This is a genomic window from Pseudomonas sichuanensis, assembly GCF_024749065.1.
Classification (GTDB): Bacteria; Pseudomonadota; Gammaproteobacteria; order Pseudomonadales; family Pseudomonadaceae; genus Aquipseudomonas; species Aquipseudomonas sichuanensis.
Window position 1 is genome coordinate 54,941 of the sequence record NZ_CP087185.1, and the last position, 55,298, is coordinate 110,238.

The window sequence follows — 55,298 nt, forward strand, 5'->3', positions numbered from 1 at the left end:
GCCATAATCTTTCCCCGGTAACATGGAACTTACCTTCAAACCGTCAAGAGGATGAATCATGCCCGTCAAGGACCCATCCAAGGTTGTCCCGGCCGCACCCGCCGAAAGCGCCGATGCCGCCCTCAAGCATATCGTCGACGGCTTCCTGCGGTTCCACACCGAGGTCTTCCCTGAGCAGCAAGAGCTGTTCAAGAAGCTGGCCACCGCGCAGAAACCCCGCGCCATGTTCATTACCTGCGCCGACTCGCGCATCGTCCCCGAGCTGATCACCCAGAGTTCGCCTGGCGACCTGTTCGTCACCCGTAACGTCGGCAACGTGGTGCCGCCGTATGGGCAGATGAACGGTGGTGTTTCCAGTGCCATCGAATACGCGGTGCTGGCGTTGGGCGTGCATCACATCATCGTCTGCGGCCACTCCGACTGCGGCGCCATGCGTGCGGTGCTCAACCCGCACTCGCTGGACAAGATGCCGACTGTCGCGGCCTGGCTGCGCCATGCCGAGGTGGCGCGTACCGTGGTCGAAGACAACTGCTCCTGCGAAACCCCGCACGAAAGCATGCAACTGGTGACCAAGGAAAACGTCATCGCCCAGCTGCACCACCTGCGCACCCACCCATCGGTGGCCTCGCGCCTGGCTGCTGGCCAGTTGCACATCCATGGCTGGCTGTACGACATCGAGACCAGCCAGATCGAAGCCTACGATGCCGCCAGCGACAGTTTCCTGCCGCTGATCGCTGGCCAGCCGATCCCGAGCGCCACTCCGAGAGGCCGCTACTAAGCGACCCGACCACGCTGAACAAACCTTGATAGCCGGCTGCACCCCACGGGTGCGGCGCGGCCTTCGCCTGCCTTGAATTCCCCCGAACGCCCTGCCGGCAAACCCGCTGGCGGCCCGCGCCTGCGCGCGATTCGGGGTTCCCAGTGCTCGCGGCCAGAGGAATGGCCGTGGATCGATAAAGGAGCGTCATGGTGAACAAGACACAGATCAAAGCGGCATTGCCGCGTGAGTTGCTGGCCTCGGTGGTGGTGTTCCTGGTGGCCCTGCCGCTGTGCATGGGTATTGCCATCGCCTCTGGCTTGCCGCCGTCCAAGGGCCTGATCACCGGGATCATCGGCGGCATCGTGGTTGGCTTCATCGCCGGCTCACCGCTGCAGGTCAGCGGGCCCGCCGCCGGCCTGGCGGTGTTGGTGTTCGAGCTGGTGCGCCAACATGGCGTGGCCATGCTGGGGCCGATCCTGTTGCTGGCCGGCCTGCTGCAGCTGCTGGCCGGGCGTTTGCGCCTGGGCTGCTGGTTCCGCGTCACGGCGCCGGCGGTGGTGTACGGCATGCTCGCCGGTATCGGCGTGCTGATTGTGCTGTCCCAGGTCCATGTGATGTTCGACGCGGCGCCACAGCCGTCGGGTGTGGATAACCTGCTGGGCTTCCCGGCCACGCTGGCTGCGGCGCTGCCGCTGGAAAGCGCAGGCAATGGCTGGCAGGCCGGCGCGCTGGGCCTGGGCACCATCGCCGTCATGTGGGGCTGGGAACGCTTGCGCCCGCAACGCCTGCGCTTCATCCCCGGCGCATTGCTGGGGGTGGCGGCGATGACCACCATCAGCCTGTGGCTGGCGCTGCCGGTCAACCGGGTGCAGGTACCGGCGGACCTGTCCGAGGCCATCGACTGGCTGCGCCCGGACGACCTGCTCAAGTTGGCCGACCCTACCCTGCTGGTGGCGGCCTTCGCCCTGGCCTTCATCGCCAGTGCCGAAACGCTGCTGTCGGCCGCGGCGGTGGACCGCATGCACAGTGGTCAGCGCTCGGACTTCGACCGTGAACTGTCGGCGCAAGGGGTCGGCAACATGCTCTGCGGTGTGCTCGGTGCGCTGCCGATGACCGGGGTGATAGTGCGCAGTTCGGCCAACGTGCAGGCCGGCGCGCAAACCCGCGCTTCGGCGATTCTGCATGGGCTGTGGTTGCTGGCATTCGTCGTCGCCTTGAGCAGCGTGCTGCAGCAGATCCCGGTGGCCAGCCTGGCGGGCGTGCTGGTGTACACCGGCGTGAAGCTGGTGGATTTCAAGGCGTTCCGAGGGTTGAGCCGTTATGGGCGGATGCCGATGTTCACGTATGCCGCGACGGCACTGGCGATCGTTTTCACCGACCTGCTCACCGGTGTGCTGCTGGGCTTTGCGCTCACCCTGCTGAAGCTGGCGCTGAAGGCGGCGCGGCTGAAGATCAACCTGGTGACACTGGCCAAGCCGGGGCACATGGAGCTGCGCCTGAGCGGGGCGGCGACCTTTCTCAAGGTGCCGGCGCTGACCCAGGTGCTCGACACCGTGCCGGAAGGGACCACGCTGCATGTGCCGTTGGGCAACCTGAGCTACATCGACCATTCCTGTCTGGAACTGCTGGAGGATTGGGGGCGCAGCAGTGCGGCCAAGGGGACGCGGCTGGTGCTGGAGCAGCGGCGGTTGAAGCGGCGGGTCGAGGGACGGTTGCGGACTACGGCGGGGGTTGGGGCTTAACAGCATCGCGGGGCAAGCCCGCTCCCACGACGGATAAAGCGTGGGAGCGGGCTTGCCCCGCGATGACTTCAACTCAGGCCGACTGGCCCAGCTCCACACCAAGCTGGCGCGACAGGCACGGCCAGCGTTTCCATGCCTCACCGGTCTCAGGGCTCGACAGCTTGTCGCGATAGCGCTCCACCGATTCCACGGCAAAGCTCTCATCGTCGAGCATTTCATCCACCGAGTGGTGCACCACCTCATCCAGCTGATTGGCAAACGTCTCGCCAATCAGTTGATGGGCGATCACGTTGGCCACCGTGGTATCCACCGGAATCAGCGGCTGCTGGAAATGGCGGATATACAGGTCGTTGACCTCCTCCACCAGACGATGCGCCAGGTAGGCCTCGTCCAGCAGGCAGTCGAGGCCGACATGCCCGGCCATCACACTGGGTGGCTGCAGGAAGTAGGCTTCGGCGATTTTCAGCACCGGTTTGATCTGCGACTCGATGCCGGCCTCGCGGGCCACGCTGTGCGCGGCCTCGAGCAGTTCCGGCACTTCGTTGATATAGGCGCCGACGAAGCGCGCCAGGGTACCCTGGGCATCCTGCTCGGGTAGTTGGATCGAAGGATGCAAGTGCGGCAATTGCTGCTCGAGACGGGTTTTCAGCTGGCCTGTGCGGCTCTCATGTTGATGGGCATTTTCAATCTGCTCGCGTACAGCAGCGATGTTCATGACAACTCCAGGGACAAGGCGTTACAAACGGAAGACACTAAGTTAGCTCGCTTAGGAGATTGGCTAAGACGTATTTGTTATATCACTGAGACACGTGTAGGAAATTGGCTATATCAATATGCCATCATTGTGCCCCGGCCCAGTATCCATGCGGCTTTCAGCGCAAACGTTTGGTTAGGTGAAAGTCATTTGATGCTGTTCATTGCGCGCCATTGGTCGCTGTCTATACTCCCGATGAAACGTGATTCGTTGATGAGGCCCGACTGCCTTTAGCAGGGGGCTCGGTCGTCGAAGTCAGCAGTCTTGGCCGCCGTACCCTTCTTTGTCGTAGCAGGTTGTCCACGCCTCCGGGACTACAAGAACGATAAGGGGAACCCGCAATGATGCGACATCCACATGTCTGGATGGGCCTCCTGCTGTGGTCGGTGTTTGGTCAGGCACAGGCTGCATGGACCGTGAACATGGCGCCCGGGGCGACGGAGGTCTCCCACGCCGTTTTCGACCTGCACATGACCATCTTCTGGATCTGCGTAATCATCGGCATCGTGGTGTTCGGCGCGATGTTCTGGTCGATGGTCATCCACCGCCGCTCTACCGGCCAGCAGCCTGCGCATTTCCACGAGCACACCTGGGTGGAAATCCTCTGGACGGTCGTCCCCTTCCTTATCCTGGTGGCCATGGCCATCCCGGCCACCAAGACCTTGATCGACATCTACGACGCCACCGACTCGGACATCGATATCCAGGTCACCGGCTACCAGTGGAAGTGGCACTACAAGTACCTGGGCCAGGACGTCGAGTTCTTCAGCAACCTGGCCACCCCCGCCGACCAGATCCACAACAAGGCGCCCAAGGACGAGCATTACCTGCTCGAAGTCGACCAGCCGCTGGTGCTGCCGGTGGGGGCCAAGGTGCGTTTCCTGGTGACTGCCGCCGATGTCATCCACTCCTGGTGGGTGCCGGCCTTCGCGGTCAAGCGCGACGCCATCCCCGGGTTCGTCAACGAGGCCTGGACGCGGATCGAGAAGCCCGGCATCTACCGCGGCCAGTGCACCGAACTGTGCGGCAAGGACCACGGCTTCATGCCGGTGGTGGTCGAGGTGAAATCCAAGGCCGACTACGACACCTGGCTCGGTGAGCGCAAGGCCGAGGCGGCCAAGCTCAAGGAGCTGACCAGCAAGGAATGGACCCTCGAAGAGCTGGTGGCGCGCGGCGACAAGGTCTACCACACCACCTGCGTGGCCTGTCACCAGGCCGAGGGTCAGGGCCTGCCGCCGATGTTCCCGGCGCTCAAAGGCTCGAAAATCGCCACCGGGCCGAAGGAAGGTCACCTGAGCATCGTCTTCCACGGCAAGCCCGGTACCGCCATGGCGGCGTTCGGCAAGCAACTCTCGGAAGTCGATATCGCCGCCGTGGTCACCTACGAGCGCAACGCCTGGGGCAACAACAAGGGCGACATGGTCACGCCGAAGGACGTGCTGGCGCTCAAGCAGGCCGAAGCGCAATGAGCCGGGTTACCCGCGGCAGTCAGTGGATTGCAGGAGACAGGACATGAGTGCAGTGATCGACGACCACGCCCACGGCCATGACCACGCCCACGGCCCGGCCAAGGGCCTGATGCGCTGGGTGCTGACCACCAACCACAAGGACATCGGCACGATGTACCTGTGGTTCGCCTTCACCATGTTCCTGCTCGGCGGCTCGTTCGCCATGGTGATCCGCGCCGAGCTGTTCCAGCCGGGCCTGCAGATCGTCGAGCCGGCCTTCTTCAACCAGATGACCACCATGCACGGGCTGATCATGGTGTTCGGCGCGGTGATGCCGGCCTTCGTGGGCCTGGCCAACTGGATGATCCCGCTGATGATCGGCGCGCCCGACATGGCCCTGCCGCGGATGAACAACTTCAGCTTCTGGCTGCTGCCGGCGGCCTTCCTGCTGCTGGTCTCGACCCTATTCAGCCCCGGCGGCGGGCCGAATTTCGGCTGGACCTTCTACGCCCCGCTTTCAACCACCTACGCCCCGGCCAGCGTGACCTTCTTCATCTTCGCCATCCACCTGATGGGCATCAGCTCGATCATGGGCGCGATCAACGTGATCGCCACCATCCTCAACCTGCGTGCCCCGGGCATGACCTTGATGAAGATGCCGCTGTTCGTCTGGACCTGGCTGATCACCGCCTTCCTGCTGATCGCGGTGATGCCGGTGCTGGCCGGCGTGGTGACCATGATGCTGATGGACATCCACTTCGGCACCAGCTTCTTCAGCGCCGCCGGTGGCGGCGACCCGGTGCTGTTCCAGCACGTGTTCTGGTTCTTCGGCCACCCCGAGGTGTACATCATGATCCTGCCGGCGTTCGGCGCGGTCAGCTCGATCATCCCGGCGTTCTCGCGCAAGCCGCTGTTCGGCTACACCTCGATGGTGTACGCCACCGGGGCGATCGCCTTTCTGTCGTTCATCGTCTGGGCCCACCATATGTTCGTGGTCGGCATCCCGGTGGTGGGCGAGCTGTTCTTCATGTACGCGACCATGCTGATCGCCGTGCCCACCGGGGTGAAGGTGTTCAACTGGGTCAGCACCATGTGGGAAGGCTCGCTGACCTTCGAGACGCCGATGCTGTTCGCCATCGCCTTCGTCATCCTGTTCACCATCGGCGGGTTCTCCGGGCTGATGCTGGCCATCGCGCCGGCGGACTTCCAGTACCACGACACCTACTTCGTGGTGGCGCACTTCCACTACGTGCTGGTGCCCGGGGCGATCTTCGGGATCTTTGCCTCGGCCTATTACTGGCTGCCGAAGTGGACTGGGCACATGTACGACGAGACCTTGGGCAAGTTGCACTTCTGGCTGTCGTTCATCGGCATGAACATGGCCTTCTTCCCCATGCATTTCGTCGGCCTGGCCGGCATGCCCCGGCGGATCCCCGACTACAACCTGCAGTTCGCCGACTTCAACATGGTCTCGTCGATCGGCGCGTTCATGTTCGGCGCCACGCAGATCTTCTTCCTGTTCATCGTCATCAAGTGCATCCGTGGCGGCGCGCCGGCGCCGGCCAAACCGTGGGACGGTGCCGAGGGGCTGGAGTGGTCGATACCGTCGCCGGCGCCCTACCACACCTTCCAGACTCCGCCGGAAGTGAAGTAGGAGCGCGCCCATGGACGGCCTGTCGCTGCGCCGCCTGGTTACCCGCCTGGTCATGCTGACCGTGGTGATGTTCGCCTTCGGCTTTGCCCTGGTGCCGATCTATGACGTGATGTGCAAGGCCTTCGGCATCAACGGCAAGACCGGCGGGCAGTACGAGGGCAGCCAGGTCAGCGACCCGACGCGCTCGGTGCGGGTGCAGTTCATGTCGACCAACGCTGGCGACATGAGCTGGGAGTTCCACTCCAGCGCCGACCAGATCGAGGTCAACCCAGGGGCGGTGAACCAGATGATCTTCATTGCCCGCAACCCGACCAAGCACCCGATGAGCGCCCAGGCCATCCCCAGCATCACCCCGGCCGAGGCGGCGGCGTATTTCCACAAGACCGAATGCTTCTGCTTCACCCAGCAGGTGCTGCAGCCTGGCGAACGCATCGAGATGCCGGTGCGCTTCATCGTCGACCGCGACCTGCCGGATTCGGTGAAACACCTGACCCTGGCCTACACCTTGTTCGACATCACCGCTCGCCACCCCCCGGTCGCCCAAGCCGCGACCGAGGGCGCCCGTTGAGGGAAGGAGATACGTCATGGCAAGCCACGAGCACTACTACGTACCGGCGCAGAGCAAGTGGCCGATCATCGCCACGATCGGCATGTTCATCACGGTGTTCGGCCTGGGCACCTGGTTCAACGACCTGAAGGCCGGCCACCCGGAATCCCACGGGCCGCTGATCTTCTTCGTCGGTGCGTTGTTCCTGGCGTACATGCTGTTCGGCTGGTTCGGCGCGGTGGTCAAGGAGAGCCATGCCGGGTTGTATAGCCCGCAGATGGACCGCTCGTTCCGCTGGGGCATGAGCTGGTTCATCTTTTCCGAGGTGATGTTCTTCATGGCCTTCTTCGGCGCGCTGTTCTACGTGCGCGTGCTGGCCGGGCCGTGGCTGGGCGGCGAAGGGGCCAAGGGCGTGGCGCACATGCTCTGGCCCAGTTTCGAATTCGCCTGGCCGCTGCTGCACACGCCAGACCCGAAGCTGTTCCCGCCGCCTAAAGAGGTGATCGACCCGTGGCACCTGCCGCTGATCAACACCATCCTGCTGGTGAGCTCCAGCGTGACCATCACCATTGCCCACCATGCCTTGCGCAAGGGGCACCGTGGACCGCTGAAGTTCTGGATGGCGCTGACCATTCTCCTGGGTATCAGCTTCATCACGTTGCAGGCCTACGAGTACCACGAGGCCTATACCAAGCTGGGGCTGACGTTGGGGTCGGGGATCTATGGCGCGACGTTCTTCATGCTGACCGGTTTCCACGGTGCGCACGTGACCTTGGGCACGATCATCCTGATCGTGATGTTCGTGCGTATTTTGCGCGGGCACTTCAATCCGGAGAAACACTTCGGCTTCGAGGCGGCCAGCTGGTACTGGCACTTCGTCGATGTGGTCTGGGTGGGCTTGTTCATCTTTGTGTATGTGCTCTAGGGCAAGCTACACACGACCCTGTGGGAGCGGGTTTACCCGCGAATGCGATGGTGGATTTGACACCGTATTCGCGGGTAAACCCGCTCCCACAGGGATCCAGGTGATTTCAAAACGGCGCGTGTGACACCAACTGCCCGCTGATCAAGCCCCAGGCCACCAGCCCGATGGTCAGGGCCGCCAGGGTGACACGCACGGTGAGGGCTTTGAGCAGCCGGGTCGACTGGTCGTCGTCCTTGACCAGGAACACCAGGCCACTGAACAGGCTGGCGACGGTGGCCAGCAGCATCAGGACTATCGCGGCCTTGAGCATGACGAGACTCCGGGGGGATGCGGTGATGAGTGCAAGTATAGCGTTCGACCTTGCGGGGCCACGGTGAGGCCGTTTCGCCCCGGCTGGATCCCGACCCTGGTGGTGCTCGCGCTGCTGCCGGGGCTGATCGCGCTTGGCTTCTGGCAACTGGGCCGGGCCGACGACAAGCGCGCCCTGATGGACAGCTACGCCGAACGCCAGGTGGAGGCGCCACTGGCCGCCGCCCAGCTTGCCCAGTTGCCCGACCCTGCCTTCTACCGTGTGCACCTCTATGGCCGTTTCGACGCTCGCCACAGCCTGTTGCTGGACAACCAGATGCGCGACGGCCAGGCCGGCGTCGAACTGCTGCAGCCCTTCCACGACCAGGCCAGCGGCCAGTGGCTGCTGGTCAATCGCGGCTGGTTGCCCTGGCCCGATCGGCGGGTGCCGGTGCAGTTCGTCACCTCCGATCAACCCCTGGCGCTGGATGCCTCGGTCTATGTGGCGCCCGGCAAGACCTTCCAGTTGCACCCCGACCCCGCCGGCGGCCAGTGGCCGCATTTGCTGACTGCCGTCGACCCGGCCGGCCTATGGCAACTGCTCGGGCGTGAAGGTTTCGCCCACGAGCTGCGCCTGGAGCCTGGGCCGGCCAGCTACCGACTGGGCTGGCCGGTGGTCGCCATGGGCCCGGAAAAGCACCTGGGCTATGCCGTGCAGTGGTTTGCCCTGGCCACCACGCTGGTGCTGCTTTACCTGTATTTCGGCTGGCACAACCACAACAAGGAGAACCGCCATGGCCGCCGCCACGAGTCCACTGAACGTGCCTGAAGGGCGCAAGGCCCGCGGGCGCTTGCAGCTGCTGTTGATCCTGTTCGTCGTACTGGGGCCGATGATCCTAGCCACCAGCATGTACAAGCTGCAGTTCTGGGTGCCGGAGGGGCGCAGCTTCCATGGGGTGATGATCGGCAATGGCCAGAGCCGCGCCGACATTGGCATCGATGCCCAGGACGAGCGCTGGCAGCTGTTGGTCAGCGCCCCGCAAGCCTGCGCCGATGAATGCCGCCAGCTGGTTTACCTGGCCCGGCAGATCCAGGTGGGCCTGGGCCGCGACGCCAGCCGCGCCAGCCATGCCCTGGCCGCCGCGCAGGCGCTCGATGCGGATTACCAGGCTGTGCTCGGTCGTGAATATCCACAGCTGCAACGCTACCCGCTGGATAGCCAGCGCTATCAGCAACAGGTCGGCGAGCCCGGCCCGCAGCTGTGGATCGTCGATCCCCACGGCAACCTGGTGCTGCGCTACGACGCCAAGGTCAACGGCAAGAAGGTGCTGGACGACCTGCGCCACCTGCTCAAGCTGTCCAACATTGGCTAGGAGCCTGCCATGGCCAGACCTGGATTTCGCCTTGCCGTGTTCGCCACCCTGCTGGCGTTGTTGGTGGTGCTGCTTGGCGCCTACACCCGCCTGACCCACGCCGGCCTCGGTTGCCCCGACTGGCCGGGTTGTTACGGCTTCATCAGCGTGCCCAAGAGCGAGGCGCAGTTGGCCCACGCCGAACTGCACTTCCCCGAGCACCCGGTGGAAGAGGCCAAGGGCTGGGCCGAGATGACCCACCGTTACTTCGCCGGCAGCCTGGCGCTGGTGATCGCCCTGCTCGCCTTCCAGGCCGTGCGCAGGCATGCCCGCGATGGCCAGCCTTATCGTCTGCCGGTGCTGTTGCTGGCGGTGGTACTGGCCCAGGCGGCCTTCGGCATGTGGACGGTGACGCTCAAGCTGTGGCCGCAGGTGGTCACCGCGCACCTGCTCGGCGGGTTCACCACCCTGAGCCTGCTTTTCCTGCTATCGCTGCGTCTATCCCGGGCCTTTGCGCCACTCCCCAAATTGCCTTTGAGCCTGCGCCGGATAGCTGCCCTGGCCTTGCTGGTGGTGATCGGCCAGATCGCCCTGGGGGGTTGGGTGAGTGCCAACTATGCGGCGGTGGCCTGTATCGACCTGCCCACCTGCCACGGCCAGTGGTGGCCGGCGGCGGACTTCAGCAACGGCTTCCATCTTACCCAGCATGTCGGCCCCAACTACCTGGGCGGGCAGTTGGACAGCGATGCGCGCACGGCGATCCATATCAGCCATCGCCTGGGCGCGTTGCTGGTGACGGCGGTGCTGCTGCTGCTCAGCTGGAAGCTCCAGCGCCATGGCCTGAGCGGCCTGGCGCGCCTGGTATTGCTGGCCCTGGGGCTGCAATTGAGCCTGGGCATCAGCAACGTGCTGCTGCACCTGCCGCTGGCCGTGGCGGTGGCGCATAACGCCGGCGGCGCCCTGCTGCTGTTGAGCATGGTGTTGGTGAACTACCGCATCCGCGTGGCCGACAAGGTGCGCGTAGGCCAAGGTTGGCGCCTGACCCCGGTCACCGGCGTGAGCCTCACCCATCACATGAGGAACGATTCGTGGCGACGCTTCTGAGCGCTGAGCGACAGCGCGCCGGTTGGCGCGACTATCTGGAGCTGACCAAGCCCAAGGTGGTGGTGCTGATGCTGATCACCTCGCTGGTGGGAATGTTCCTCGCCACCCGTGCCGGCGTGGCCTGGAGCGTGCTGCTGTTCGGCAACCTGGGCATCGCCCTGTGCGCGGGCGGCGCGGCGGTGGTCAACCATGTGCTGGACCGGCGCATCGACGCGCTGATGGCCCGCACCCACAAGCGCCCGTTGGCCCAGGGCCGGGTGGCGCCGCTGCCAGCGCTGTGCTTCGCCGCGCTGCTGGCGATGTCGGGGATGGGTTTGCTGCTGGCCTTCACCAATGCACTGACCGCTTGGCTGACCCTGGCCTCGCTGCTGGGCTATGCGGTGCTCTACACCGGCTTTCTCAAGCGTGCCACGCCGCAGAACATCGTGATCGGCGGTCTGGCCGGCGCGGCCCCGCCGCTGCTGGGGTGGGTGGCGGTCAGCGGGCATGTGAGTGCCGAGCCGCTGTTGCTGGTGCTGATCATCTTCGCCTGGACCCCACCGCATTTCTGGGCCCTGGCCATTCACCGTAGGGGCGAGTACGAAAAAGCGGATATTCCGATGCTGCCGGTGACCCACGGCGAGCGTTACACGGCCTTGCATATCCTGCTGTACACCTTGATTTTACTGGCGGTGAGCCTGCTGCCCTACGCCATCCACATGAGCGGGCCGCTGTACCTGGCCTGTGCCCTGGGGCTGGGCCTGCGCTTCCTGCACTGGGCTTGGGTGTTGTACCGTGGCACCCGGCCGCACGCGGCGATCAACACGTTCAAGTACTCTATCGGCTACCTGTTCGCCCTGTTCATCGCCCTGCTCGTTGACCACTACTTGTTGCTGAACCTATGACCCGAACCCAGAAAACCGTATTCATCCTTGTTGCCCTGGTCGCGCTGATCATGGGCCTGACCGTCAACAAGGTGCTCAGTGACCGGGGGCAGTTGAACCCCACTGAACTGATCGACGCCGGCATCATCCTGCTGCCGCAGAGCCGCACCGTGCCGGATGTGTCGATGACCGACCAGAATGGCCAGCCCGTTGCGATGGATCAGCTCAAGGGCAAGTGGTCGCTGCTGTTCTTCGGCTACACCTACTGCCCGGACATCTGCCCGACCACCCTCGCCCAGTTGCGCCAGGTGAAGAGCGAGCTGCCGAAGGAGGCGTGGGAGCGCTTGCAGGTGGTGCTGGTGAGCGTCGACCCGAACCGCGACACGCCGAACCAGCTCAAGCAGTACCTGGGCTATTTCGATAAGGATTTCGTCGGGGTAACGGGGACTATCGAGGATACCCAGAAGCTGGCCAACGGCCTGAGCATTCCGTTCATTCCGGCCGACACCAGCAAGCCGGGCTACACCGTGGATCACAGCGGCAACCTGGCGGTCGTGGGGCCGGATGGGCGTCAGCGCGGGTTCATTCGTGCGCCGTTCAATAACCAGAAGCTGGTGGCGCAGTTGCCGGGGCTGGTCAAGCGGGATTGAGGCAGACCTCAAAAGCTTCGCGGGTAAATCGCAGCGGCGGTTCGCCGCTGCGATTTACCCGCGAAGAATCCAGCGCGATAGGTCGGCTTAGAACGCCGGAACCACAGCGCCTTTGTACTTCTCGGTGATGAACTGCTTCACCTCGGGCGAGTGCAGCGCCGCAGCCAGTTTCTTCATGGCGTCGGAGTCTTTGTTGTCCGGGCGGGCAACCAGGATGTTCACGTACGGCGAGTCGCTGCCTTCGATGGCCAGCGCGTCCTTCTCAGGGTTGAGCTTGGCTTCCAGCGCGTAGTTGGTGTTGATCAGGGCCGCATCGACCTGGGTCAGCACGCGCGGAATGGTGGCCGCTTCCAGCTCACGGAATTTCAGGCCCTTGTCGTTGCCGGTGATGTCTTTCACGGTCGACAGGATGTTCTTGTTGTCCTTGAGCTTGATCACACCGGCCTTGTCCAGCAGCAGCAGGGCGCGGCCGCCGTTGGTGGCGTCGTTGGGGATGACCACGGTGGCGCCGGAGGCCAGCTCGTCGAGCTTCTTGACCTTGGCCGAGTACACGCCCAGCGGCTCGATGTGCACACCGGCGACGCTGACCAGGTTGGTCTTCTTGGCCTTGTTGAATTCATCCAGGTACGGCTGGTGCTGGAAGAAGTTGGCGTCCAGGCGCTTTTCGGCCACCTGTACGTTCGGCTGGATGTAGTCGGTGAATTCCTTGACCTTCAGCTCCACGCCCTCTTTCGCCAGTTGCGGTTTGACGAAGTTGAGGATCTCGGCGTGCGGCACCGGGGTGGCGGCGACGGTCAAGGTTTCGGCGTGGGCCGAGAAGGCCGCAACGGCGGCGACAACAGCAAGCAGCTTCTTCATTGATCACTCCTTGTGAGGGCCGCGACGGCCCCCGAACGGGTCGGCCGGGCCGACCTCATTGGGGTTACTTACGGGAAAAATGCACAACCAGTTTGTCGCCGATCATCTGCAGGACTTGAACCAGGATGACCAGCAGCACCACGGTGACGATCATCACGTCGGTCTGGAAACGCTGGTAGCCGAAGCGGATCGACAGGTCGCCCAGCCCGCCGGCGCCGACCACACCGGCCATGGCCGTGTAGGACACCAGGGTGATGGCGGTGACGGTGGTGGCGGCGATGATGCCCGGCATGGCTTCAGGCAGCACCGCCTTGAAGATGATCTGGCGGGTGGTGGCGCCCATCGACTGGGTCGCTTCGATGATGCCGCGGTCCACTTCGCGCAGCGCGGTTTCCACCAGGCGTGCGAAGAACGGCGTGGTCCCCACCACCAGCGGCGGGATGGCCCCGGCGACGCCCAGCGAGGTGCCGGTGATCAGCACCGTGGCGGGGATCATCACGATCAGCAGGATGATGAACGGCAGCGAGCGCACGATGTTGACGATGGTCGCCATCACCGCATAGATCTGCTTGTGCTCGAACATCTGCCGTGGCCCGAACAGGAACAGCAGCACGCCCAGGGGCAGGCCCAGCAGCACGGTGAAGACCAGCGAGGTGAACAGCATGATCAGGGTGTCGCCGGTGGCCAGCCAGATTTCGGCCCAGTCGACGTTGGCAAAGAAATTCAGGGCGTCCATCAACGCAGTACCTCCATATGTACGTCAGCTGCAGTGAAGCGGGCGAATGCCGCGTCCATGTCCCCGCCGATCAGGGCGAGGGTCAGCTGGCCATAGGGGATGTCCTTGATGCGGTCGATGCGCCCGGCAAGGATGCTGTAGTCGACCCCGGTTTCGCGGGCCACGGTGCCCAGCAGCGGCGCATAGGTGGCATCGCCCTGGAAGGTCAGGCGCACGATGCGCCCCGGCACATGGGCGAAGTCGTCGCGCTGGTCGTTCTCGTCGACCTGCTCGTCTTCCTGGACGAAACGCTTGGTAGTGGCGTGCTGCGGGTGCAGGAACACCTCGGCCACCGGGCCGTGCTCGACGATCTGCCCGGCATCCATCACCGCCACGCGGTCGCAGACCCGGCGGATCACGTCCATCTCGTGGGTGATCAGCACGATGGTCAGCTTGAGTTCGCGGTTGATCTCGGCCAGCAGTTGCAGCACCGAGGCGGTGGTTTGCGGGTCGAGGGCACTGGTGGCCTCGTCGCATAGCAGGATCTTGGGGTTGGTGGACAGGGCGCGGGCAATGCCGACGCGCTGCTTTTGCCCGCCCGACAGCTGTGCCGGGTACTTCTTGGCGTGCTCCGAAAGGCCGACGCGGGCCAGCAGCTCGCTCACGCGCTTGTCGATCGCGGCGCGGGGCAGCTCGCCCGCCAGCACCAGCGGCAGGGCGACGTTGTCGGCGACGGTCTTGGAGGCCAGCAGGTTGAAGTGCTGGAAGATCATCCCGACCTGCTGGCGGAAGCGGCGCAGCTGGTTGGCATCGAAGGCGGTGACGTCTTCACCGTCGACGATGATCTTGCCGCCGCTCGGGGCCTCGAGGCGGTTGATCAGGCGCAGCATGGTGCTTTTGCCGGCGCCGGAGTGGCCGATCAGGCCGAACACCTGGCCATCTTCGATGGTCAGGCTGGTCGGGTTCAGGGCCGGGATATCCCTACCGGCGACGCGGTAGGTCTTATGGACGTTTTGAAACTCGATCACTGAGCGAACCTTGTGGGGCGCATGGAATTTGGGTCAGCGGTTAGCTGGGGTCGCGCATTTTAGCCTTTTCCCATAGGCGTTCTTAGCATTTATTTGTGATCTGTCCAATCCGTTGGGCATAACGCGACAACCGGCAATCCTGATTGAACGCTCGCCAAGGCCTCCCAGTCACTAGTTGAACAAGCCCGTACGGGCAGCCTGAAGACTGATGAGGAGAGCCGAACATGGCCAGCAAGAAAGCGCCGCAGCCGAAGGAAAGCCAGGTAGCGGGCACCGATACTCCCGACCGGGCCAATACCAATGCCAAGTTGCAAAGCCTGGAGACGTTTCGCAGCGATGCCACGGGGCAGGCGCTGCGCACCAACCAGGGCGTCAAGGTCGCCGACAACCAGAACAGCCTCAAGGCTGGCGCGCGCGGGCCGTCGCTGCTCGAAGACTTCATCATGCGCGAGAAGATCACCCACTTCGACCATGAGCGCATCCCCGAACGTATCGTCCACGCTCGGGGCGCCGGCGCCCATGGCTACTTTCAAAGCTATGGCTGCCATGCCGAGCTGACCAAGGCCGGCTTCCTGCAGGACTCGGAGAAGATCACCCCGGTGTTCGTGCGGTTTTCCACCGTGCAGGGGCCGCGCGGTTCGGGCGATACCGTGCGTGATGTGCGCGGGTTCGCGGTGAAGTTCTATACCGACGAAGGCAACTTCGACCTGGTCGGCAACAACATGCCGGTGTTCTTCATTCAGGACGCGATCAAGTTCCCCGACTTCGTGCACGCGGTGAAGCCCGAGCCGCACAACGAGATACCCACCGGCGGCTCGGCCCATGACACGTTCTGGGACTTCGTCTCGCTGGTGCCGGAGACGGCGCACATGGTCATCTGGGCCATGTCCGACCGCGCCATCCCGCGTAGCCTGCGGATGATGGAGGGCTTTGGCGTGCACACCTTCCGCCTGGTCAATGCCGACGGCGTGGCCAGTTTCGTCAAGTTCCACTGGAAGCCTCGCCAGGGCGTGCATTCGCTGCTGTGGGACGAGGCACAGAAGCTGGCCGGCAAGGACGCCGATTACCATCGCCGCGACCTGTGGGAGGCCATCGAGACTGGTAATTGCCCCGAATGGGAGCTGGGCGTGCAGGTCGTTGCCGAGGCAGATGAACACAAATTCGAGTTCGACCTGCTCGACCCGACCAAGCTGATCCCCGAGGAACTGGTACCGGTGACCCCGCTGGGCAAGATGGTGCTCGATCGCAACCCGGACAACTTCTTTGCCGAGGTGGAGCAGGTTGCCTTTTGCCCCGGGCATATCGTGCCGGGCATCGATTTCAGCAATGACCCCTTGCTGCAGGGCCGGCTGTTCTCCTACACCGACACGCAGATCAGCCGCCTCGGTGGACCGAACTTCCACGAAATCCCGATCAACCGGCCCATCGCGCCCAACCACAGCAGCCAGCGTGATGCCATGCACCGCATGACCCTCGACAAGGGCCGCGCCGCCTACGAGCCGAACAGCATCGATGGTGGCTGGCCGAAAGAGACGCCGCCGGCTGCGCAACAAGGGGGCTTCGAGAGTTATGAGGAACGCATCGACGCGAACAAGATCCGCCAGCGCAGCGCGTCGTTCGCTGACCACTTCTCCCAGGCACGGCTGTTCTTCCAGAGCATGAGCGCGAGCGAGCAGCAGCACATCATCAAGGCCTACAGCTTCGAGCTGGGCAAGGTTGAGCGCGAAGCGATCCGGGTGCGGGAGGTGAACGAAATACTCGCCAACATCGATCTGAAGCTGGCAGCGGCGGTGGCAGGCAACCTCGGGCTGCCGGCGCCCAAGGCGGGGACGGTCAAGGTAAAAGTCGGCAAGCCAGCGCAGTCAAAGGCTTTGAGCCAGATGAACCACCCGGGGAACATCGGTATCAAGGGGCGCAAGGTCGCCGTGCTGGTGGCCAATGGCGTGGACGGCGCCAGCGTCGACAAGGTCGTCAAGGCCCTGGAGGCGCAGAGTGCCCGGCCCATGTTGCTGGGGCCGACTTCGGCGCCGGTGAAGACCATTGATGGCCAGCTGTTGCCGGTGGGTGCCGCCATGGAGGGCATGCCGTCGGTCATGTTCGACGGGGTGTGGGTGCCGGCCGGCAAGGCTTCGCTGGAAGCGCTGCAGGGCAGCGGCGTGGCCAGGCATTTTCTGCTGGAGGCTTACAAGCACCTCAAGCCCATGGGGTTGGCCGTGGACGGCAAGCTGCTGTTGAACACATTGGGGTTGAAGGAGGATGCGGGATTGCTGTTGGGAGATCAGCAGAAGGTGTTCGAGCAGTTCTTCAAGGCTGTTGAAGGGCACCGGCTGTGGGTGCGGGAGGCGGCTGCCGAATCTGTGCCGGCCTAGGGGCGGGCTGCTTTGCAGCCCATCGCCGGCAAGCCGGCTCCCACAGGTTGCAGGTGATCCCTGTGGGAGCCGGCTTGCCGGCGATGAGGCCCTGACAGGCTTACTGCTGATGGGGGATCAATACCACCTGCGCCGGCAGCGAACGCTGGATCTCGTGCTTCTGGTTCAGCACGAAGCCACTGTCGAACTTGTGCACGCGCTTGTGCAGCAGCGTCTTGAGCCAGGGCGCATCCTGGGTGCGGGGCACCTGGAACACCACGTCGCACTGGTAGTTCACCACGTCGGCGGCGATGTCATCGAGCTGGCGGCGCAGGGCGCGGCTGTCGGTGGTCTTCAGGGCGACCACGGTGCTCGGGGCGGTTGGGTCGAGCAGCCGGGCCTTGGGTTGTGCCGCAGCGGCCTTGAGGGCAGCCTCGGCTTTTTCCAGCTCGGCCTTGCGTGCCTGGGCCATGGTGTCGCCACCGGTCACGGCCGGTGCTTGCGGCATCAGTGCACGGGCGCGGGCCAGCGCGGTGGCGGCGGCATTCACATCGCCTTTCTGCAGGACGATCTGGCTTCGGCGCAGATACGCTTCGGCCAGCTGACGCTGGTGGGGCTCCAGGCGCGCATCGTCGGGTGCCTGGGCCTGCAGGGCGGCCAGTTGATCTTCGGCGGTGGCCAGCTCATTGCTGGCAATGTTCTGCTCCAGCTGCTGCCAGGCATCCGGTTGGGCAGGCGCGGCCGGCTGCTCGGCGGGCGTGCTGGCGCAGGCCGTCAGGAACAGGGAAAACGCGGCAACAAGCAGATAACGTGAGGCGAACGGCTTCATTCCTGCGACTCTCTATTTGCGCAAAAAGCGAGCAAGTCTACACCCAGGTGCGCACGCTCGAAAATAGGTCTGATTGACCTTGAACCTGCGTAAAGGTTGCAGGCTGCGTTGGTTCACAGCCTGATTTTTCAGCGCTTTGGCAACGCCAGGCTCAGCAAGAATAGCACCGCCGCGCAGACCACGATCGACGGCCCGGCGGGGGTGTCCTTGAACCACGACATGGCCAGCCCCCCGCACACGGCCGTGACCCCCAGCAGGCTGGCGCCCAGGGCCATCTGCTCCGGTGAGCGGGCGTGACGCTGTGCCGCGGCCGCCGGGATGATCAGCAACGAGGTGATCAGCAACACGCCGACAATCTTCATCGCTACCGCGATCACTACGGCGATCAGCAGCATCAACGCCAGGCGCAGGCCCGCCACGGGCAGCCCTTCGACCATCGCCAGCTCCTCGTGCACGGTGACGGCCAGCAAGGGGCGCCAGAACATCGCCAGCAGCACCAGCACCAGCGCACTGCCGCCGAGGATCCAGGCCAGGTCGGTGGTGCTGATCGCCAGCAGGTCACCGAACAGGTAGGCCATCAGGTCGATCCGCACGTCGTGCATGAAGCTCAGCGCCACCAGCCCCAGCGACAGGGTGCTGGGGGCGAGGATGCCGAGCAGGGTGTCGGACGCCAGCGGCTGGCGCTGTTGCAGGGTCACCAGCAGGATTGCCAGTAACAGGCAGCCGACCGTCACCGCCAGCGCCGGGCTGACATCCAGGGCCAGGCCCAGCGCCACGCCGAGCAGCGCGGCATGGGACAGGGTGTCGCCGAAATAGGCCATGCGCCGCCACACCACGAACGAGCCGAGGGGGCCGGCCACCAGCGCCAGCGCCAGGCCGGCAAGCAAGGCATACAGAAGAAAATCAGCCATGCTTGCAGTGCTCTCCGTGAACATGGGTGCCAGGGGCGATCACTGCGCCGTGCAGGTCGTGGCTGTGATCGTGATGGTGGTGGTAGACGGCCAGGCTCTTGGCGTTCTGGCCGAACAGCTCGACGAAGGCCGGGTCGCCACTGACCTGCTCCGGGTGGCCCGAGCAGCAGACGTGGCGGTTGAGGCAGACCACCTGGTCGGTGGTGCTCATCACCAGGTGCAGATCGTGGCTGACCATCAGCACGCCGCAGCCATGGCGATCGCGCAGACGGGTGATGAGGTTGTACAGCTCGGTCTGGCCGACCACGTCGACACCCTGCACCGGCTCGTCCAGCACCAGCAGCTCGGGCTCGCGCAGCAGTGCGCGGGCCAGCAGCACACGCTGCATCTCGCCACCGGAGATGGTCTGGATCGGGCTGTCGATCACCTGCTCGGCACCGACTTCCTGCAGCGCCGACAAGGCTGCCGCGCGGTCTACCCCGGGCACCAGGCGCAGGAAACGCAGCACCGACAGCGGCAGCGTCGGGTCTACCTGGATTTTCTGCGGCATGTAGCCGATGCGCAGTTTGGGCTTGCGCCAGACTTTGCCGCGGTGCGGTTTGAGCAGCCCCAGTACGGCGCGCACCAAGGTGGTCTTGCCGGCACCGTTGGGGCCGATCAGGGTGACGATCTGCTTCGGTGCCACCGCCAGGTCGATGCTGTCGAGCACCGCTTCACCGCCGAAGCTGACGCCGACCTGCTCAAGGCGGATCAGGGCATCGCTCATGCCGCGCCCCGGCAGTTGGCGCACAGGCCGACGATTTCCACGGTCTGGGTTTCGACGCTGAAGCCCACGCCCTTGGCGCTGGCGATGATTGCGTCGCTGATGCTGTCCTGCTCCAGCTCGATGGCCACGTGGCACTCGCGGCAGATCAGGAACTGGCCTTGGTGCGCGTGCTCGGGGTGGCTGCAGCCGATGAAGGCGTTGAGCGAGGCGATGCGGTGCACCAGGCCGTTGTCGAGCAGGAAGTCGAGGGCGCGGTACACGGTCGGCGGCGCCGCACGGCGGCCATCCTGCTCGCTGAGCACGGCGAGGATGTCGTAGGCACCCAGCGGCTTGTGGCTCTGCCACACCAGCTCCAGCACGCGGCGGCGCAAGGCGGTCAGGCGCAGGCCCTGACGGGTGCACAACGTGTCGGCCTCGGCCAGTGCGCTGTGTACGCAGTGGGAGTGATCGTGGGGGCGGTGGGCCAGCGGCGTGATGGACATGGGCAGCGACGGTTCAGGATGGAGACGTTATTATGTTACCTGTTTCTGACGAGCCGAGTAGCCACCGTGTCCCGATTCCTTGCCCTGTTTGTCGCTTTCATCGCCTGTTCGGCCCAGGCCGACGTGCGCGTGCTGACCAGCATCAAGCCCCTGCAACAGATTGCCGCTGCGGTGCAGGACGGTGTCGGCAGCCCGGATGTGCTGCTGCCGCCGGGCGCCTCCCCGCATCACTACGCGCTGCGCCCGTCTGACGTGCGCAAGGTTGGCGATGCCGACCTTTTGTACTGGATTGGCACGGACATGGAGAGCTTCCTGCCCCGCGTGCTGGGTAGCCGTGGCAAGCCGACCGTGGCCGTGCAGTCGCTGGCTGGCATGCAACTGCGTCATTTCGGTGAGGACAGCCATTCTCACGACGAAGACGACCACGACGATCACGACCATGACCACCGCCCGGGCAGCCTCGATGCTCACCTGTGGCTGTCGTCGGTCAACGCGCGGGTGATTGCGACGAAGATGGCCGCTGACCTGGCGGCGGCCGACCCAGCCAATGCGGCACGTTACCAGGGCAACCTGAAAGCTTTCGTCGAGCGCCTGGATGCCCTGGACCTGCGCATCAAGCAGCGTGTTGCGGGGATCGCCGGCAAGCCGTATTTCGTATTCCATGAAGCGTTCGACTACTTCGAGGCCAACTATGGCCTCAAGCACACCGGCGTGTTCAGTGTCGCTGCCGAAGTGCAGCCGGGCGCGCAGCACGTCGCCGCGATGCGCAAGCGCCTGCAGGAAGTGGGTAAGACGTGTGTGTTCAGCGAGCCGCCGCTGCGCCCGCGCCTGGCCGAGACGCTGACGGCGGGGCTGCCGGTACGCTTGGCTGAGCTGGATGCCTTGGGCGGCACCGATCCGGTGGACGCCAAGGGCTATGAGCGCTTGCTGGAGAAGCTGGGTGGCGATCTGGCGGGGTGCCTGGAGCAGCTTTGAGGTCTGCTCGGGCCCCATCGCCGGCAAGCCGGCTCCCACAAGAGCAGCACGAGCGCTGTAACTGTGGGAGCCGGCTTGCCGGCGATGGGTGCGCCTCGGTTACAAGGCGAACGGCAGCTTCAATGCCACCTGCTGGCGCTGCGCCAAGCGTACTTCGAACTCGCTTGGGTCATGGATCATCACGTCCATCCCGGCAAACGCCTGCGCGGCAATCAGGCGCGATAGCCAGAAGCGCACGCACGCCAGGCGCAACATCTGCGGCCACAGTTCGGCTTCGGCCGCGGTGAATGGCCGCAACGCCGCGTAGGCGCCCAGCAGCGCCTGGGCGCGGGGCAGGTCGAGGCCGCTGTGCTCGTCCAGGCACCAGTCGTTCACGGTGATGGCGATGTCATACAGCATTGGCCCGGAGCAGGCGTTGTAAAAGTCGATCACACCGGTCAGGTGAGTGCCTTCGAACATCACGTTGTCGCGGAACAGGTCGGCGTGCAGGTTGGCCTTGGGCAAGGCGAGGATCTGCGCCTTGTGCGCGGTGATCTCGTCCAGCGCCGGTTGCAGCAATTGCGCCTGCTCGGGGGTCAGGCCCGGCAGCAACTCGGCACCGGACGCCAGCATCCAGTCCAGGCCACGGTCGGTACGGCGCTCGATGATGTGCTCGCGGGTTGCCAGGTGGATATGCGCGAGCAATTCACCCACCTGGGCGCAGTGCTGGTTGTTCGGTGCTTTCACGTGCTTGCCCGACAGCCGCGGCTGCAGCAGTGCCGGCTTGCCGCACAGCTCGCGCAGGCCATTGCCGTCGCGATCGCGCAGGGCATAGGGCACGGGCATGTCGGCTGTGTGCAGCACATCGAGCAGCTCGATGAAAAACGGCATGTCTTCCACCGGCCCACGCTCGACCAGTGTCAGCACGTATTCCCCTTGTTCCAGGCTGACGAAGAAATTGCTGTTCTCGGTGCCGGCGGCAATGCCCTGGAAGTCGAGCAGACGGCCCAGCTCGTAGGGCGCCAGAAAGGTTTCCAGCTCAGGCCGGGACACAGGGGTGAAGACTGACATGTTGAAAAATTGCCCATGCGGGCACTTCCCCCGGGAAGTGCCTGGTTGATAAGAACGATACGCGTTACTGGCTTACCACTCGAAGATCTTCCAGGCCGGGATCAGCATGTCCGGCTGGTCGGAACGAATGAAGTTGGCATCGGTGCCATCCGCGCGTACCAGGAAATAAGGCTTGCCGTTTTTCGGCGTGATCTTGATCGCATACAGGAAGCCGTTTTGCCGGTATTCCTGGATGGTTTTGTCGCCTTCCGTGCGAATGGTCACATCGGGATCTGCCGATGGGGCGTCGTCCGCCGCCAGGGTGACGACTGGCATGGTTGCCAACAGGCCGAGCACTAACAGGCGATTCAATGTACGCATGATAACCTAGTCCCTTTGTCGTCAATGATTCTGGCTATTCTAGCGCCGGACCCGTCGAAAAGGTTGATTCTCCTCATGAGCCAAGCGCCCCTCGTCCTGGTGGACGGTTCCTCCTACCTCTACCGTGCCTTCCACGCGCTGCCGCCGTTGACCACTTCCAAAGGCCTGCCCACCGGCGCGGTCAAGGGCGTGCTGAACATGCTCAAGAGCCTGCGCAAGCAATACCCCGACAGCCTGTTCGCGGTGGTGTTCGATGCCAAGGGCGGGACCTTCCGCGATGCCATGTTCGCCGAGTACAAGGCCAACCGCCCAAGCATGCCCGACGACCTGCGGGTGCAGGTCGAGCCGCTGCATGCCAGCGTGCGTGCCCTGGGCTACCCGCTGCTGTGTGTCGAGGGTGTGGAGGCCGATGACGTGATCGGCACCCTGGCCCGCAGCAGCGCGGCCGCCGGCCGGCCGGTGATCATCTCGACCGGCGACAAGGACATGGCCCAACTGGTGGACGGCCACGTTACGCTGGTCAACACCATGACCGGTAGCGTGCTGGACGTGGCTGGCGTGCACGAGAAGTTTGGCGTCGGTCCCGAACACATCATCGACTTCCTCGCCCTGATGGGCGACAAGGTCGACAACATCCCCGGCGTGCCGGGCGTTGGCGAGAAGACCGCGGTGGGCCTGTTGACCGGTATCGGTGGCGGGCTGAGCGATGTGTACCAGAACCTGGACAAAGTCGCGGGCCTGGCCATTCGCGGGGCCAAGACCCTGGCCGCCAAGCTTGAGGAGCATCGCGACGCGGCCTTCCTTTCCTACGAGCTGGCCACCATCAAGTGCGATGTGGAGCTGGATGTCGAGGTTGACGCCCTGGTTTGCGGCGAGCCGGACCGTGAAGCCTTGCTGGCGTTGTACACCGAGATGGAGTTCAAGAGCTGGGTCGCCGAGGTGCAGCGTGATGCTGCCCAGGCAGCTCCCAAGGGCGCCGCCACTGGCACTGCCAATGTGCTCGAGGCACCTGCGGCCAAGGTCGAGCCGCAGTACGAAACCATCCTTGACCAGGCGCGTTTCGACGCCTGGCTGGAGAAGCTGCGTCAGGCACCGCTGTTCGCCTTCGACACCGAAACCACCGGCCTTGATGCGCAGAAGGCGCAACTGGTCGGCCTGTCGTTCGCCATCGAACCCAATGTGGCTGCCTACGTGCCCCTGGCCCACGACTATGAAGGCGCGCCTGCCCAGTTGGACCGCGAGGCAGTGCTGCAGGCGCTCAAGCCGCTGCTGGAAGACCCGGCCAAAGGCAAGATCGGCCAGAACGCCAAGTACGACATCAACATCTTGGCCAACGGCAGCCCGGCCATCCAGATGCGCGGCGTGGCCTACGACACCATGCTCGAGTCCTACGTGCTCAACTCCACCGCCAGCCGTCACGACATGGACAGCCTGGCGCAGAGGTACCTCGAGCACACCACCATCAGCTTCGAAGACATCGCCGGCAAGGGCGCCAAGCAGCTGACCTTCAACCAGATCCCGCTGGAGAAGGCCGGCCCCTACGCCGCCGAGGACGCCGACATTACCCTGCGCCTGCACCATGCGTTGCAGGCGCGGCTGGCCGAAACGCCGAGCGTGCTGCCAGTGCTGATGGACATCGAGATGCCGCTGGTGCCGGTGCTGGCGAAGATCGAGCGCCAGGGCGCGTTGGTCGATGCCGCGCTGCTGGGGGTGCAGAGCGGTGAGCTGGGGGCGAAGATGGTCGAGCTGGAGCGCGAGGCGTTCGAGCTGGCCGGCGAGGAATTCAACCTGGGCTCACCCAAGCAACTGGGGGTGATCCTCTACGACAAGCTGGGCATGCCGGTGCTGAGCAAGACCGCCAAGGGCCAGCCGTCCACCGCCGAAGCCGTGCTGGACGACCTGGCCGAGCAAGGCTACCCGCTGCCCAAGGTGCTGATGCAGTACCGCAGCCTGAGCAAGCTCAAGAGCACCTACACCGACAAGCTGCCGGGGCAGATCAACCCGCGTACCGGGCGTGTGCATACCTCTTACCAGCAGGCGGTCGCCGCCACCGGGCGTCTGTCGTCCAGCGACCCGAACCTGCAGAACATTCCCGTGCGCACCGCCGAAGGCCGACGCATCCGCCAGGCCTTTGTCGCAAGCCCCGGCTACAAGCTGCTGGCGGCGGACTATTCGCAGATCGAGCTGCGCATCATGGCTCACCTGGCCAAGGACGAAGGGCTGTTGCACGCGTTCCGCAACGACCTGGACGTGCACCGCGCCACCGCCGCCGAAGTCTTCGGCGTGGCGCTGGAGCAAGTCACCACCGACCAGCGCCGCAGCGCCAAGGCGATCAACTTCGGCCTGATCTACGGCATGAGCGCATTCGGCCTGGCCAAGCAGATCGGTGTCGACCGCAAACAGTCCCAGGACTACATCGACCGCTACTTCGCCCGTTACCCGGGCGTGCTGGCCTATATGGAACGCACCCGCGCCCAGGCGGCCGAGCAGGGCTTCGTCGAAACCTTGTTCGGGCGCCGCCTGTACTTGCCGGACATCAACGCCAAGAACCCGGCCCTGCGCAAAGGCGCCGAACGCACCGCGATCAACGCGCCGATGCAGGGCACTGCGGCGGACATCATCAAGCGCGCCATGGTGGCGGTGGACAACTGGCTGACCGACAGCGGGCTGGATGCGCGGGTGATCCTGCAGGTGCACGACGAACTGGTGCTGGAAGTGCGCGAAGACCTGGTGGAGCAGGTCAAAGATGAAATTCGCGGCTACATGAGTGGCGCCGCCGAGCTGGACGTGCCGCTGCTGGTGGAAGTGGGCGTCGGCTCGAATTGGGACGAAGCTCACTAAACGCGGGGTAAAAGCTGTGTAGGATCTGCGACGTGGTGTCGCGGGTCCTGGCCTTAGATCGGCTGGTTCATGAAACTATTTCAAATAGTTTTGAGGGCCTCGGAACTAATCCGGTGAACCGCCACTCAGAGTAACTGAATGGCTGGTGAAGCCTTTCGATGCTCCTATGTTGTGTTAAGTGTTGGCAGATATCTGGACCCCGCCCTAGCGGTCCGGACTTAGACCCCGAACTTCCCCCTCCCCATACGAAGTCCGGGGTTTTTTTTTGCCCGCAATTCAGCGTTTGCGGGGGCATCGTGGGGCCGGCGCACCGCCGCTCCCACGCACCCAGCTCGAAAGCACTCACGCCACCGGCTTGTCTTCCAGCTCCATCCAGTCCGCCAGCACGCGGTAAGCCTCTTCCAGGCCCAGGCGCTTGGGCGCCGAGAACAGCTGGATGGTGGTGCTGTCGCCCCAGCCCTTGCGAATTTCCGACTGCACCTTGAGCAGGGTGTTCTTGCCGGCACCGTGGGTCAGCTTGTCGGCCTTGGTCAACAGGATGTGCATGGGCATGCCGCTGGCCTTGGCCCAGTCGAGCATCATCTTGTCGAAGTCGGTCATCGGATGGCGCACGTCTATCATCAGGATCACCCCGCGCAGGCATTCGCGGCTGCCCAGGTAGGCTTCCAGGTGCTTTTGCCAGTGTTGCTTGAGCGGGATCGGCACTTTTGCATAACCGTAGCCCGGCAGGTCGACCAAACGCCGTTCATCGTCCAGACTGAAGAAATTCAACAGCTGGGTGCGGCCTGGGGTCTTGGAAGTCCGCGCCAGGCTGGCATGGGTCAGGGTGTTGAGGGCGCTGGATTTGCCGGCGTTGGAACGGCCGGCGAAGGCCACCTCGTAACCCTGGTCTTCAGGGCATTGTTCGACCTTGGCGGCGCTGAGGGCGAAGGTGGCTTTCTGGCAGAGGCCGAGGATGGGGTTCTTGACTTGCATGGGATATCCGATGTGGGTGTTGCCCGGCACTGGAACGGTTGGCCCAGGCGCGGCAAGCGGTGTCGTTTCCGTTTGGATGACGGAAGTATATAATGCCCCAGTTTTTGTGTGCTCATTCTCCCAGCGAAGGAGAACGGGCATGGGGTGCCGAACAATAGCTCGCGCAACAGAACGCAGCGCGGCCCCCAACCCTGTCAGGTCGTTCCGCATGGCGAAATGGCTGCTTGCTGTCGGTATGTTCCTGCCGTATTTCAGCGCACAGGCTACACAGGATCCCGAGGCGTTGTACAACCGCACGTGTGCGGCCTGTCACGCCGGACAGTTGCCACAGGCCCCAAAACGGGGTGACCGGGCGGCCTGGGAGCCAAGGCTGGCGCAAGGCATGGCGCAACTGGTGGCGCATGTTACACAGGGTTTCAAGGCTATGCCGCCGCGTGGATTGTGCATGGACTGCAGTGCCGAGGACTACCGATTGGTCATCCTTTGGATGAGCGGCAGTCCCGATACATAACATTTCACCCTTAGCCGTGTTGGATTAGCTGATGAACAAACTAGTCGTGAGTCTGCTGTTGACCATGGGTGTCGCGGGTGCGGCCACTGCTGCCGAACCCATCAAAGGCGATGCTGCCGCTGGCCAGGCCAAGACGGCCGTCTGTGGCGCCTGCCACAACCCCGACGGCAACAGCCTGGCGCCGAACTTCCCGAAACTCGCCGGCCAAGGCGAACGTTATCTCGAAAAACAGCTGCAGGATATCAAGGCCGGCAAGCGTACCGTGCTGGAAATGACGGGCATGCTCGCCAACTTCAGCGACCAGGACCTGGCCGATATCGCCGCGTACTTCTCCAGCCAGAAAGGCAGTGTCGGCGCAGCCGACCCGAAACTGGTGGAACGAGGCCGCGCGTTGTTCAACGGCGGCGACCTGGAAAAAGGCATGCCCGCCTGTACCGGCTGCCACTCGCCCAACGGCGCAGGGATCGCCCTGGCCGGTTTCCCGCACCTCGGTGGCCAGCACTCGCAGTACGTGACCAAGCAGCTCACTGATTTCCGTGAGGGCAACCGCACCAACGACGGCGACGCCATGACCATGCGCACTATCGCCGGTAAGCTGAGCAACAAGGATATCGAGGCGCTCTCCAGCTACATCCAGGGGTTGCACTGAGGTCAGTCGCCAGGTCCTGGCGTCTCTTTGCCGGCAACAGGGCTTCGCAACCCGCGCGTTAACAATGGGTTAATGATGTGCGACAAAGATGAAAGGGCAGCCCGTGCTGCCCTTTTTTTCGTTCAGGGTCGTACACTACAGAACTCACGCCCTTCCCGGCCTGTCCCAGACAGGTCGCGTCGAGGCGACCAAAGACTGCTCAGGAGTAAAGCATGCGTAAACTGATTCTCAGCGCTGCGCTGGTCGCCGCCAGCGTGTTCGGTATGACCGCCGTACAGGCCGCGGAGCCTGCCACCGCCGGCAAGGAATATATCGAGCTGAGCAACCCCGTCCCCGTGTCCGTGCCGGGCAAGATCGAAGTGGTCGAACTGTTCTGGTACGGCTGCCCGCACTGCTACCACTTTGAACCTGTGATCAACCCGTGGGCCGAGAAGCTGCCCAAGGACGTCAACTTCAAGCGCGTCCCCGCCATGTTCGGCGGCCCCTGGGATGCCCACGGCCAGATGTTCCTGACCCTCGAAGCCATGGGCGTCGAGCACAAGGTGCATGCCGCGGTCTTCGATGCCATCCAGAACCAGCGCAAGCGCCTGACCGACCCGCAAGACATGGCCGACTTCCTGGCTACCCAGGGCGTCGACAAGGACAAGTTCCTTGCCACCTTCAACTCCTTCGCCATCAAGGGCCAGGTCAACCAGGCCAAAGAACTGGCCAAGAAGTACGAAATCACCGGCGTGCCAAGCATGGTGGTCAACGGCAAGTACCGCTTCGACCTGGGCACCGCAGGTGGTCCGGAAGGCGTACTGAACGTCGCCGACCAGTTGATCGACAAGGAGCGCGCCGCTAAGTAAGCGGCGAACCCCATGGCTCGCTTGCGCCCCACCCGTGGCGTCGGCCTGCACCAGCCGCAGGTCAACGAACATCACCTGCAGGCCTCTGGCCTGCCAGAGGATGGTCGCCTGCGGCTGCTCAGTTTCAACATCCAGGTCGGCATCAGCACCGAGCGCTACCGTCATTACCTGACCCGCAGCTGGCAGCACCTGCTGCCGCATACCGGGCGAGCGGGCAACCTGCAGAAGATCGGTGACCTGCTCGGCGATTTCGACCTGGTGGCCTTGCAAGAGGCCGATGGCGGCAGCCTGCGCTCAGGCTACGTCAACCAGGTGGAGCACCTTGCCCAGCTGGGCGCCTTCCCCTACTGGTACCAGCAGCTCAACCGCAACCTCGGGCGTTTCGCCCAGCACAGCAACGGCGTACTCAGCCGCCTGAAGCCCCAGCACCTGGAAGACCACCCGCTGCCCGGCCCGGCCGGTCGGGGCGCGATCCTGGTGCGCTTTGGCGAAGGTGACGACGCGCTGATCGTGGTGATGATGCATCTGGCGCTGGGTGCCAAGACCCGCGCCCTGCAACTGGCCTATATTCGTGAGCTGATCGGCGGCTACCGTCATCAGATCCTCATGGGCGACATGAACACCCACGCCACCGACCTGCTCGAGCACTCGCCGCTGCGCGATCTGGGCCTGATTGCCCCACAGGTCGAGGCCACCTTCCCGAGCTGGCGGCCACAGCGTTGCCTCGATCACATCCTGCTCAGCCCGAGCCTCACCCTGGAACGGGTCGAGGTGCTGGCACAACCGATTTCCGATCACCTGCCCGTCGCCGTCGAGATCCGATTGCCTGATGCCCTGACTGTGGATACGCTGCCGGTCCTGAGCTAGGCCTGCGTATGTGATCGGCGCGTTCAAGTGTTGGGGACTTGTGCCGAAATCCAGTCATCACAGGGCTAGATGCCATCACCCTTTGCGGATTCAGGCATGAGCGAAGAAGCCGAGCGCTGGAAAGAAAAGTACCTTAAAAGCATCGAACAGCAGGAAAAGCTCGAGCGGCGTTGGGACGCCCGGCTCGACCTGTTGCGTCGTGGCCTGGTGCGCAGCACCCTGGCAGCGGAAGGTAGCGACAAGATCGTCGACCAGTGCATGAAGGAAATGCGCGAAGTCATCCGCAGCGACAATATGGACGCCGGGCTCGCCGGGTTGATCCCACGTCTGGAAAAGGCCGTGCTCGATTCCGAGCAGCGTCGGGAAACCCGCATGAACCAGGTCAGCGATGCGTTGACGGCACTGGTCAACCAACTGCAGGCCTTGCCGCTCCCGGGTGACGTTTCGCGGCCCCTGAAAAAACTGGCGAAGAAGCTCGACGGCGGCGTCAGCCAGTCCCGTGAACTGCCGCCTCTGCTGGGTGAGCTCAGCGGTCTGCAAGGGCGAGCCTTGAGTGCGGTGCAAAAGCCGGACGACGAAGCTCGCCCGGGTTTGCTGCAGCGTCTGTTCGGTGGGCGCGATGAAGCGCAGGGTGAGCCGCAGCCTGCGCCACAACCTGCCCAGCCTGAGGAAGCAGCGAACCTGGTTGTCGTACCGGATACCCAACCACAGGATGCCGACGAGCTCCATCCGCTCGCGGCCAGCGAGCCCGCCCCACCGCCGCAGCCGATAATCGAGGCATCAGGCCCGGTACTGGTCGAAGCCGTCGAAGCCGTTTTCGCAGCGCCCCGGCCGCAACCCGAGCCTGAGCCGCAAGCCGACCCTGAACCCGAGACGCAGATCATCGAGCAGCAGGCGGTCGAGCCTGCGCCATTACCTGCCGATGTTGTGCCCGAAGTCTCCCAGCCATCACCCGTACAGACGCTCGAAGAGCTGGCTGGCGAAGACGGCCCCTATGCCCTGCCCGACGCCGTCGAGCCGCCCTATAGCCAGGTGGCCGCTCATATCGAGCAGACCTTGATCGGCCTGCTCGACGACCTCAGCCTGCCCGAGCGCCACAAGGCCCAGGCCCTGGAGATGCGCGAGCGCGTGGCGCGCGGCCTCAACTGGTATGAACTGATCCCGGTGCTGGATGACCTGGCGGTACTGATGCTGGCCATTACCGACAGCGGCCAGCACGAGTTCGAAGCCTACCTGCAGCAGCTCAACGAACGCCTGGAAAGCTTCCAGAGCCATCTGCACGAAGCCAGTACCGGCCATGCCGACAACAGCTCCGCCGCTCGTGAGCTGGACAGCCAGCTGCGCGAGCAGGTCGATGGTCTGCAGAGCAGCGTGCAGGGTGCTGCCGATGTCGACAGCCTCAAGCACATCCTGGAAGGCCGCCTGGAAGGGTTGCTGCTGACCATGGACGAGCACCAACACGAGCGTGACCGTCGCGAGCAGGAGCTGGCCAGCCGCCTGCACGGCTTGGCTGAGCGTGTGGCGAGCATGGAGCAGGAAGCCCTGGGTTACCGCGAGCACCTTGAAGAGCAGCGTCAGAAAGCGATGATCGACCCGCTGACCGGCCTGCCCAATCGCGCGGCCTGGTCCGAGCGGGTCGACCAGGAAGTGCTCGACTGGCATGAAAACGGCGGCCATCTGGCGATGGCCATCCTCGACCTCGATCACTTCAAGCGCATCAATGATGGCTATGGCCACCTGGCGGGCGACAAAGTGCTCAAGATCGTCGCCGACCAGTTGCGCAAACGCCTGCGTGGTCGAGACTTCATCGCCCGCTTCGGCGGTGAGGAATTCGTTTTGCTGTTGCCGCAAACCTCACCGCCCGCCGCGGTGCAGGTTGCCGAAGCACTGCGTGCGGCGATCGAAGCCTGCCCTTTCCACTTCAAGGGCGAGCGGGTGGTGATCACCACCTCCATCGGCCTCAGCGCCTTCCGCCCCGGCGAGCGTGGCGACCAGGTGCTCAAGCGCGCGGACGAAGCCTTGTATCGGGCCAAGGACAAAGGGCGCAATCGCGTCGAACAGGCATAAATAGATACCGCTTGCGACGCTGCGGGGTCATCGACACTGCGGGCGAGCGCTGGTTTTCAGCGCATCGCCAACCGATCGATCAAACCCGGAGTGCATAAATGAAGATGACCCAGTGGATCATGCCATTGCTGCTGAGCCTGATGTTCCAGGCAAACGCCATGGCCAAGGATGTGGTGCTGACCGCGCATGTGGCTGCCGATGGCAGTGTCCTGCGCCAATGGCCGGAATGGATCAGCAAGGTCGAGCGCCAATCGCAAGCCGACTATTTCACGCAATACAAGCTCAAGTTCAATCCCCGTATCGTCCATCAGGACCCGGGCTACTGTTCGGTGCAGCCAATCGATGCCAGCAGCCATGACCGCCTGATGCATGGGCAGGCCAAGGTCATCGGCAAGCCGCTGGCCGAACAGGTGACGGTAATGACCCAACTCGTGGACAAGAAAGGCCCGAGTGGGGACAACTCGCTGGGGTTCCTGGTCATGTGCACGCGCTGAAAGCAACACTAACGCCAGGGCGGCAGCACGTTATACTGTAGCGCTGTTGTCGCCTACTCAATGACGTGCCTCCTGCAATGAAAAAGCTCTTCACCGCCCTGCTCCTGCTGGCCCTGGCCGGTTGTTCCAGCGGCCTGCGCATCGACCGCAGCCACCCCTCGGTCAACCAGGACAGCCGCATCCAGTTCGTCGTCGTGCATTACACCAACGCTTCGCTGGAACGCTCGCTGGCGTTGTTGACCCACGGCGAGGTCAGCAGCCACTACCTGATCGGCGATGGCCCGGCCACGGTCTACCAGCTGGTCGACGAAAACCGTCGCGCCTGGCATGCCGGCGACAGCCAGTGGCAGGGCCGCACCTGGCTCAATTCCAGCTCCATCGGCATCGAGATCGTCAACCCGGGCTACACCGACACGCCGGCTGGCCGGGTCTGGCACCCTTACAGCGAAGCCCAGGTGCAGGCGCTGATCGCCCTGCTCAAGGACATCGTCAAGCGCAACAACATCGACCCACGCCATATCATCGGTCACAGCGACATCGCCCCCTTGCGCAAGCTCGACCCTGGCCCGTTGTTCCCCTGGAAGCGCCTGGCCGATGCCGGGCTGGGCATCTGGCCGGACGCCGCGTCGGTGGCACGCCAACAGGCCTACTTCGAGGCCAACCCGCCGACCGTCGCCTGGTACCAGCAGCAACTGGCGCGTTTCGGCTACGCCATCGACCAGACCGGCGAGCTCGATGTGGCCACGCGCCACGTCATCGCGGCGTTCCAGATGCGCTTCCGCCCGCAGCGTTTCGACGGCCTGCCGGATGCGCAGACTGCCGCCATGCTCCAGGTGCTCAACCGCAAACGTTGAACCTTGTGGGGGCTGCTTCGCGGCGCCGTCTTCCGAACGGCAAAGCTGGCTACTCATTCAGTTGCTATACCTTTGGTATTCAACTGGATGCCGCGCATGCCTGCCCCTAACGCCTCAGTGCGTCAATTTTTTCACCACCCCTGGCTGCTCGCGGTGCTCGCGGCCTTGGGCAGCGCTGCGCTGCTGTTGGCCGCCAGTGTCGGTGTGACCCTGCAGCAGATGAAGGACAGTGAAAGCGCCCAGATGAATGCCCGTGGCGAGCGCTTTCTCGAACGGCTGGAGCAGGTGTTCGGCCAGTTGCGTGAAGGGGTCGACCAACTGCAGTCGCAATCCCTGCGCGGCTGCGGCCCGCCCATGCAGGCCCTGCTGCAGCAGGTGGCGCTGAAGTCGCGGTTCATCTACGAGGCGGCCTATGCCGATGGCCAGTCGGCCTGCTCCAACCGCGGCGGCGAGCGGGTCATCGAGCCCTTGCGTGCGCCGGACATTGAAGGGCCGACCTACAGCTATTGGCTCAACACCACCACCGAACCCAATGAAAACCTGGCTGCCCTGATGCTTGGCCGTGGCAATTTTCTGGTGTCGACCTCGCGCGGTCATCTGAGCGATGTGGTCGACCTGCCGCCGGGCGGCAGCCTGCTGGTGGTGCTTGACCGTGGCAACCGCGCGATCCCGGTGCTCGGCCCGCCGCAGGCCTGGCCGCCCACTGCGGACTGGCCACCACCGTCGCACAAGTCGCTGCTGGAACTGCATGATCGGCTGGTCTACCGCATGGCCACCAAGTCGCCCGACTACCAGTTGGTGCTGATCGCCCCGCGGGCCAGCCTGCCGCTCAAACTCAACGGGCTGCTCTGGCTGCTGTTCCCGGGCAGCCTGGTGCTGGCCTGCTGCATCGGTTGGCTGGTGCTGCAACTGATCCAGCAGCGCCGCTCGATGAGCTCCGAGCTGCAGCAGGCCTTGCGCCGGGGCGAGCTGCAGGTGCTGTACCAGCCGATCATCGAACTGGACAGCCGCCGCTGCGTGGGGGCCGAGGCGCTGATACGCTGGCGCCGCCCGGACGGCAGCCTGACCAGCCCGGAGCTGTTCATCCCGCTGGCGGAAAATACCGGGCAGATCCGCCAGATTACCGATTTTGTCCTGCAGCGGGTTCTTGAGCAGCTCGGCCAACTGCTGCGCGCCAACCGCCACCTGTACATCTCGGTGAACCTGGCGGCCTGTGATGTCATGGAACCGCGCATCGGCCGGGTTGCCGCGCGGCTGCTGGCGCAGCATCGGGTGGCCGCCAGCCAGATCGCCTTCGAGGTGACCGAGCGCGGGTTGATCGACGTCGTGGTGGCCCGGGACAACCTCCAGGCTTTGCGCACGGAAGGGCATCAAGTGCTGATCGATGATTTCGGTACCGGCTATTGCAGCCTGGCCTATTTGCAGACCCTGCCGGTGGACTGCCTGAAAATCGACAAGGCGTTCATCGACGCCCTTGGTCATGACGCCGCCAGCAGTGGCGTGGCCCCGCACATCATTCGCATGGCCCACGACCTCCACCTGCGGGTGATCGCCGAAGGTATCGAGTGCGAGGACCAGGCGCAGTTCCTCAGCAGCGAAGGGGTCAACTACGGCCAGGGCTGGCTGTTCGCCCACCCGCTCAACGCCCGTCAGTTCGCCGAGTTGATCACCCGTGGGCGGCGGGTGGCGGGGCGGCGGATCAATGATGAGCCTTGAGCGTTTTGCTGCCCTTGGGGCCCTCATCGCCGGCAAGCCGGCTCCCACAGGGGCTGCGGTGATCCTTGTGGGAGCCGGCTTGCCGGCGATGAAGGCGGTGAGCCAAGCCCGAGCGTCCAGGCTGGCAGTGCACTCACACCGGCAACGCCATGTAGAACTGTGTCCCCTGCCCCGGACGTGAGAACACCCCCATGCGCCCGCCATGCAACTGCACGATTTCCTTGCACAGCGCCAAGCCCAGGCCTGCTCCGCCTTTCTTGCGTCCGACCTGCACGAACGGCTCGAAGATCCGCCCCTGCTGGCCATAGGCGATACCTTCGCCGTTGTCCTCGACGCTGACGATCACCCGTTCCGCGTGCCGCCGTGCATGCAGGCGGATATGCCCGCCGCTGGCGGTATGGCGGATGGCGTTGTGCAGCAGGTTGTCCAGCACCCGGTCGAGCTGGGCGATATCGGCCTGGATCCGCGGCAGCGGCGGCTCCAGTTCTCGAATCAGCTCGATCTGTTTTGCCGCAGCCTGCTCGGCAAAGCGGGCCTGGGCCCGTTCGAACAGGTCGTCGAGTGCGCAGGGCGCGAGTTCCAGCTTCTGCAGGCCGCTCTGGTAGCGGGAAAAGTTGAGCAGGTCGTTGATCAGTTGAGTGAGGCGCTGCATCTCCTCGCCGATGGTTTCCAGCAGGTCATGCTCACGGGCTTCGGCCGGGAAGCTGACCCGCTCGCGCAGCAGGCCGAAGGCCATGTGCATGCCGGTGACCGGGGTTCGCAGTTCGTGGGAGGCGCGCAACACGAACTCGCTGCGTACCCGCTCGAAGGCGCGCTGTTCGGTGACATCGTGCAGCACCATCACCGCGCCGAGGATCGGCCCTTGTGGGTGGCTGACCGGGGTCAGGCTGTAGGTCAGCAGGCGGCTTTCTTCGTCCACCTCCAGGCTCAGGTCGTCGGGTGGGCGATCCAGGCTGCCGCCGCGTAGCACCTGGCGCAGTTGCTGCTCCAGCTCCGGGCGTTGCAGCGCTTCGGCCAGGCTCGCGCCCAGGCGGTCGTGGCCCCAGCCCAACTGGCGCTGGGCCACCGGGTTGAAGTGCTCCAGGCGGCCCTGGCGGTCGATGATCAGCAGGCCGTCGTCGATGCTGTCGAGCACCGCTTGCAGGCGTTGCTGGCCCGCGAGCAACTCATCGACGTTGGTCGCCTGATGCTTGCGCAGGGCATCGGCCATCAGCCCGAAGCGCCGGGTCAGCTGGTTCAGCTCGGTGGCCTGGGTGACGGGCAGGGTCACGTCGAAGTTGCCCTGTCCCAGCTGGTCGGCCGCTTCGGCCAGCGCCTCGATGGGCTGGCCGAAGCGCCGAGCAATGTTGTGCGCGGTGATGAAGCCCAGCACCAGCACGGCCAGGCCCATCAGGCCAAGCAGGCCGCTGATCAGCAAGGCACGGTCGCGGGACGTTTCTTCACTGCGGGTGATGTGCTGCAACGCCTGCTCGTGTGAGTCGAGCAGGTCGTTGCGCAACTGGCTGAAGGCCGCCCCCAGGGGTTGCTCGGCCCCCAGGCTGCGCCAGGGGGCCGGGCTTTCCCGGTAGGCCTGGAGGAAGGCCTGGTAATGGCTGGCGGCCTTGCTGAAGCCGGTCCGTTCGCCGCCCTGCTCCAGCCCTTGGGTGAGCAGGGCCTGGAACTCGCTCTGCAAGCTGGCCAGGCTTTGCGCGGTGGTGTCCTCGTCGAGCATCAGGGTCAGTTGCTCGCCCAGGTTCTGCCGTAGCTTCAGCCCCAGTTCCAGGGTGTGGGAGGTGTCCTGCACCAGGCGCTGCTGCATGGTCGCCATCTGCAGCACACTGACCAGCCCCAGCAGCAGCCCCAGCAGGGCCACCGTGACCAGCGCCGAAATGCTCAGGAACAGCCGCGTGCGCAGCTTCATTGGCGTTTTCACAGGTTGAACTGCTTGCGCTTGCGGTACAGCGTGGAGGCATCGATGCCCAGGGTCTTGGCGGCCTGGTCGAGGGTGTCGCTGGCCGCCAGCACTGCCGCGATATGGGCGCGCTCCAGTTCGTCCAGGCTCAGTGCGGCGCCGACCCTGGGCGCGTTGCCGGTGGGCTGCTCGCCCATGCCCAGGTGGCTGATTTCCACGCGCTCCTGCGGGCAGATGATGCTGGCGCGCTCGACCACGTTGCGCAACTCACGGATGTTGCCTGGCCAGCGATAGTTGAGCAGTGCGGTGCGGGCTTCGTCGCTGAAACCACGGGCTGGGCGTGAATATTCTTTGACGAAGCGGGCGAGGAAGCGCTCGGCCAGGGTCAGGATGTCGTCGCTGCGCTCACGCAGCGGTGGCAGGTGCAAGGTGATCACGTTCAGGCGATAGAGCAGGTCTTCACGGAAACGGTTCTCGCGGACCATCTCGTCCAGGTTGAGGTTAGTCGCCGCCAGGATGCGCACATCGGCACGGCGGGTGACCGGGTCGCCGACCCGTTCGTATTCCTTGTCCTGGATGAAACGCAACAGTTTCGGCTGCAACGTGAGGGGAAAATCGCCGATCTCGTCGAGGAACAAGGTGCCGCCGTCAGCCTGGCTGACCCGCCCCAGGGTGCTTTCGCTGGCGCCGGTGAAGGCGCCCCGGGTGTGACCGAACAGCTCGCTCTCCATCAGCTCGGCATTCAGCGATGGGCAGTTGATGGTCACGCAGGCCTTGCGCGCGCGCTTGCTCCAGCCATGGATGGCGCGGGCCAGCTCGCCCTTGCCGGTGCCCGACTCGCCGAGGATGAGGATGTTGGCGTCGGTGGTCGCCACCTGCCGGGCGGTTTCCAGTACGGCCATCATGGCCGGGCTGTGGGAGTCGAGGCCGTCCTTGGGTTTGCGCAGCTCGCCTTCCAGCGCCTCCAGGCGCGCCGACAGCTGGCGCACTTCCAGTTGCTTGGCGGTAGCCAGGCGCAGCTGGTCAGGGCTGCAGGGTTTGACCAGGTAGTCGGCGGCGCCGGCCTGGATCGCGTCCACAGCGGTATCGATCGCCGAATGGGCAGTGACGATCACCACGCGCATCCAGGGGGCCTGGACGCGCATCTGCGCCAGTACATCGAGGCCGTTGTCCTCGCCCAGGCGCAAATCGAGGAAGCACAGGTCGAACACCTGGCGCTGCAGCAGGGCCTCGGCCTGGGCGGCACTGTTGGCGGTGGCCACGCTATAGCCCTCGTCCTCGAGGCAGTAGCGGAAGGTACGCAGGATGGCGGACTCATCGTCCACCAGCAGAATGCGGCCTTGGTTGTCCTGGGCTGATTCCATTTTCCTGCGCTCCTTTGGGATAGATCTCAATTAGTGTCGGAAAAATCGGGCAAGTTGCATGGTCGATTCTGATTGATCCGACGCCCTGCATGCTAGCCGGTTGCCTTGATGGTGGCTAAGTGACTGATAAATTTGGAGTTTGATGTAAGTAAGTGGCCATCATGGCGGTTGTGCGGGGTGCTGGTGGGTGTCGCCTACCCCAAAAGGCGGTCCAGGTGCGAGGGTCAATCGTGCAAATCGCCCGACGCGTTTGCCGGTCATCGTGCAGGATACGCCCCGCTCGATTTTCTAGAATTTCATAACTATATGATTTTATTGAGTTTTCATAACTGAAAAAGACTGGCACGCGAGCTGCAATTACCTGTTCAGGTTTCAAGAACAAGTACAGCAGGAGGAGCCGGCATGAATCACCCATCCACCAACCGCACGCAGTACGCCGTACTGCCCCTGCGCCAGTTGCTGTTCCTCGGCGCGGCCTTGCTGATCACCCTGGCAGCCGGCCAGTTCTACTACAGCTGGCAGACCGCCCGCCTGGCCGACCAGGTGGCGGCGCAGACCCTGGTGCTGACGCAGCTCAAGGCGAGCCGTGTGAGCACCCAGGTGGCGGCGGTGGCGCCGTTGCCGGTGGGTGACACCACCCCTGCACGGGTCGAGAACGTCCAGCCCGAGCAACGCTGGGTGTTCTAGACCACCAAAGTTTTTGCACACGTAAGGAGAAACATCATGCTGAGCTGGGCTATCACCTTCCTGATCATCGCCATTGTTGCCGCGGTCCTGGGCTTCGGTGGTATCGCTGGCGCGGCGACCGGCATCGCGAAGATCCTGTTCATCGTCTTCCTGGTGCTGTTCGTGGCTTCTTTCTTCTTCGGACGAGGCAGGGGTTGAACCATGAGGCGGATGCTTTGCCACGCCTTGGCTGGCGCCCTGCTTGCGGGCGCCAGCAGCCTGGCGCTGGCGGCCAATGACGGCCAGGTGCGGGCCAACCAGTTGTTAGGCTCGGACCCCGAATACCAGGAAACCTGGCAGCACACGATCAAGGGCGAGGAACGTTTGCCCGAATGGGTGATCAACCTCACCGGCAGCGCCCCGCTGCAGATGTCGGCGGTCACCGAGGACGGCGAGCAGTATCTGGTCGGCCCCTTGTGCGAGGCCGACAGCACCTGCACCTACAAGCGCCTGATCGTGGCGTTCAGCTGGGACAAGGACAATGCCTACGGGATGCTCGTGGAAGTACCCGAAGGCCTGCCCTCGGACAAGTCGCCCACCCGCCATGCGGACTATCGCTGGCTGGGCAAGCCTGACGACGGCATGAAGGCCTTGCTGCAGGAGCAGCTCAAGCGCGACCCGAATTGGTACTGAGCCATTTGAGGCCTGCGGGTACGCACTGTCACGAAATAGAAGCTGAACCTTTCTATCTTTCTGGCTTCTATGATGCGCCGCCCCGAGGAGGGGCAGCGCATGACCAGGGGGCCGGGCTGTTCTGATTGATGCAGGATCGGAGTGGCCTAGGGGTACAGGGAGTACCTCCGCAAGGGCCGGGTCAGGCGAAGGTGGCATCGGAAGTTTCAGATCGGTCATGGCCTACAGAGATCAGAGACCGATCTGGCTTCCGAGGTGCCTTTATGTAGGACTCATTCCTTATATGTACGTCTTTTCTCCAAAGACACATTTTGTCTTGACCGTACATCGAAATTTTTTAGCCTGACTGACAGCTCAGGTTCAGTGGCATTTCAGCCATTCGGATTGTCGAACACGCCATTCAAACCCCCGTACGCACGCCGTCAAATCTGCCGAATTATGGCGCTTTGGTCTTGTTCGGAAATCCGAACGTTGAAAATCAAGGGCTTGGCGATGCTCGATTTCATGTTCTGGTCTCATGCCGATTCGGCATGGGGTACTCGTTTCCGGCATTAGACTGCCCCCCTTCCCGTCGCAATAGTTGCCGCCTTTTTCCCTGGCCCAAGCACTCGAAAGATGTGCTCGCGGTGTCCTTTCATGGGGCCACCGCACGCCAAGGTCGTGTTGCCATCACGCTTTAAACGGCTCTGGTACGCGGCTTTGCGGTTGGCGTCCTTGACCACTACAACAAAGGGTAATGACATGAAGAAGGCAAAACTGAGCCTCGCCTGGCAGATCGTCATCGGTCTGTTGCTGGGCGTTGCAGTCGGCGCGCTACTGAATCATTTCAGTGCAGAAAAGGCATGGTGGATCAGCAACGTCCTCCAGCCGGCCGGCGACATCTTCATTCGCCTGATCAAGATGATCGTTGTCCCGATCGTGATTTCGTCGCTGATCGTGGGTATCGCCGGAGTTGGCGACGCGAAGAAACTGGGCAGCATTGGCCTCAAGACCATCCTCTACTTCGAGGTGGTGACCACCATCGCCATCGTCGTCGGCCTGGTGCTGGCCAACGTGTTCCACCCGGGCGCCGGCATCGACATGAGCACCCTGGGCACCGTCGACATCTCCAAGTACCAGGCCACCGCGGCCGAGGTGCAGCATGAGCACGCGTTCATCGAAACCCTGCTCAACCTGATCCCATCGAACATCTTCGCAGCGCTGATGCGTGGCGAAATGCTGCCGATCATCTTCTTCTCGGTCATGTTCGGCATGGGCTTGTCGAGCCTCAACGCCGAGCTGCGCGAGCCGCTGGTGCGCACCTTCCAGGGCGTGTCGGAGACCATGTTCAAGGTCACCCACATGATCATGAACTACGCCCCGATCGGCGTGTTCGCCCTGATTGCCGCCACTGTCGCCAACTTCGGCTTCGCCTCCTTGCTGCCGCTGGCCAAGCTGGTGCTGCTGGTGTACTTCGCCATCGCCTTCTTCGCCTTCATGGTGCTTGGCCTGGTGGCGCGCGTGTTCGGCTTCTCGATCATCAAGATCATGCGCATCATGAAAGACGAGCTGATCCTCGCCTACTCCACTTCCAGCTCCGAGACCGTGCTGCCGCGCGTGATCGAGAAGATGGAAAAGTACGGCGCGCCGAAGTCGATCTGCTCGTTCGTGGTGCCGACCGGCTACTCGTTCAACCTCGACGGCTCGACCCTGTACCAGAGCATCGCGGCGATCTTCATCGCCCAGCTGTACGGCATCGACCTGTCCTGGAGCCAGCAGCTGCTGCTGGTGCTGACCCTGATGGTCACTTCCAAAGGTATCGCCGGTGTACCGGGCGTGTCCTTCGTGGTGCTGCTGGCCACCCTGGGCAGCGTCGGTATCCCGCTGGAAGGCCTGGCCTTCATCGCCGGTGTCGACCGCATCATGGACATGGCCCGTACCGCGCTGAACGTGGTGGGTAACGCCCTGGCCGCCGTGGTCATCGCCAAATGGCAGGGTATGTACGACGCCGAAAAAGGCGAGGCGTACTACAAGTCGCTGGTGCTGGACAAAGGCAAGACCGAGGCAGTGGTGGCCGGCAAGACCGTCAACCAGTAAGCCTTCGCGCTGAACCCAAAAGCCCCGACTTGTCGGGGCTTTTTGTTTTCTGGCTTCTGGCTGGCAGATAGGTTGCCTGCTGCGGCCTCATCGCCGGCAAGCCGGCTCCCACAAGGGATCGCAAAGCCCTGTGGGAGCCGGCTTGCCGGCGAAGCGCCGCAACAGAGGGCGCAGGGTTTGCGCTATCATTCGGGCATTTTTCACGGGGGATCACAGATGCTCAACGGCCTCTGGCTCGGCTTTTTCCTGGTGGCGGCCATTTCCGCCCTGGCCCAATGGCTGGTCGGCGGCAACGCCGGCATCTTCGCCGCGATGGTCGAGAGCATCTTCGCCATGGCCAAGCTGTCGGTCGAGGTCATGGTCCTGCTGTTCGGCACCCTGACGCTGTGGCTGGGCTTTCTCAAGATCGCCGAGCAGGCCGGCATCGTCGAATGGCTGGCCAAGGTACTCGGCCCGCTGTTCGCCCGGCTGATGCCGGAAGTGCCGCCCGGCCACCCTGCCCTGGGCCTGATCACCATGAACTTCGCCGCCAATGGCCTGGGCCTGGACAACGCCGCCACCCCCATCGGCCTCAAGGCCATGCGCGCGCTGCAGGAGCTCAACCCCAGCAGCACCACGGCGAGCAACGCGCAGATCCTGTTCCTGGTGCTCAACGCCTCGTCGCTGACCCTGCTGCCGGTGACCATCTTCATGTACCGCGCCCAGCAGGGCGCGACCGACCCGACCCTGGTATTCCTGCCGATCCTGCTGGCCACCAGCTGCTCGACAATGGTCGGGCTGCTGTCGGTAGCGGTGATGCAGCGCCTGCGCCTGTGGGACCCGGTGGTGCTGGCCTACCTGATTCCCGGTGCACTGCTGCTGGGCGGTTTCATGGCGTTTCTCGGCACCCTCTCGGCGGCCGCGCTGGCCAGCCTGTCGTCGATCCTCGGCAACCTGACGCTGTTCGGCGTGATCATCCTGTTTTTGCTGATCGGCGCCTTGAAGCGGGTGAAGGTGTACGAGGTGTTCGTCGAAGGCGCCAAGGAAGGTTTCGACGTGGCCAAGAGCCTGCTGCCGTACCTGGTGGCGATGCTGGTGGCAGTCGGCGTGCTGCGTGCTTCCGGCGCCCTGGAGCTGGCTTTGGACGGTATCCGCCATGCGGTGAACTGGATGGGCCTGGACAGCCGCTTCGTCGAGGGCCTGCCCACCGCGCTGGTCAAGCCGTTCTCGGGCAGCGCGGCGCGGGCCATGCTGATCGAGACCATGCAGACCCACGGCGTCGACAGCTTCCCGGCGCTGGTGGCGGCGACCATCCAGGGCAGCACCGAAACCACCTTCTACGTGCTGGCGGTGTACTTCGGCGCGGTGGGCATCCAGCGGGTGCGCCATGCCGTGGGTTGCGCCCTGCTGGCCGAGCTGTCCGGCGTGGTCGCGGCGATCTTCGTCTGCTACTGGTTCTTCGCCTGAGCCTGAGCAGCCTGGCTCACGGTCCAGTCGATCACCTGGCGCGCCAGCTGGTCGCTGGCCGCGCCGAAGCCGGCGACCGCTGAGGGCACCTGCGTGCTGGCGAGTGGCTGGCGCACCTCGAAGCGCTTGCTGGCGAGGATGCGCTGGCTGCGCCCCTGCACCAGCCGCGCGTCGTAGCGGATCACCACCTCCACCTGGTCCTTGGCCCGGTATTCACTCTGGAACGCCTGCAGCTCGCCGCCCAGCTCGTAGTCGGCCTGCAGGTTGGCGTCGTCGGCGCTCAGGCGCTGCACCCGGCCGTCGCGCTGGAAGCCATCGAGCAGGCGGTTGCGCACCAGCATGGGCACGGGGTCGCTCCAGCGCGCGCCCTTGTAGCTGCTGATCACGTCACCCTGGGGGATCACCGCGATGCGCGGCCCGGCCAGGGCTTCGCTGGCCAAGGGTTTGTTCAGGCGCAGCGACCAGCTCGCCGGTGTGGCGTTGCCAGCCGCCTGCTGTACGGGCAAGCGGTAGATATCCACAGGTTCGGTCTGCGGCAGGATCGAGCAGGCCGAAACCAAGCTCAGCGTGGCGGCCAGGGTGAGCAGGCGCGGCGACAGGCTCATGGCTGGAACTCCTTGTTGTTGTCGCGACCGAGCAGATAGCCGCTGGGGTCGGCCTCCAGGCGCCGGGAGATGCCCTTGAGCGCATTGAGGGTGTCGCGCAGCTCGCGGATGGCCGGGGCGATCTGGTTCAGGCCCTGGGCGCCATCGTCGAGGGACTGGCGGTTGTCCTGCAGCAGGCTGTTGATGGTCGCGCTGCTTTGCGCCAGCGACTGCATGGCCTGCTCGGCGCTGCCGATGGCCTGCTTGCCCTGGGTGCCGAGCAGGCCGTTGGCGTTGCGCATCAGCGCCTGGGTTTCGGCCAGGGTGGCGCTGGCCTGCTTGCCGACCTCGCCCAGCTGGGATATGGCCGCACCGATGCCGTCTTTCTGGTTGGCGAAGGCGCCGGTAGTCTGGTCGAGGTTGGCCAGGGTGTTGCTCAGGTGCTCGATGTTGGTTTCCGAGAACATCTGGTTGGCGTTATGCAGCAGCAGGTTGATGTTGGTCACCAGGTCGCTGCTGTCGTTGAGCAGTTGCGAAATCGGCGATGGCGAGGCGACGATCACTGGCAGTTTGCCGTCCTGGCCCTTGAGCGCCGGGCTCTCTGGCGTGCCGCCGGTGAGCTGGATGAACGAGTTGCCGGTGACCCCGGCCAGGGTCAGCTTGGCCTTGGTGTCTTCCTTCACCGGCGTGTCGGCGGACAGGCGAATGCGCGCCAGTACCCGGCGCGGGTCTTTCGGGTCCAGGCGCAGGGTGCTGACGTCCCCGACCTTGATGCCGTTGTACTGCACTGGGCTGCCGCGGGACAGGCCGGAGACAGCCTCGTTGAACACGACTTGATAGTCCTTGAAGGCGTCGTCGACGCTGGACTTGGTCAGCCACAGGCCAAACAGCATGGCGCCAGCCACCACCAGCACGGTGACCAGACCGATCAGGACATGATGCGCTCGGGTTTCCATCGTTCAAGGCTCCTGGCGGGCGCGCAGGGCGGCGTCTTCGGCCGCCCGGCCGCGCGGGCCGTGAAAGTATTCGTGAATCCAGGTGTCGTCGGTCTGTTCGACTTCACTGAGGGGGCCGGCCACCAGCACCTTCTTCTGCGACAGCACCGCCACCCGGTCGGTAATGGTGTAGAGGGTGTCCAGGTCGTGGGTGATCAGGAACACCGACAGCCCCAGGGCGTCGCGCAGGGTGAGGATCAGTTGGTCGAAGGCGGCGGCGCCGATCGGGTCGAGGCCGGCAGTGGGCTCGTCGAGGAACAGGATGTCCGGGTCCAGCGCCAGGGCGCGGGCCAGGGCCGCGCGCTTGATCATGCCGCCGGACAGCGAGGCCGGGTACTTGTCGGCAGCGCTGATCGGCAGCCCGGCCAGGGCCAGCTTGACCCCGGCCAGGTGCTCGGCGTCGGCGCGCGACAGCCCGGCGTGCTCGATCAGCGGCAGCGCGACATTCTCGGTGACGGTCAGCGACGAGAACAGCGCGCCCTTCTGGAACAGCACGCCAAAGCGCCGCTCCACCTGCGAGCGTTGGCCTTCGTCGAGGGTGGCCAGGTTCTGGCCGAACACCTTGACGATGCCCTCGTTGGGCCGGCGCAAACCGATGATGCTGCGCAACAGCACCGACTTGCCGCTGCCCGAGCCCCCCACCACGGCGAGGATTTCGCCGCGGTACAGGTCCAGGTCGAGGTTTTCGTGCACGCTCTGGCTGCCGAAGCGGTTGCAGAGGCCCCGGGCTTCGATCACCGCTTCCCGGCCGTTCACCAGCCCATCTCCATGAAGAACAGCGCGGCCACCGCATCCAGCACGATGACCACGAAGATCGACTGCACCACCGCCGAGGTCGTGTGGGCGCCCACCGATTCGGCGCTGCCGCTGACCTTGAAGCCTTCCAGGCAGCCGATGGTGGCGATCAGGAAGGCGAAGAACGGCGCCTTGGCCAGGCCCACCAAAAAGTGCTGCACGCCGATGTCGCTTTGCAGCAGCGAGAGGAACATGGCCGGCGAGATGCCCAGCGACAGTGCGCAGACCACCGCGCCACCGACGATGCCGCAGATCATCGCGACGAAGGTCAGCAACGGCAGCGCGATCAGCAGCGCCAGCACCCGCGGCACCACCAGCAGCTCGATGGGGTTCAGGCCCAGGGTGCGGATGGCGTCGATCTCTTCGTTGGCTTTCATCGAGCCGATCTGCGCGGTGAACGCGCTGGCGGTCCGCCCGGCCATGAGGATGGCGGTCAGCAGCACGGCGAATTCGCGCAGGAAAGAGAACGCCACCAGGTCGACGGTGAAGATCGTCGCGCCGAAGTTGGCCAGCACCGTGGCGCCGAGGAAGGCCACCACGGCGCCGACCAGGAAGGTCAGCAGGGCAACGATGGGGGCGGCGTCCAGGCCGGTCTGTTCGAGGTGGGCGACCACCGGGGTGACGCGCCAGCGGTGGGGCTGCAGCAGGCGGCGCAGCAGGGTTTCGAGGATCAGGCCGATAAAGCCCAGCACTTGTTTGGTGTCTTGCCACAGGGTGTCGACGGCGCAGCCGATGCGCGCCAGCAGCAGGAGCAGCACCGGGCGCTCGGGTTGTTTGACCGGGATGCAGTAGTCCTGCACCGAGCAGTAGACGTTCTTGAGCAGGGCGCGGCTGGCGTCGGGGAGTTGGTCGGTACAGTGCGCCAGGCGTTCGGAGCCGAGCAGTTCGGCCAGCAGTGAGGCGCCGGCGGTGTCCAGGCGGCCCAGCTGGCTGAGGTCGACCTGGGTGTCGGCGCCGTACTGGCTGCGCAGCTGCTCGCAGTCGCGCTTGAGGCTGGCGTAGTGGGCCAGGGTCCAGTCGCCGACGATACGCAGGCGAGTGGGCTGCTGGTTGTTGTCCAGAGTTGCGCTCGGGGCGGTCATAGGCTCCATGCATCTGACTGGCGGATGGCGAGTCAGATCATAGCGCAGTGGGGCCGCGTTGCGGCCTTATCGCTGGCAAGCCAGTTCCCACAAGGTTCCAGTGAGTGATCATTGTGGGAGCTGGCTTGCCAGCGATAGGGCCAGAGCCGATCAACTTTTCGCTGCGTCATCCAGTACTTTGAACCGCAGCACCCCGATCACCTGGCCATCCTCGGTCAGCACCCGCACCTGCCACTTGCCCACCGGGTTGGGCGGGAAGTTCTGCTTGTGGGTCCAGGCCCGGTAGCCTTCCTTGCGCCCGCCGTGAATGTCCAGGGCGATGCGGTCCACCTCTTTGCCGTCCAGCTGCCACACGTGGTAAATGCGCTCGTTGAGGCCGCGCGGGGCATTGATCGCGGTGTAGGCGTACAGACCGCCATTGCGGATGCGGCTGGCGGGTACTTCCTCCAGCGACGCGCCCGGCTGGCGGTTGAGCACTTCGGTGCTGATCGCCACGTCGGTCATCCACAGGGTCGCTGGCGGCACCCAGGAACGCATCAGCCAGCCGCCGCCGCCCACTGCCAGGGTCACCAGCACCAGTGCCACGCCCCGGCGCCAGTTGCTGATCGGGAAGCTGCTGGCCAGGCTTGGGAACGACAGCACCATGGCGGCGACCAGCGCCAGCTTGAAGCTCTGCGCGGTGGTCAGGTGCAGGATGATCGGCAGTGCCGTGAGCAGCGCGGCAAACAGCGTCAGGGTGTGCAGTGCCAGGAACAGCCAGCGCCTGGGGGCCAGCCACTTGTGGTACAGCGGGTCGACGATGGAAATCAGCCCCGCGGCGCCGAGCAGGCCGGTGAAGATCAGCTGGCCGCTGTTCCAGGTGGTGGTGATGAAGAAGAACGGCAGGACGAAGAACAGGCTTTCCTGGTGGATCATCTGCGTTGCGAAGCGCAGCAGCGGCTGGGGGATCTCACGCTTGAAGGTGCGCGCGAACAGCTCGGTGAGGGTGTTCTCCAGCATCAGCCAGACCCAGCTGATCAGCATGACGATGGCGATCCAGCTGGCCAGGCCGGCCTGGCGGTCGACCAGGATGAAACTGCCGATACCCGACAGGAAACCGTAGAGCGCGATGATGCCGGGGTAGCGCTTGAGCAGTTCGATCACGCGCAGGACGAAGTTGGGTATTGGGGGCATGGGGCTACAACAGAATGATTGGGAGGCTGCTCGGGCCTCTTCGCGGGTAAACCCGCTCCCACAAGGTTCACCGATAACCCTGTGGGAGCGGGTTTACCCGCGAAGAGGCCGGCACAGGATACCGCCGAACCCCTACTTTCGTGTAGCGCCGCTGGGGCGATTCGCCATTACGCGCCGCCAGCGAACCAGCCCGGCCGCAAGGATCAGCCCGAGCAACAGCGCCACCAACCCATATAGTTCGTCATACCCCAGCAACGGTTTCTCGATGCGCAGGTACCCCGGCTCCTTGAGCATTTCGCGCAGGGCCTCGTTGGCCTGCTTGAGGCTGACCTGGCGCATTGCCCGCACCGGGTCGCTGAAGCGGCCGTTCTCGTACGCGTTCAGCGCACCCCAGTAATAGTCGGCCAACGCCGTGTTGCCCTGGGTGCTCCAGCTCTCGCGGGCAATCGCCGCGTCCTTGATGCGGGCGAAGGTGTCCGGGTCCAGGCCGTGCTTGCGCAGGTGCTCGAATAGTTGCTCGAGCACCTTCACCGCCGCATCGAGGTCCTGGCGCTCAAGGTCGGCATTGAGGCTCAAGAGGCCGGTGTCGCCGAAGCTCTCGCGTTGCGCCGAGGGGCCGTAGGACAGGCCGTGGCGCAAGCGCAGCTGGTCGTACAGCGCCCAGTCCAGGTAGCGCGAGAGCAGTTCGAGGGTCTGGTCGTTGTCCGTGTCCAGCGTGGGTTCGATGAACAACCAGTGCAGCTTGACGTTGTCGCCCAGCCAGCCACGGGTCAGGTCGCGGCGTTGCTCGGCCTGCTGGCTGATGGTCTCGAGGCTGCGGCGCTCCTCGGGTTCGGTCGCCGGCAAGGCGCCGAAGGTACGTTCCAGATAGGCCGGCAGCAGGCGGTCGAGGCCGCCGACGACGATCAGGCTCATGTTGTTGGCGGCGTACCAGTGCTCGCGCAGGTGCTGCACCTGCTCCAGGGTCATGTCGTCGAGGTCGGAGCGCTCCTTGCACTTGAGGCCCAGTTCGGTCGCCAGTTGATCGCTGGCCGGGTGGCCGACTTCCTGGCGGTCGAGCCAGCGCTGCAGGTGCCCGTAATGGCCGCCGTCCTCGCGCTCTATGATGCGCTTGGCCGTGGCCAGCGCCTTGGCATCGATATGGGTGTCGCGCAGCAGCGCCAGCAGCAGGTCGAGCACTTTGCGCTGGTTGCGTGCCGGGGCCTCGATGACGAAGGTGGTGTCGGCGCTGCTGGTGAAGGCGTTCCATTCCCCGCCCAGCTCTTGCAGGCGTTCTTCCAGGCCGCCCTCGCCGGTGTCGTCGATGCCGCTGAACAGCAGGTGTTCGAGCAGGTGCGGCAGCTCGCGCTGGTTGCAATCGAAGTCGTCCAGGCCCACGCCCACCACCAGGCGGATCGACACATGGTCGCGCTCGTAGCCGGACTTGAGGATCACCTGCAGGCCGTTGGGCAACAGGTAGCCCTCGACCCGCGAGCGATCGAGGGCGAAGGTAGGCAGGCTGGCGATCAGCAGGCAAATGAACATCAGACAACGCATGGGCGAGCTACGGTCTCCGGGGGCAAAGGCTCAAGGCTGGCGGGCTTCGTCCGGCACGCTGTCGAGCATCAGCCCGCCGGTGTCGGTGCCGCCCAGTACCACATAGGCACTGCTGCAGAACAAAGAGTTCAACCGTTTCATGTCGGCAATGAGTTCCAAGTGTAGCGAACTGGTTTCGATACTCTGCACCACTTTACGTTGCAGGCGGCTGACATGGGCATGCGCCAGGCGCCGCTCCTGGGCGCGGAAGCGGCGTTTTTCGCGCAGCAGCTGGTGCGCGCTTTGCGGGTCGGCGCTGAGGAACACCGACAGGCCCAGGCGCAGGTTGGCCAGCAGTTGCTCCTGCAGGCCGGTCAGCTCCTCCAGGCCGGTTTGCGAGAACTCGCGGCGCTGGGAGGTTTTTTGCTGCTGGACCTTGCGCAGCATGCGCTCGATCAGGTCGGTGGCCAGCTTGAGGTTGATTGCCAGCTCGATGATCTCGGCCCAGCGCCGGTTGTCCTGCTCGCTCAGGTCTTCGCGGGGCATCTGTGCCAGGTACAGCTTGATGGCGTTGTACAGCGCCTCGGCGTCTTCGGCGAGGGTGCGTACCTGCTGCGGCATGGCGGTCTGGGTGCCGCGCAGGGCGCCAAGCATGGCGTCGAGCAGGCTGTCGACCAGGTCGCCCAGGCGCAGGGTTTCGCGCACCGCATTGGCCAGCGCCAGGCTCGGCGTAGTGAGTGCCGTGGGGTCGAGATGGCGTGCCTGGGTATGGCCGTTGCCGTTGCCCCGTTCGGGCAGCAGGAAGTTGCACAGACGGCCCATGGGCTTGACCGTGGGCAGCATCAGCAGGCAGCGCAGGGTGTTGTAGAGCAGGTGGAAGCCGATCACCAGCTCCTGCGGGCTGAAGCTCAGGCTGTCCATCCAGTCCACCAGCGGGTGCAGCACCGGGATGATCAGCACCAGGCCGAACAGCTTGTACAGCAGGCTGCCCAATGCCACCCGGCGCCCTGCCGAGTTCTGCAGGCTGGTGGTGAGGAAGGCCAGCAGGCCGCTGCCGATGTTGGCGCCGATCACCAGGCCGATGGCCACTGGCAGGCTGATCACCTCGGCGCCGGCCAGGGTGGCGGTGAGCAGCACGGCGGCCAGGCTGGAGTAGGAAATCATGGCGAACAGCGCGCCGATCAGCGCGTCGAGCAGGATGTCGCCGGTCAGCGAGGCGAACAGCACCTTCACGCCCTGGGCGTGGGTGATCGGGTTGGCGGCGTGCACGATCAGTTGCAGCGCCAGGATGATCAGCCCCAGGCCGATGCCGACGCGGCCCAGTTGGCCGGCGCGGGTCTGTTTGCGCGAAAGGAAGAAGATCACCCCGAGGAAGATCAGCAGCGGCGACAGCCAGGACAGGTCGAAGGTCAGCACCCGCGCCATCAGCGCGGTGCCGACGTCGGCGCCGAGCATGATTGCCAGGGCCGGGGTCATGGCCATCAGGCCCTGGCCGACGAACGAGGTGACCAGCATGGCGGTGGCGTTGCTGCTTTGCACCATGGCGGTGACCACGATGCCGGCGATGAACGCCAGCGGGCGCTTGTTCATGTTCTGGCTGAGCACCCGGCGCAGGTTCGAACCATAGACGCGCAGGATGCCGGTACGGACGATGTGCGTGCCCCACACCAGCAGGGCCACGGCGGAGAGCAGGTTGAGCAGGGTCAGCATGGTCGGGCCCCCTTGTTCTTCTATGCCCCTGGGCGGGGCCAATGGTGCGGCGGTGAGCCTGGCCCGGGGGTGGGCTGGTTTTTCCAGTGCTCACTGAAGCTTTAGTTGTTTTGCGCGGTGGGTGCCAGCTTGGCATGACGGAAAACTATTTGAAACATGGCACGATCCTGTGGGAGCGGGTTTACCCGCGAACACCGGCAAAGCCGGTGCCATGCATAGCGGTGCCTGTTTCGCGGGTAAACCCGCTCCCACAGGAACGCAAAAAGGGCCCCGAAGGGCCCTTTCTGTACTGCACTCGCCGGGATTACTGACCCGGAATGTCCTTGCGCAGTTTCACAGCGTCAGGCTCTTCACCCTTCTTGCGCGCCGCCGCGGTGCGCATGCGGATGTTGATCGCTTCCACCGCCAGCGAGAAGGCCATGGCGAAGTAGACATAGCCCTTCGGCACATGCACGTCGAAAGATTCGGCGATCAGCACGGTACCGACGACGATCAGGAACGAAAGCGCAAGCATCTTCAGCGATGGGTGCTTGTCGATGAAGTCGCTGATGGTACCGGCGCAGAGCATCATCACCAGTACTGCGACGATGATCGCGGCGATCATCACCGGCACGTGGGAAACCATGCCCACGGCAGTGATCACCGAGTCCAGCGAGAACACGATGTCGATGATGGCGATCTGGATGATGGTGTAGAAGAACTTGCCGCCCGCGCCTTTGGGCTGGTCCGGGCTTTCGTCCTCGCCTTCCAGGCCGTGGTAGATCTCTTGCGAGCTTTTCCACAGCAGGAACAGGCCACCGAAGAACAGGATCAGGTCGCGCCCGGAGATGCCTTGGCCGAGCACATGGAACAGGTCGTCGGTCAGGCGCATGACCCAGGTGATCGACAGCAGCAGCAGGATCCGCGTGACCATGGCCAGGGCCAGGCCGAAGATCCGCGTGCGCGGCTGCATGTGCTTGGGCATGCGGCTGACCAGGATCGAGATCATGATGATGTTGTCGATCCCCAGCACGATCTCAAGGGCCGTGAGGGTGAAAAAGGCAACCCAGATTTCCGGGCTGGTCAGCCATTCCATGTGTATTCCTTCGAGCGGTAATGGCAAAGCGCCCGGGGTGGGCGCTTTGCGGTTGGATGAAGCGTGTGTATTACAGACTGCTGAACAGCGGGAATGTCCCCAGGGCCAGCGCGCCGAACATTATGCACAGGCACACCAGCACTGCCCACTTGAGGGTGAAGCGCTGGTGATCGCCGAACTCGATGCCGGCCAGGGCCACCAGCAGATAGGTGGAGGGTACCAGCGGGCTGAGCAGGTGTACCGGCTGGCCGACGATCGATGCGCGGGCCATTTCCACCGGGGTGACGCCGTAGTGGCTGGCGAACTCCGACAGCACCGGCAGCACGCCGTAGTAGAAGGCGTCGTTGGACATGAAGAAGGTGAACGGCATGCTGACCAGGGCGGTGATCACCGCCATGTACGGGCCGAACGCTTCCGGGATCACCGCCAGCAGGCTCTTGGACATGGCGTCGACCATGCCGGTGCCCGACAGGATGCCGGTGAAGATGCCGGCGGCGAAGATCAGCCCGCTCACGGCCAGCACGCTGGAGGCGTGGGCGCCGATGCGGTCCTTCTGCTGCTGCAGGCAGGGGTAGTTGACGATCATGGCGATACTGAAGGCGATCATGAACAACACCGGCAGCGGCAGTACGCCTGCGATCAGCGCGACCATCAGGGCGGCGGTCAGGGCGCCGTTGAACCAGATCAGCTTGGGCCGGCGCGCTTCGGGGAACTGCGACACGCTGATTTCGCTGTGGTCGATGTCATCGGTCGGCAGGTGCAGTTCACCCAGGCGGGCACGTTCACGCAGGCCATACCAGTAGGCGATGGCGAGGATCGCCAGCACACCGAAGGCCATGGCCGGGATCATCGGCACGAAGATGTCCGAGGGATCCACATGCAGGGCGCTGGCGGCGCGGGCAGTCGGGCCGCCCCAGGGAGTCATGTTCATCACCCCGCCGGCCAGGATGATCAGGCCGGCCATGATCCGCGGGCTCATCCCCAGGCGGCTGTACAGCGGCAGCATGGCGGCGCAGCAGATCATGTAGGTGGTGGCGCCGTCACCGTCGAGGGAGACGACCAGAGCCAGCACGGCGGTGCCGACCGAGACTTTCAGCGGGTCGCCCTTGACCAGCTTGAGGATCTTGCGCACGGCCGGGTCGAACAGGCCGGAATCGATCATCAGGGCGAAGTACAGGATGGCGAACATCAGCATCACGCCGGTGGGCGCAAGCTTGCTGATGCCTTGCAGCATCATCGGGCCGATGTCGCTGTAGAAGCCGCCGAACAGGGCGAACAGGATCGGTACCAGGATCAGCGCGATCAAGGCCGACAGGCGCTTGGTCATGATCAGGTACATGAAGGTGATGACCATGGCAAAGCCGAGGAAGGTCAGCATGGCGGTACTCCAGGCGTGGCGCGGCGAAAGGAAGGACGATTCGGGCGGATCAGCGCGTCAGGCGCTGCGCGGGGAGTAGGCGAAGAGGGACTGCGGGAAGGCGGGCACAGGAAAACATCAGAATCACCATTGTTGTTGTTGATTGGGCCGGGCACGGAAGTTTCCGGGTGCCCTGGCTGACCGGTCTGCTGCCGGTAGTGGCGCTATCCTATGTGCGCAAGCTTTCAGCCAGCTTTCGACCAGTGCAAGGCGACGGGAGGTCATGACGATGGCGCGTGTCGAGCAAGGGGGGTGCCATTGCGGCGCCCTGCGTTACCGGTTGCGGGGCGATCTGGTTGATGTCGCCCACTGTCATTGCTCGATCTGTCGGCGGGTCAGTGGCGGCACGCTGGTGACCTGGGTCACGCTGGCCGCTGAGGATTTCGAGTGGTTGGCGGGCTCGCCGCAGCGGTATGTGGCGCCGGCGGGGTGCAGCCGCTATTTCTGTGGTGGTTGTGGGGCCCATGTGGCGCTGGTGACCGAGCGCAGCCCGCAGACGATCGATGTGACGGTGGCGACGCTGGATCATCCTGAGCGGGTGCCGGCCCAGCGGCATATCTGGGTGGGGAGCCGGCTGCCGTGGTTGCAGGTGGGTCAGGGGTTGCCGGAGGAGGACGAGGAAAGCCTATAGGGCATTGTGCTGCCTCTTCTGGCCCTATCGCCGGCAAGCCGGCTCCCACAGGGTTGTGCGATCACCTGTGGGAGCCGGCTTGCCGGCGATAGGAGCTGACCTGCCATGCGCTAGGGCAACTGCAACCCGCCAGCCGCCTTGTGCAGTGCGCGCAGGTGTTCGCCCACCTGCTTGATGTTGGCTTCCACCGCCTTGATCTCCCTGGCCCGCTGCGGCCCCAGCAGCGCCCTCACCTGCTGGTCCAGGTCGTTGCTCAGGCGCAGCAGTTGCGCCTGGCGTGCCTTGCTCTCCTGCTCCAGGTGCTGGCGCTCCTCGGGCTGTGGCAGGCCGTAGCCGCCCGCCCCCAGCAGTTCCGCCGGGCGGCTGAGGTAGCCACTGTTGGCGAGAATCGCCTGCAGGGCCTGATCGGCCTTGTCGAAGCTGCCATCCTTTATCGCCCGGCCATTGAGGTAACGCTGCTTGACCTCATCCTGGGCCAGCAGCAACTGCCGGCGCAGGCTGGCCTGTTCGAGCAGCAGCAGCGCCGCACTGGTGCGCAGGTCGGCGCGCTCGAACCACGGGCGGCGCTGCTCGGCATCCAGGGCCAGCCAGTCTTCCACGGCGCTCTGCTTGATCGGCAACTGCTTCTTCAACACCTCGAACATGGCCTGGTAGCGGTCGCGATAGGAGTCGAAGCGATAGCCCAGGCGCAGCGCCTCACGTGGGTCGTCGAGCACACTGGTGTCGGCCAGGCCGCGCCCTTTGAGCACTTCCAGCAGGCCGTTGGGCATGATGTTGTCGAGGTCGTTCAGGCGCGGGTTGGCGGTGCCGCTGCGCAGCAGCTTCAAATTCTCGACCGCGCAGTTGTTGGACAGGAAGAAGTAGTTGCCGTCGTAGCTCCAGTGCATTTCGGCAGCCTGGCGCACCAGGTTCTCGATCTCGCTGCGGCTGAGCTTGAGCGGCACCGAGGCCAGGCTGCGCAGTTCGGTCTTGGTGTACTCGTCGATCACCTGGCCCAGCGGCAGGACGAACAGCCGCGACGGGTAGGCCCCGACCAGCCCGCCCCAGCTCGACAACTGCACGTCGTTGACGAAGGCCCGGTAAGACAACACCAGGCTCTGGTCGAGGTCCAGGCGGCAAGCTGGGCCGCGCGGCCGGCCGGGGGCGCAGATCACCAGGCGCAGCATGCTGTGGCCCCAGCGGCTGACCAGGTTCTGATTGGCTTCGGCCAGCAGGTAGTCGACTTCGTAGACTCGCTCGGGGTCGATTTCGCCCAGCGGCTGGCGGGCGAAGTCATTGCCGGCGTTGAGGAACGGCAGGGCTTTGGCGCAGGTGTTCTGCGGCGGTGCCCAGCCGAAATGCTCGCTCAGGTACTGGTTGAGCGCCGGGCGACGGCAGGCGTAGCTGGGGTCGAGGAGGAAGTACTCCATGTTGACCGCGATGTATTCCTTCGGGCTGCTCAGCTCGTAGCTGTCGGGGCTGCGCGCCACCTGGCCGTTGTGCTGTTCGCGCTCGCCGCGGCGGCCAACGTACTGCGGCCAGCCGGCCAGGTCGAGCAGGCGTGGATCGTCGCTCAGGGTGAAGCGGCGCTCGGCCTGGCCTCGGCAGTCCTGCGGCAGGCCTACCTTGCCCAGTGCGCCCTGCTGGCGCTTGCAGCGGCTGATGAGCTGGCGCTCGGCGCTGTGCCACAGGCGAGCGCGGTCATAGATGTGGGTGAGCTCATGCAGCACGGTGGCCAGCAGCTCTTCACGGACGGTGCCGTGGGGGCGGTTGGTCTTTTCGCGGGCGGCACTGCCATCGACCAGGCCTGGCAGCAGGCGGCGGTTGAGGTCGAGGGTGGAGACCGGCGTGGCCTGGCCGTAGGCATCCTCGGGCATACGGTCGGTCCAGCTCACCGTTACCTGGCGGTCCAGCTGTTGCTTGAAGCGTGGTGGCAGCTTGGCCATGGCTTCATCGAGCAGCTGCTGGGTGGCCT

52 protein-coding genes (1 of these 52 cut by a window edge) are annotated in these 55,298 nt (G+C 64.5%); 28 read left to right on the forward strand and 24 right to left on the reverse strand.

Annotation, left to right across the window (positions count from 1 at the left end):
* Window positions 1-58: 58 nt before the first annotated feature.
* Together LOY51_RS00275 and LOY51_RS00280 are read left to right on the forward strand one after the other, a co-directional pair.
* Window positions 59-778, forward strand: coding sequence for a carbonic anhydrase (locus LOY51_RS00275; RefSeq protein WP_125462062.1), 720 nt, complete (start codon window positions 59-61; stop codon window positions 776-778).
* Window positions 779-966: 188 nt separating this feature from the next.
* On the forward strand, window positions 967-2,502 hold the full coding sequence (locus LOY51_RS00280; RefSeq protein ID WP_258643862.1) for a SulP family inorganic anion transporter: 1,536 nt from the start codon (window positions 967-969) through the stop codon (window positions 2,500-2,502).
* Between the two features lie 73 nt (window positions 2,503-2,575).
* Here LOY51_RS00280 and LOY51_RS00285 read toward each other — a convergent pair whose 3' ends face one another.
* Window positions 2,576-3,217 carry a hypothetical protein gene (locus LOY51_RS00285; RefSeq protein ID WP_110995054.1) on the reverse strand — a complete coding sequence of 214 codons (642 nt, stop codon included), beginning with the start codon at window positions 3,215-3,217 and terminating at the stop codon, window positions 2,576-2,578.
* A 380-nt stretch (window positions 3,218-3,597) separates the two neighbouring features.
* On the opposite strand from LOY51_RS00285, the gene coxB reads away from it, so the two are divergent.
* From coxB to LOY51_RS00305, 4 genes are read left to right on the forward strand one after another with little or no spacing between them, the layout of a single operon-like run.
* The gene (coxB, locus tag LOY51_RS00290) at window positions 3,598-4,725 is read left to right on the forward strand and encodes a cytochrome c oxidase subunit II (protein ID WP_125857012.1); all 1,128 of its coding nucleotides are present in this window, start codon (window positions 3,598-3,600) and stop codon (window positions 4,723-4,725) included.
* A 43-nt stretch (window positions 4,726-4,768) separates the two neighbouring features.
* Window positions 4,769-6,358 carry a cytochrome c oxidase subunit I gene (gene ctaD / locus LOY51_RS00295; RefSeq protein WP_110995001.1) on the forward strand — a complete coding sequence of 530 codons (1,590 nt, stop codon included), beginning with the start codon at window positions 4,769-4,771 and terminating at the stop codon, window positions 6,356-6,358.
* Window positions 6,359-6,368: 10 nt separating this feature from the next.
* Window positions 6,369-6,926: a cytochrome c oxidase assembly protein gene (locus LOY51_RS00300; protein WP_110995002.1), complete on the forward strand. Its 558-nt coding sequence runs from the start codon at window positions 6,369-6,371 to the stop codon at window positions 6,924-6,926.
* Between the two features lie 16 nt (window positions 6,927-6,942).
* The gene (locus LOY51_RS00305) at window positions 6,943-7,830 is read left to right on the forward strand and encodes a cytochrome c oxidase subunit 3 (protein ID WP_125462065.1); all 888 of its coding nucleotides are present in this window, start codon (window positions 6,943-6,945) and stop codon (window positions 7,828-7,830) included.
* 106 nt (window positions 7,831-7,936) lie between these two features.
* On the opposite strand, the gene LOY51_RS00310 is transcribed toward LOY51_RS00305, so the two are convergent.
* Window positions 7,937-8,140, reverse strand: a complete 204-nt coding sequence (locus LOY51_RS00310) for a twin transmembrane helix small protein (protein ID WP_125462066.1) — start codon at window positions 8,138-8,140, stop codon at window positions 7,937-7,939.
* Window positions 8,141-8,203: 63 nt separating this feature from the next.
* Here LOY51_RS00310 and LOY51_RS00315 point away from each other — a divergent pair, with 63 nt between their 5' ends.
* The 5 genes from LOY51_RS00315 to LOY51_RS00335 are packed head-to-tail and all read left to right on the forward strand — an operon-like array spanning window position 8,204 to window position 12,087.
* Window positions 8,204-8,947, forward strand: a complete 744-nt coding sequence (locus LOY51_RS00315) for an SURF1 family protein (RefSeq protein WP_258643864.1) — start codon at window positions 8,204-8,206, stop codon at window positions 8,945-8,947.
* Complete coding sequence (locus LOY51_RS00320; RefSeq protein ID WP_125462068.1) at window positions 8,913-9,491, forward strand: PA_0111/PP_0108 family redox-active disulfide protein; 579 nt, start codon at window positions 8,913-8,915, stop codon at window positions 9,489-9,491. Before LOY51_RS00315 ends, LOY51_RS00320 begins: the two co-directional genes overlap by 35 nt.
* A gap of 9 nt (window positions 9,492-9,500) precedes the next feature.
* Entirely contained in the window at window positions 9,501-10,574 is a 1,074-nt protein-coding gene (locus LOY51_RS00325; protein ID WP_258643867.1) for a COX15/CtaA family protein, read from the forward strand.
* The gene (gene cyoE / locus LOY51_RS00330; protein ID WP_125462070.1) at window positions 10,559-11,458 is read left to right on the forward strand and encodes a heme o synthase; all 900 of its coding nucleotides are present in this window, start codon (window positions 10,559-10,561) and stop codon (window positions 11,456-11,458) included. Before LOY51_RS00325 ends, cyoE begins: the two co-directional genes overlap by 16 nt.
* Window positions 11,455-12,087 carry an SCO family protein gene (locus tag LOY51_RS00335; RefSeq protein ID WP_125462071.1) on the forward strand — a complete coding sequence of 211 codons (633 nt, stop codon included), beginning with the start codon at window positions 11,455-11,457 and terminating at the stop codon, window positions 12,085-12,087. The genes cyoE and LOY51_RS00335 overlap by 4 nt, the downstream gene beginning before the upstream one ends.
* Before the next feature lie 87 nt (window positions 12,088-12,174).
* On the opposite strand, the gene LOY51_RS00340 is transcribed toward LOY51_RS00335, so the two are convergent.
* The 3 genes from LOY51_RS00340 to LOY51_RS00350 all read right to left on the reverse strand — a co-directional run bounded on the left by LOY51_RS00340 (window position 12,175) and on the right by LOY51_RS00350 (window position 14,688).
* Complete coding sequence (locus LOY51_RS00340; RefSeq protein WP_125462072.1) at window positions 12,175-12,945, reverse strand: MetQ/NlpA family ABC transporter substrate-binding protein; 771 nt, start codon at window positions 12,943-12,945, stop codon at window positions 12,175-12,177.
* 64 nt (window positions 12,946-13,009) lie between these two features.
* On the reverse strand, window positions 13,010-13,681 hold the full coding sequence (locus LOY51_RS00345; protein ID WP_110995010.1) for a methionine ABC transporter permease: 672 nt from the start codon (window positions 13,679-13,681) through the stop codon (window positions 13,010-13,012).
* Entirely contained in the window at window positions 13,681-14,688 is a 1,008-nt protein-coding gene (locus LOY51_RS00350; RefSeq protein WP_110995011.1) for a methionine ABC transporter ATP-binding protein, read from the reverse strand. Before LOY51_RS00350 ends, LOY51_RS00345 begins: the two co-directional genes overlap by 1 nt.
* Before the next feature lie 224 nt (window positions 14,689-14,912).
* Here LOY51_RS00350 and katE point away from each other — a divergent pair, with 224 nt between their 5' ends.
* Entirely contained in the window at window positions 14,913-17,057 is a 2,145-nt protein-coding gene (gene katE, locus LOY51_RS00355) for a catalase HPII (protein ID WP_258643879.1), read from the forward strand.
* Between the two features lie 100 nt (window positions 17,058-17,157).
* Here the strand turns inward: katE and LOY51_RS00360 are convergent, their stop codons facing one another.
* The 4 genes from LOY51_RS00360 to zur all read right to left on the reverse strand — a co-directional run bounded on the left by LOY51_RS00360 (window position 17,158) and on the right by zur (window position 20,024).
* Entirely contained in the window at window positions 17,158-17,865 is a 708-nt protein-coding gene (locus LOY51_RS00360; RefSeq protein WP_125857018.1) for a PA5502 family lipoprotein, read from the reverse strand.
* 128 nt (window positions 17,866-17,993) lie between these two features.
* On the reverse strand, window positions 17,994-18,776 hold the full coding sequence (znuB, locus tag LOY51_RS00365) for a zinc ABC transporter permease subunit ZnuB (protein ID WP_125462076.1): 783 nt from the start codon (window positions 18,774-18,776) through the stop codon (window positions 17,994-17,996).
* The gene (znuC, locus tag LOY51_RS00370; protein ID WP_125462077.1) at window positions 18,769-19,542 is read right to left on the reverse strand and encodes a zinc ABC transporter ATP-binding protein ZnuC; all 774 of its coding nucleotides are present in this window, start codon (window positions 19,540-19,542) and stop codon (window positions 18,769-18,771) included. The genes znuB and znuC overlap by 8 nt, the downstream gene beginning before the upstream one ends.
* Complete coding sequence (zur, locus tag LOY51_RS00375; RefSeq protein ID WP_110995015.1) at window positions 19,539-20,024, reverse strand: zinc uptake transcriptional repressor Zur; 486 nt, start codon at window positions 20,022-20,024, stop codon at window positions 19,539-19,541. Before zur ends, znuC begins: the two co-directional genes overlap by 4 nt.
* A gap of 18 nt (window positions 20,025-20,042) precedes the next feature.
* Here zur and LOY51_RS00380 point away from each other — a divergent pair, with 18 nt between their 5' ends.
* The gene (locus tag LOY51_RS00380) at window positions 20,043-20,999 is read left to right on the forward strand and encodes a zinc ABC transporter substrate-binding protein (protein WP_258643885.1); all 957 of its coding nucleotides are present in this window, start codon (window positions 20,043-20,045) and stop codon (window positions 20,997-20,999) included.
* 99 nt (window positions 21,000-21,098) lie between these two features.
* On the opposite strand, the gene LOY51_RS00385 is transcribed toward LOY51_RS00380, so the two are convergent.
* Both LOY51_RS00385 and LOY51_RS00390 read right to left on the reverse strand, forming a co-directional pair.
* Window positions 21,099-22,049, reverse strand: coding sequence for a homoserine kinase (locus LOY51_RS00385; protein ID WP_125857019.1), 951 nt, complete (start codon window positions 22,047-22,049; stop codon window positions 21,099-21,101).
* A gap of 72 nt (window positions 22,050-22,121) precedes the next feature.
* Entirely contained in the window at window positions 22,122-22,409 is a 288-nt protein-coding gene (locus LOY51_RS00390) for a DUF2782 domain-containing protein (RefSeq protein ID WP_110995018.1), read from the reverse strand.
* A gap of 75 nt (window positions 22,410-22,484) precedes the next feature.
* On the opposite strand from LOY51_RS00390, the gene polA reads away from it, so the two are divergent.
* Window positions 22,485-25,250, forward strand: a complete 2,766-nt coding sequence (polA, locus tag LOY51_RS00395; RefSeq protein ID WP_258643889.1) for a DNA polymerase I — start codon at window positions 22,485-22,487, stop codon at window positions 25,248-25,250.
* A gap of 342 nt (window positions 25,251-25,592) precedes the next feature.
* Here polA and yihA read toward each other — a convergent pair whose 3' ends face one another.
* Complete coding sequence (yihA, locus tag LOY51_RS00400) at window positions 25,593-26,225, reverse strand: ribosome biogenesis GTP-binding protein YihA/YsxC (RefSeq protein WP_258643900.1); 633 nt, start codon at window positions 26,223-26,225, stop codon at window positions 25,593-25,595.
* Between the two features lie 208 nt (window positions 26,226-26,433).
* Here yihA and LOY51_RS00405 point away from each other — a divergent pair, with 208 nt between their 5' ends.
* The 8 genes from LOY51_RS00405 (at window position 26,434) to LOY51_RS00440 (ending at window position 34,231) form a co-directional block, all read left to right on the forward strand.
* Window positions 26,434-26,736 (forward strand): c-type cytochrome, encoded by a 303-nt coding sequence (locus tag LOY51_RS00405; RefSeq protein WP_110995057.1) that lies wholly within the window; start codon window positions 26,434-26,436, stop codon window positions 26,734-26,736.
* A 31-nt stretch (window positions 26,737-26,767) separates the two neighbouring features.
* Complete coding sequence (locus LOY51_RS00410) at window positions 26,768-27,385, forward strand: c-type cytochrome (protein ID WP_258643903.1); 618 nt, start codon at window positions 26,768-26,770, stop codon at window positions 27,383-27,385.
* 212 nt (window positions 27,386-27,597) lie between these two features.
* Window positions 27,598-28,233, forward strand: coding sequence for a thiol:disulfide interchange protein DsbA (gene dsbA, locus LOY51_RS00415; protein WP_110995022.1), 636 nt, complete (start codon window positions 27,598-27,600; stop codon window positions 28,231-28,233).
* Between the two features lie 12 nt (window positions 28,234-28,245).
* Window positions 28,246-29,100, forward strand: a complete 855-nt coding sequence (locus tag LOY51_RS00420; protein WP_258643907.1) for an endonuclease/exonuclease/phosphatase family protein — start codon at window positions 28,246-28,248, stop codon at window positions 29,098-29,100.
* Between the two features lie 96 nt (window positions 29,101-29,196).
* The gene (locus LOY51_RS00425) at window positions 29,197-31,167 is read left to right on the forward strand and encodes a GGDEF domain-containing protein (RefSeq protein ID WP_258643910.1); all 1,971 of its coding nucleotides are present in this window, start codon (window positions 29,197-29,199) and stop codon (window positions 31,165-31,167) included.
* Window positions 31,168-31,265: 98 nt separating this feature from the next.
* A complete protein-coding gene (locus LOY51_RS00430; protein ID WP_258643912.1) occupies window positions 31,266-31,661 on the forward strand; it encodes a hypothetical protein in 396 nt (131 codons plus the stop codon).
* A gap of 77 nt (window positions 31,662-31,738) precedes the next feature.
* Window positions 31,739-32,515 (forward strand): N-acetylmuramoyl-L-alanine amidase, encoded by a 777-nt coding sequence (locus LOY51_RS00435; protein ID WP_258643914.1) that lies wholly within the window; start codon window positions 31,739-31,741, stop codon window positions 32,513-32,515.
* A 96-nt stretch (window positions 32,516-32,611) separates the two neighbouring features.
* Entirely contained in the window at window positions 32,612-34,231 is a 1,620-nt protein-coding gene (locus tag LOY51_RS00440; RefSeq protein WP_258643916.1) for an EAL domain-containing protein, read from the forward strand.
* Between the two features lie 133 nt (window positions 34,232-34,364).
* Here the strand turns inward: LOY51_RS00440 and LOY51_RS00445 are convergent, their stop codons facing one another.
* Window positions 34,365-36,131 carry a KinB sensor domain-containing domain gene (locus LOY51_RS00445; RefSeq protein ID WP_374046885.1) on the reverse strand — a complete coding sequence of 589 codons (1,767 nt, stop codon included), beginning with the start codon at window positions 36,129-36,131 and terminating at the stop codon, window positions 34,365-34,367.
* An 8-nt stretch (window positions 36,132-36,139) separates the two neighbouring features.
* Window positions 36,140-37,486 (reverse strand): sigma-54-dependent response regulator transcription factor AlgB, encoded by a 1,347-nt coding sequence (gene algB, locus LOY51_RS00450; RefSeq protein WP_125462088.1) that lies wholly within the window; start codon window positions 37,484-37,486, stop codon window positions 36,140-36,142.
* Window positions 37,487-37,888: 402 nt separating this feature from the next.
* On the opposite strand from algB, the gene LOY51_RS00455 reads away from it, so the two are divergent.
* The 5 genes from LOY51_RS00455 (at window position 37,889) to LOY51_RS00475 (ending at window position 42,367) form a co-directional block, all read left to right on the forward strand.
* Window positions 37,889-38,173 (forward strand): hypothetical protein, encoded by a 285-nt coding sequence (locus LOY51_RS00455; protein WP_125462089.1) that lies wholly within the window; start codon window positions 37,889-37,891, stop codon window positions 38,171-38,173.
* 36 nt (window positions 38,174-38,209) lie between these two features.
* Entirely contained in the window at window positions 38,210-38,371 is a 162-nt protein-coding gene (locus LOY51_RS00460; RefSeq protein WP_003252966.1) for a DUF1328 domain-containing protein, read from the forward strand.
* Window positions 38,372-38,374: 3 nt separating this feature from the next.
* On the forward strand, window positions 38,375-38,845 hold the full coding sequence (locus tag LOY51_RS00465) for an inhibitor of vertebrate lysozyme family protein (RefSeq protein ID WP_125462090.1): 471 nt from the start codon (window positions 38,375-38,377) through the stop codon (window positions 38,843-38,845).
* A 741-nt stretch (window positions 38,846-39,586) separates the two neighbouring features.
* On the forward strand, window positions 39,587-40,921 hold the full coding sequence (gene gltP, locus LOY51_RS00470) for a glutamate/aspartate:proton symporter GltP (protein ID WP_110995031.1): 1,335 nt from the start codon (window positions 39,587-39,589) through the stop codon (window positions 40,919-40,921).
* 216 nt (window positions 40,922-41,137) lie between these two features.
* On the forward strand, window positions 41,138-42,367 hold the full coding sequence (locus LOY51_RS00475) for a spore maturation protein (protein WP_258643921.1): 1,230 nt from the start codon (window positions 41,138-41,140) through the stop codon (window positions 42,365-42,367).
* On the opposite strand, the gene LOY51_RS00480 is transcribed toward LOY51_RS00475, so the two are convergent.
* From LOY51_RS00480 to LOY51_RS00520, 9 genes are all read right to left on the reverse strand, one after another.
* Window positions 42,349-42,972: an ABC-type transport auxiliary lipoprotein family protein gene (locus tag LOY51_RS00480; protein WP_125462092.1), complete on the reverse strand. Its 624-nt coding sequence runs from the start codon at window positions 42,970-42,972 to the stop codon at window positions 42,349-42,351. The two genes, LOY51_RS00475 and LOY51_RS00480, sit on opposite strands and share 19 nt — an antisense overlap.
* Window positions 42,969-43,907 (reverse strand): MlaD family protein, encoded by a 939-nt coding sequence (locus LOY51_RS00485; RefSeq protein ID WP_125462093.1) that lies wholly within the window; start codon window positions 43,905-43,907, stop codon window positions 42,969-42,971. Before LOY51_RS00485 ends, LOY51_RS00480 begins: the two co-directional genes overlap by 4 nt.
* 3 nt (window positions 43,908-43,910) lie before the next feature.
* Window positions 43,911-44,702 (reverse strand): ABC transporter ATP-binding protein, encoded by a 792-nt coding sequence (locus LOY51_RS00490; RefSeq protein WP_125857030.1) that lies wholly within the window; start codon window positions 44,700-44,702, stop codon window positions 43,911-43,913.
* On the reverse strand, window positions 44,699-45,832 hold the full coding sequence (locus LOY51_RS00495; protein WP_125857031.1) for an ABC transporter permease: 1,134 nt from the start codon (window positions 45,830-45,832) through the stop codon (window positions 44,699-44,701). Before LOY51_RS00495 ends, LOY51_RS00490 begins: the two co-directional genes overlap by 4 nt.
* Before the next feature lie 141 nt (window positions 45,833-45,973).
* On the reverse strand, window positions 45,974-46,996 hold the full coding sequence (locus LOY51_RS00500) for a DUF5924 family protein (RefSeq protein WP_258643924.1): 1,023 nt from the start codon (window positions 46,994-46,996) through the stop codon (window positions 45,974-45,976).
* 132 nt (window positions 46,997-47,128) lie between these two features.
* Window positions 47,129-48,532 carry a M16 family metallopeptidase gene (locus LOY51_RS00505; protein WP_258643926.1) on the reverse strand — a complete coding sequence of 468 codons (1,404 nt, stop codon included), beginning with the start codon at window positions 48,530-48,532 and terminating at the stop codon, window positions 47,129-47,131.
* A 30-nt stretch (window positions 48,533-48,562) separates the two neighbouring features.
* Window positions 48,563-50,221: a Na/Pi cotransporter family protein gene (locus tag LOY51_RS00510; protein WP_258643928.1), complete on the reverse strand. Its 1,659-nt coding sequence runs from the start codon at window positions 50,219-50,221 to the stop codon at window positions 48,563-48,565.
* A 304-nt stretch (window positions 50,222-50,525) separates the two neighbouring features.
* Window positions 50,526-51,296, reverse strand: coding sequence for a TerC family protein (locus tag LOY51_RS00515; RefSeq protein WP_125857035.1), 771 nt, complete (start codon window positions 51,294-51,296; stop codon window positions 50,526-50,528).
* A 70-nt stretch (window positions 51,297-51,366) separates the two neighbouring features.
* A complete protein-coding gene (locus tag LOY51_RS00520; protein WP_110995041.1) occupies window positions 51,367-52,674 on the reverse strand; it encodes a CitMHS family transporter in 1,308 nt (435 codons plus the stop codon).
* Between the two features lie 268 nt (window positions 52,675-52,942).
* Between LOY51_RS00520 and LOY51_RS00525 the strand changes: the two genes are divergently transcribed.
* Window positions 52,943-53,344, forward strand: coding sequence for a GFA family protein (locus tag LOY51_RS00525; RefSeq protein WP_258646727.1), 402 nt, complete (start codon window positions 52,943-52,945; stop codon window positions 53,342-53,344).
* A gap of 110 nt (window positions 53,345-53,454) precedes the next feature.
* Here LOY51_RS00525 and LOY51_RS00530 read toward each other — a convergent pair whose 3' ends face one another.
* A protein-coding gene (locus tag LOY51_RS00530; RefSeq protein WP_258643930.1) for a DUF7844 domain-containing protein crosses the window boundary here: on the reverse strand, window positions 53,455-55,298 show its 3' portion. Its footprint extends 115 nt past the window's final position; only the last 1,844 of its 1,959 coding nucleotides appear in the window; its start codon lies off the right edge, out of view; it ends in the stop codon at window positions 53,455-53,457.

What these genes read in the sequence shown, in the direction of transcription:
- LOY51_RS00510 (WP_258643928.1), bottom strand. Translation starts at nt 50,221, where the DNA reads ATGCTGACCCTGCTCAACCTGCTCTCCGCCGTGGCCCTGCTGGTGTGG.
- LOY51_RS00495 (WP_125857031.1), bottom strand. Translation starts at nt 45,832, where the DNA reads ATGGAGCCTATGACCGCCCCGAGCGCAACTCTGGACAACAACCAGCAG.
- LOY51_RS00460 (WP_003252966.1), top strand. Translation starts at nt 38,210, where the DNA reads ATGCTGAGCTGGGCTATCACCTTCCTGATCATCGCCATTGTTGCCGCG.
- LOY51_RS00500 (WP_258643924.1), bottom strand. Translation starts at nt 46,996, where the DNA reads ATGCCCCCAATACCCAACTTCGTCCTGCGCGTGATCGAACTGCTCAAG.
- LOY51_RS00385 (WP_125857019.1), bottom strand. Translation starts at nt 22,049, where the DNA reads ATGTCAGTCTTCACCCCTGTGTCCCGGCCTGAGCTGGAAACCTTTCTG.
- LOY51_RS00335 (WP_125462071.1), top strand. Translation starts at nt 11,455, where the DNA reads ATGACCCGAACCCAGAAAACCGTATTCATCCTTGTTGCCCTGGTCGCG.
- ctaD (WP_110995001.1), top strand. Translation starts at nt 4,769, where the DNA reads ATGAGTGCAGTGATCGACGACCACGCCCACGGCCATGACCACGCCCAC.
- yihA (WP_258643900.1), bottom strand. Translation starts at nt 26,225, where the DNA reads ATGCAAGTCAAGAACCCCATCCTCGGCCTCTGCCAGAAAGCCACCTTC.
- LOY51_RS00430 (WP_258643912.1), top strand. Translation starts at nt 31,266, where the DNA reads ATGAAGATGACCCAGTGGATCATGCCATTGCTGCTGAGCCTGATGTTC.
- coxB (WP_125857012.1), top strand. Translation starts at nt 3,598, where the DNA reads ATGATGCGACATCCACATGTCTGGATGGGCCTCCTGCTGTGGTCGGTG.
- algB (WP_125462088.1), bottom strand. Translation starts at nt 37,486, where the DNA reads ATGGAATCAGCCCAGGACAACCAAGGCCGCATTCTGCTGGTGGACGAT.
- LOY51_RS00520 (WP_110995041.1), bottom strand. Translation starts at nt 52,674, where the DNA reads ATGCTGACCTTCCTCGGCTTTGCCATGGTCATCACCTTCATGTACCTG.
- LOY51_RS00485 (WP_125462093.1), bottom strand. Translation starts at nt 43,907, where the DNA reads ATGGAAACCCGAGCGCATCATGTCCTGATCGGTCTGGTCACCGTGCTG.
- dsbA (WP_110995022.1), top strand. Translation starts at nt 27,598, where the DNA reads ATGCGTAAACTGATTCTCAGCGCTGCGCTGGTCGCCGCCAGCGTGTTC.
- LOY51_RS00280 (WP_258643862.1), top strand. Translation starts at nt 967, where the DNA reads ATGGTGAACAAGACACAGATCAAAGCGGCATTGCCGCGTGAGTTGCTG.
- zur (WP_110995015.1), bottom strand. Translation starts at nt 20,024, where the DNA reads ATGTCCATCACGCCGCTGGCCCACCGCCCCCACGATCACTCCCACTGC.
- gltP (WP_110995031.1), top strand. Translation starts at nt 39,587, where the DNA reads ATGAAGAAGGCAAAACTGAGCCTCGCCTGGCAGATCGTCATCGGTCTG.
- LOY51_RS00480 (WP_125462092.1), bottom strand. Translation starts at nt 42,972, where the DNA reads ATGAGCCTGTCGCCGCGCCTGCTCACCCTGGCCGCCACGCTGAGCTTG.
- znuB (WP_125462076.1), bottom strand. Translation starts at nt 18,776, where the DNA reads ATGGCTGATTTTCTTCTGTATGCCTTGCTTGCCGGCCTGGCGCTGGCG.
- LOY51_RS00475 (WP_258643921.1), top strand. Translation starts at nt 41,138, where the DNA reads ATGCTCAACGGCCTCTGGCTCGGCTTTTTCCTGGTGGCGGCCATTTCC.
- LOY51_RS00360 (WP_125857018.1), bottom strand. Translation starts at nt 17,865, where the DNA reads ATGAAGCCGTTCGCCTCACGTTATCTGCTTGTTGCCGCGTTTTCCCTG.
- katE (WP_258643879.1), top strand. Translation starts at nt 14,913, where the DNA reads ATGGCCAGCAAGAAAGCGCCGCAGCCGAAGGAAAGCCAGGTAGCGGGC.
- LOY51_RS00465 (WP_125462090.1), top strand. Translation starts at nt 38,375, where the DNA reads ATGAGGCGGATGCTTTGCCACGCCTTGGCTGGCGCCCTGCTTGCGGGC.
- LOY51_RS00405 (WP_110995057.1), top strand. Translation starts at nt 26,434, where the DNA reads ATGGCGAAATGGCTGCTTGCTGTCGGTATGTTCCTGCCGTATTTCAGC.
- LOY51_RS00380 (WP_258643885.1), top strand. Translation starts at nt 20,043, where the DNA reads ATGGAGACGTTATTATGTTACCTGTTTCTGACGAGCCGAGTAGCCACC.
- LOY51_RS00440 (WP_258643916.1), top strand. Translation starts at nt 32,612, where the DNA reads ATGCCTGCCCCTAACGCCTCAGTGCGTCAATTTTTTCACCACCCCTGG.
- LOY51_RS00285 (WP_110995054.1), bottom strand. Translation starts at nt 3,217, where the DNA reads ATGAACATCGCTGCTGTACGCGAGCAGATTGAAAATGCCCATCAACAT.
- LOY51_RS00305 (WP_125462065.1), top strand. Translation starts at nt 6,943, where the DNA reads ATGGCAAGCCACGAGCACTACTACGTACCGGCGCAGAGCAAGTGGCCG.
- LOY51_RS00390 (WP_110995018.1), bottom strand. Translation starts at nt 22,409, where the DNA reads ATGCGTACATTGAATCGCCTGTTAGTGCTCGGCCTGTTGGCAACCATG.
- LOY51_RS00525 (WP_258646727.1), top strand. Translation starts at nt 52,943, where the DNA reads ATGGCGCGTGTCGAGCAAGGGGGGTGCCATTGCGGCGCCCTGCGTTAC.
- polA (WP_258643889.1), top strand. Translation starts at nt 22,485, where the DNA reads ATGAGCCAAGCGCCCCTCGTCCTGGTGGACGGTTCCTCCTACCTCTAC.
- LOY51_RS00320 (WP_125462068.1), top strand. Translation starts at nt 8,913, where the DNA reads ATGGCCGCCGCCACGAGTCCACTGAACGTGCCTGAAGGGCGCAAGGCC.
- LOY51_RS00435 (WP_258643914.1), top strand. Translation starts at nt 31,739, where the DNA reads ATGAAAAAGCTCTTCACCGCCCTGCTCCTGCTGGCCCTGGCCGGTTGT.
- LOY51_RS00505 (WP_258643926.1), bottom strand. Translation starts at nt 48,532, where the DNA reads ATGCGTTGTCTGATGTTCATTTGCCTGCTGATCGCCAGCCTGCCTACC.
- LOY51_RS00340 (WP_125462072.1), bottom strand. Translation starts at nt 12,945, where the DNA reads ATGAAGAAGCTGCTTGCTGTTGTCGCCGCCGTTGCGGCCTTCTCGGCC.
- LOY51_RS00455 (WP_125462089.1), top strand. Translation starts at nt 37,889, where the DNA reads ATGAATCACCCATCCACCAACCGCACGCAGTACGCCGTACTGCCCCTG.
- LOY51_RS00310 (WP_125462066.1), bottom strand. Translation starts at nt 8,140, where the DNA reads ATGCTCAAGGCCGCGATAGTCCTGATGCTGCTGGCCACCGTCGCCAGC.
- LOY51_RS00275 (WP_125462062.1), top strand. Translation starts at nt 59, where the DNA reads ATGCCCGTCAAGGACCCATCCAAGGTTGTCCCGGCCGCACCCGCCGAA.
- LOY51_RS00300 (WP_110995002.1), top strand. Translation starts at nt 6,369, where the DNA reads ATGGACGGCCTGTCGCTGCGCCGCCTGGTTACCCGCCTGGTCATGCTG.
- LOY51_RS00515 (WP_125857035.1), bottom strand. Translation starts at nt 51,296, where the DNA reads ATGGAATGGCTGACCAGCCCGGAAATCTGGGTTGCCTTTTTCACCCTC.
- LOY51_RS00410 (WP_258643903.1), top strand. Translation starts at nt 26,768, where the DNA reads ATGAACAAACTAGTCGTGAGTCTGCTGTTGACCATGGGTGTCGCGGGT.
- LOY51_RS00420 (WP_258643907.1), top strand. Translation starts at nt 28,246, where the DNA reads ATGGCTCGCTTGCGCCCCACCCGTGGCGTCGGCCTGCACCAGCCGCAG.
- LOY51_RS00425 (WP_258643910.1), top strand. Translation starts at nt 29,197, where the DNA reads ATGAGCGAAGAAGCCGAGCGCTGGAAAGAAAAGTACCTTAAAAGCATC.
- LOY51_RS00325 (WP_258643867.1), top strand. Translation starts at nt 9,501, where the DNA reads ATGGCCAGACCTGGATTTCGCCTTGCCGTGTTCGCCACCCTGCTGGCG.
- znuC (WP_125462077.1), bottom strand. Translation starts at nt 19,542, where the DNA reads ATGAGCGATGCCCTGATCCGCCTTGAGCAGGTCGGCGTCAGCTTCGGC.
- LOY51_RS00345 (WP_110995010.1), bottom strand. Translation starts at nt 13,681, where the DNA reads ATGGACGCCCTGAATTTCTTTGCCAACGTCGACTGGGCCGAAATCTGG.
- LOY51_RS00445 (WP_374046885.1), bottom strand. Translation starts at nt 36,131, where the DNA reads ATGAAGCTGCGCACGCGGCTGTTCCTGAGCATTTCGGCGCTGGTCACG.